This is a genomic window from Streptomyces sp. NPDC054765, assembly GCF_053612065.1.
The window spans coordinates 1-43,410 of sequence record NZ_JBSHBP010000065.1; the positions used below are offsets into that span (position 1 = coordinate 1).

Annotated in this window: 35 protein-coding genes and 2 pseudogenes; 12 read left to right on the plus strand and 25 right to left on the minus strand. The window is 69.6% G+C overall.

Annotated elements, in window-relative coordinates:
* Nucleotides 1-749: 749 nt before the first annotated feature.
* Nucleotides 750-1,700 (plus strand): SDR family NAD(P)-dependent oxidoreductase, encoded by a 951-nt coding sequence (locus ACWGJY_RS30275; protein WP_453264056.1) that lies wholly within the window; start codon nt 750-752, stop codon nt 1,698-1,700.
* A 575-nt stretch (nt 1,701-2,275) separates the two neighbouring features.
* Nucleotides 2,276-3,046 carry a glutamate racemase gene (locus tag ACWGJY_RS30280; protein WP_453264087.1) on the plus strand — a complete coding sequence of 257 codons (771 nt, stop codon included), beginning with the start codon at nt 2,276-2,278 and terminating at the stop codon, nt 3,044-3,046.
* Between the two features lie 203 nt (nt 3,047-3,249).
* Here ACWGJY_RS30280 and ACWGJY_RS30285 read toward each other — a convergent pair whose 3' ends face one another.
* Together ACWGJY_RS30285 and ACWGJY_RS30290 are read right to left on the minus strand one after the other, a co-directional pair.
* The gene (locus ACWGJY_RS30285; RefSeq protein WP_453264088.1) at nt 3,250-4,185 is read right to left on the minus strand and encodes a LysR family transcriptional regulator; all 936 of its coding nucleotides are present in this window, start codon (nt 4,183-4,185) and stop codon (nt 3,250-3,252) included.
* Between the two features lie 175 nt (nt 4,186-4,360).
* Nucleotides 4,361-4,855 (minus strand): lamin tail domain-containing protein, encoded by a 495-nt coding sequence (locus ACWGJY_RS30290; RefSeq protein ID WP_453264057.1) that lies wholly within the window; start codon nt 4,853-4,855, stop codon nt 4,361-4,363.
* Nucleotides 4,856-5,836: 981 nt separating this feature from the next.
* Between ACWGJY_RS30290 and rox the strand changes: the two genes are divergently transcribed.
* From rox to ACWGJY_RS30310, 4 genes are all read left to right on the plus strand, one after another.
* Nucleotides 5,837-7,264, plus strand: a complete 1,428-nt coding sequence (rox, locus tag ACWGJY_RS30295) for a rifampin monooxygenase (protein WP_453264058.1) — start codon at nt 5,837-5,839, stop codon at nt 7,262-7,264.
* Between the two features lie 292 nt (nt 7,265-7,556).
* A complete protein-coding gene (locus ACWGJY_RS30300; protein ID WP_453264059.1) occupies nt 7,557-8,051 on the plus strand; it encodes a hypothetical protein in 495 nt (164 codons plus the stop codon).
* 74 nt (nt 8,052-8,125) lie between these two features.
* The gene (locus ACWGJY_RS30305; protein ID WP_453264089.1) at nt 8,126-8,515 is read left to right on the plus strand and encodes a DUF2690 domain-containing protein; all 390 of its coding nucleotides are present in this window, start codon (nt 8,126-8,128) and stop codon (nt 8,513-8,515) included.
* Between the two features lie 624 nt (nt 8,516-9,139).
* Nucleotides 9,140-9,439 carry a hypothetical protein gene (locus ACWGJY_RS30310; RefSeq protein WP_453264060.1) on the plus strand — a complete coding sequence of 100 codons (300 nt, stop codon included), beginning with the start codon at nt 9,140-9,142 and terminating at the stop codon, nt 9,437-9,439.
* 661 nt (nt 9,440-10,100) lie between these two features.
* Here the strand turns inward: ACWGJY_RS30310 and ACWGJY_RS30315 are convergent.
* From ACWGJY_RS30315 to ACWGJY_RS30330, 4 genes are all read right to left on the minus strand, one after another.
* The gene (locus tag ACWGJY_RS30315) at nt 10,101-10,376 is read right to left on the minus strand and encodes a hypothetical protein (RefSeq protein ID WP_453264061.1); all 276 of its coding nucleotides are present in this window, start codon (nt 10,374-10,376) and stop codon (nt 10,101-10,103) included.
* 412 nt (nt 10,377-10,788) lie between these two features.
* Nucleotides 10,789-12,702 carry an APC family permease gene (locus ACWGJY_RS30320; protein ID WP_453264062.1) on the minus strand — a complete coding sequence of 638 codons (1,914 nt, stop codon included), beginning with the start codon at nt 12,700-12,702 and terminating at the stop codon, nt 10,789-10,791.
* 166 nt (nt 12,703-12,868) lie between these two features.
* On the minus strand, nt 12,869-13,669 hold the full coding sequence (locus ACWGJY_RS30325) for an AAA family ATPase (RefSeq protein WP_453264063.1): 801 nt from the start codon (nt 13,667-13,669) through the stop codon (nt 12,869-12,871).
* A gap of 231 nt (nt 13,670-13,900) precedes the next feature.
* Nucleotides 13,901-14,992, minus strand: coding sequence for an AI-2E family transporter (locus ACWGJY_RS30330; RefSeq protein ID WP_453264064.1), 1,092 nt, complete (start codon nt 14,990-14,992; stop codon nt 13,901-13,903).
* Nucleotides 14,993-15,531: 539 nt separating this feature from the next.
* Between ACWGJY_RS30330 and ACWGJY_RS30335 the strand changes: the two genes are divergently transcribed.
* A complete protein-coding gene (locus tag ACWGJY_RS30335) occupies nt 15,532-15,708 on the plus strand; it encodes a hypothetical protein (protein ID WP_453264065.1) in 177 nt (58 codons plus the stop codon).
* 148 nt (nt 15,709-15,856) lie between these two features.
* Here the strand turns inward: ACWGJY_RS30335 and ACWGJY_RS30340 are convergent, their stop codons facing one another.
* The 3 genes from ACWGJY_RS30340 to ACWGJY_RS30350 all read right to left on the minus strand — a co-directional run bounded on the left by ACWGJY_RS30340 (nt 15,857) and on the right by ACWGJY_RS30350 (nt 19,668).
* On the minus strand, nt 15,857-16,558 hold the full coding sequence (locus ACWGJY_RS30340) for a hypothetical protein (protein ID WP_453264066.1): 702 nt from the start codon (nt 16,556-16,558) through the stop codon (nt 15,857-15,859).
* A gap of 317 nt (nt 16,559-16,875) precedes the next feature.
* Complete coding sequence (locus tag ACWGJY_RS30345) at nt 16,876-18,933, minus strand: SpoIIE family protein phosphatase (protein ID WP_453264067.1); 2,058 nt, start codon at nt 18,931-18,933, stop codon at nt 16,876-16,878.
* Between the two features lie 48 nt (nt 18,934-18,981).
* Nucleotides 18,982-19,668: a class I SAM-dependent DNA methyltransferase gene (locus tag ACWGJY_RS30350; protein WP_453264090.1), complete on the minus strand. Its 687-nt coding sequence runs from the start codon at nt 19,666-19,668 to the stop codon at nt 18,982-18,984.
* 455 nt (nt 19,669-20,123) lie between these two features.
* Between ACWGJY_RS30350 and ACWGJY_RS30355 the strand changes: the two genes are divergently transcribed.
* Nucleotides 20,124-21,326: a cytochrome P450 family protein gene (locus ACWGJY_RS30355; protein ID WP_453264068.1), complete on the plus strand. Its 1,203-nt coding sequence runs from the start codon at nt 20,124-20,126 to the stop codon at nt 21,324-21,326.
* Between the two features lie 137 nt (nt 21,327-21,463).
* Here the strand turns inward: ACWGJY_RS30355 and ACWGJY_RS30360 are convergent, their stop codons facing one another.
* From ACWGJY_RS30360 to ACWGJY_RS30390, 7 genes are all read right to left on the minus strand, one after another.
* On the minus strand, nt 21,464-23,161 hold the full coding sequence (locus tag ACWGJY_RS30360; protein WP_453264069.1) for an ABC transporter family substrate-binding protein: 1,698 nt from the start codon (nt 23,159-23,161) through the stop codon (nt 21,464-21,466).
* 82 nt (nt 23,162-23,243) lie between these two features.
* Nucleotides 23,244-25,382: an ABC transporter ATP-binding protein gene (locus ACWGJY_RS30365; RefSeq protein WP_453264070.1), complete on the minus strand. Its 2,139-nt coding sequence runs from the start codon at nt 25,380-25,382 to the stop codon at nt 23,244-23,246.
* A gap of 82 nt (nt 25,383-25,464) precedes the next feature.
* Entirely contained in the window at nt 25,465-26,550 is a 1,086-nt protein-coding gene (locus ACWGJY_RS30370) for an ABC transporter permease (RefSeq protein WP_453264071.1), read from the minus strand.
* Nucleotides 26,551-26,653: 103 nt separating this feature from the next.
* Complete coding sequence (locus ACWGJY_RS30375) at nt 26,654-27,634, minus strand: ABC transporter permease (protein ID WP_453264072.1); 981 nt, start codon at nt 27,632-27,634, stop codon at nt 26,654-26,656.
* Between the two features lie 438 nt (nt 27,635-28,072).
* Nucleotides 28,073-29,842, minus strand: coding sequence for an MOSC domain-containing protein (locus ACWGJY_RS30380; RefSeq protein ID WP_453264073.1), 1,770 nt, complete (start codon nt 29,840-29,842; stop codon nt 28,073-28,075).
* Nucleotides 29,843-30,040: 198 nt separating this feature from the next.
* Entirely contained in the window at nt 30,041-30,691 is a 651-nt protein-coding gene (locus ACWGJY_RS30385) for a CatB-related O-acetyltransferase (RefSeq protein ID WP_453264074.1), read from the minus strand.
* A gap of 119 nt (nt 30,692-30,810) precedes the next feature.
* Entirely contained in the window at nt 30,811-32,094 is a 1,284-nt protein-coding gene (locus ACWGJY_RS30390) for an endonuclease/exonuclease/phosphatase family protein (protein ID WP_453264075.1), read from the minus strand.
* A gap of 914 nt (nt 32,095-33,008) precedes the next feature.
* On the opposite strand from ACWGJY_RS30390, the gene ACWGJY_RS30395 reads away from it, so the two are divergent.
* Nucleotides 33,009-34,139: a hypothetical protein gene (locus ACWGJY_RS30395; RefSeq protein ID WP_453264076.1), complete on the plus strand. Its 1,131-nt coding sequence runs from the start codon at nt 33,009-33,011 to the stop codon at nt 34,137-34,139.
* A gap of 219 nt (nt 34,140-34,358) precedes the next feature.
* Here ACWGJY_RS30395 and ACWGJY_RS30400 read toward each other — a convergent pair whose 3' ends face one another.
* The 3 genes from ACWGJY_RS30400 to ACWGJY_RS30410 are packed head-to-tail and all read right to left on the minus strand — an operon-like array spanning nt 34,359 to nt 37,196.
* Nucleotides 34,359-35,594 carry a cytochrome P450 gene (locus ACWGJY_RS30400; RefSeq protein WP_453264077.1) on the minus strand — a complete coding sequence of 412 codons (1,236 nt, stop codon included), beginning with the start codon at nt 35,592-35,594 and terminating at the stop codon, nt 34,359-34,361.
* Between the two features lie 38 nt (nt 35,595-35,632).
* Nucleotides 35,633-36,997 (minus strand): NAD(P)/FAD-dependent oxidoreductase, encoded by a 1,365-nt coding sequence (locus ACWGJY_RS30405; protein ID WP_453264078.1) that lies wholly within the window; start codon nt 36,995-36,997, stop codon nt 35,633-35,635.
* Nucleotides 36,987-37,196 (minus strand): ferredoxin, encoded by a 210-nt coding sequence (locus tag ACWGJY_RS30410; protein ID WP_453264079.1) that lies wholly within the window; start codon nt 37,194-37,196, stop codon nt 36,987-36,989. The genes ACWGJY_RS30405 and ACWGJY_RS30410 overlap by 11 nt, the downstream gene beginning before the upstream one ends.
* A gap of 584 nt (nt 37,197-37,780) precedes the next feature.
* Between ACWGJY_RS30410 and ACWGJY_RS30415 the strand changes: the two genes are divergently transcribed.
* Together ACWGJY_RS30415 and gntA are read left to right on the plus strand one after the other, a co-directional pair.
* On the plus strand, nt 37,781-38,389 hold the full coding sequence (locus ACWGJY_RS30415) for a hypothetical protein (RefSeq protein ID WP_453264080.1): 609 nt from the start codon (nt 37,781-37,783) through the stop codon (nt 38,387-38,389).
* Nucleotides 38,390-38,789: 400 nt separating this feature from the next.
* Entirely contained in the window at nt 38,790-39,467 is a 678-nt protein-coding gene (gene gntA, locus ACWGJY_RS30420) for a guanitoxin biosynthesis heme-dependent pre-guanitoxin N-hydroxylase GntA (RefSeq protein ID WP_453264081.1), read from the plus strand.
* Between the two features lie 184 nt (nt 39,468-39,651).
* Here the strand turns inward: gntA and ACWGJY_RS30425 are convergent, their stop codons facing one another.
* Nucleotides 39,652-40,338: a DUF2238 domain-containing protein gene (locus ACWGJY_RS30425; protein ID WP_453264082.1), complete on the minus strand. Its 687-nt coding sequence runs from the start codon at nt 40,336-40,338 to the stop codon at nt 39,652-39,654.
* Between the two features lie 381 nt (nt 40,339-40,719).
* On the opposite strand from ACWGJY_RS30425, the gene ACWGJY_RS30430 reads away from it, so the two are divergent.
* A complete protein-coding gene (locus ACWGJY_RS30430; RefSeq protein ID WP_453264083.1) occupies nt 40,720-40,875 on the plus strand; it encodes a hypothetical protein in 156 nt (51 codons plus the stop codon).
* A gap of 50 nt (nt 40,876-40,925) precedes the next feature.
* Here ACWGJY_RS30430 and ACWGJY_RS30435 read toward each other — a convergent pair.
* The 5 genes and pseudogenes from ACWGJY_RS30435 to ACWGJY_RS30455 form a co-directional block, all read right to left on the minus strand.
* A pseudogene (locus tag ACWGJY_RS30435) lies at nt 40,926-41,024 on the minus strand (hypothetical protein); the annotation flags it as partial.
* An 89-nt stretch (nt 41,025-41,113) separates the two neighbouring features.
* A pseudogene (locus ACWGJY_RS30440) lies at nt 41,114-41,674 on the minus strand (Tn3 family transposase); the annotation flags it as partial.
* Nucleotides 41,675-41,698: 24 nt separating this feature from the next.
* Entirely contained in the window at nt 41,699-42,568 is an 870-nt protein-coding gene (locus ACWGJY_RS30445; RefSeq protein ID WP_453264084.1) for an alpha/beta hydrolase, read from the minus strand.
* Nucleotides 42,565-42,765: an amidohydrolase family protein gene (locus ACWGJY_RS30450; RefSeq protein ID WP_453264085.1), complete on the minus strand. Its 201-nt coding sequence runs from the start codon at nt 42,763-42,765 to the stop codon at nt 42,565-42,567. The genes ACWGJY_RS30445 and ACWGJY_RS30450 overlap by 4 nt, the downstream gene beginning before the upstream one ends.
* Before the next feature lie 192 nt (nt 42,766-42,957).
* Nucleotides 42,958-43,410 (minus strand): transposase (locus ACWGJY_RS30455; RefSeq protein WP_453264086.1); only part of this gene is annotated, 453 nt, incomplete at its 5' end.

Here is a 43,410-nt window from a genome sequence, read left to right on the forward strand (position 1 = left end):
TACTTCCGTGGTGCAGGCATCGGACCTGTGTTCTCCCATCTGCCGAGGCGATCATGCCTGGCTTCAGGGCCGCTACAAAATCCGGTTCAGCTCAGCAAGGTTTGTGCGAGATCTGAGGTTTCCCTCCAGAAACCCTTTCGCAGACCGGAGGTGCCGGAGGCGGCTCTGAGACACAGCGGCGCTGCGGGCACGCGGCAGGGCGGAAGACGGGAAGCGGAAAACGGGAAGCGGAAGGCAGCAGACGGCCGACGGCCAACGGCAGACAGCAGACAGAGTGGCTCGGACCGGTGGCTCCGAAGACACCAGTCCCCGGCTGGACGGGGGAGGCCAGCCGGGGACTGAAGTGCGTGTGCCCCCTGCATCGCAGCCAAAACGCGAGAGGTTTGGTCGATGTTCGCGGGCCACCCGGTTCAGCGGGTACACATCGATCCTGAACTCAAGGTACGAGCCGGTCAGGTGGCGTGCGTGCCACCCGGACCACCGCACCACCGCGACTTCCACCACGGGCCCGTCCGGCGGACGGTCGGCGTACTGCTGCCGGACATCGCATGCTTCGGGTACGGGCGGCACGGCCGCTCAAGCCCGTGTCGGCCGACTGTCGGTGGCGGAAGGCGATCTGTCGGTGGCGGGCAGCGACCTGTCGGTGGGGTATCGGTGGCTGTTGGGACCCTGAGGCGTGGCCGGGCGGCACCAGTACCGAAGAGCCCGAACCGGCCGCCACCAGATCACCCGAGCGCAAGGAGCCTGCTGTGCCCTCCGTACACAAGACCCAGCCGTGGGACGTACACCGTCTGCCTCCCGCCGAGGGCAAGTACTTCCTGGTCACCGGCGGCAACGCGGGCATCGGGTACTTCGTCGCCGAGCAGCTCGCGGGCACCGGGGCGACGGTCGTGCTCGGCAGCCGCGACGCGGCGAAGGCGGCGACCGCGATCGCTTCGATCCGTTCGCGCGTCCCCGATGCCAAGGTGCAGCATCTGCGTCTGGACCTGGCCGATCTCGCCTCGCTCAAGACATCCGTGGCCGCGCTCGGCCTGGAGCGACTCGACGCGGTCGTCCACAACGCCGGCGTGGCGCTCGACCATCCACCGCGCCGCGAAACCAAGGACGGCCATGAGCTGATGTTCGCCACCAACCACCTCGGGCACTTCGCGCTGACCAGATGGCTGGTCCCCCTGCTCCTTGCCACGCCGGAAAGCCGGATCGTCACGACTGGCAGCTTCGCGGCCAAATCCGAACGCCTGGACCTCGACGATCTCCAGAACACACGCGATTACCGTCCCAAACGCGCCTACGGGCGGTCGAAGCTCGCCCAGATGCTCTTCGGTTTCGAGCTTGACCGCCGTCTGCGCGCCGCGGGCAGCACGACGCTGAGCGTGGTCGTCCATCCCGGCGGCGCACTCGACTCACTCACCCCCTCCCGACCGGGAGTTCGTGTCCGGCCCACTGGCGAGCGGTTGCGCGGCCTGCCGCTCGGCCTTCTCGTCCAGGGCAAGGAAGCCGGGGCGTGGCCCGCCGTTCGGGCCGTGCTCGACCCGGAGGTGGGTGGCGGCCAGATGTGTGGCCCCGGCGTCTTCGGGCTACGTGGTAGGCCGAGGATCGAACCCCTATGGGACCACCTGGCCGACACCTCGACCGCCGCACGCCTGTGGGCCGCCAGCTGCGACCTGACCGGCGTCGACCTGGCCTTCGGTCCCATGTAGCCAAGCTCGTGGATGAGATCGCAGATCGCTGAGTCATCGTTGTGACAGCGCGAGGACTTCACTTCGCGCTGCCGGCGTACGGCTGCGACACCGCGGTGCTGGCTCCCCGTGGAGTTCACCGAATTCGAGACCGTGTCGAGTGGTCCTTCTGACTCTCCGGGAGGAGCACTCTCTCACCGTCCGAGAGGAGCACACCTTGGGCGCACACATCATGTTGCCAGGCATGCCAGAGGCCAATCTCCGCGCCTCATGGCCCCCTTGAGCACCGGCAGTGCAGTTGGCCAACCGGTGCGCATCCACGGTCCGCTACGGAATGGAGCAGGCATACCACTCTTCCGAGATTGGCCCTGTAGCCGGAGACCACCGCTGTGCAGACTCGCCGCCAGTGGCATTGAGGCACGAGCACACCGGAGGCGGCAGGCATGGGGCAGGACATCGCGGATCGCTATGAGCGCGCACTGAAGCACGGTCACGAGGAAGGCGTCGCGGTTGCGTCGGCGTCGGCGTCCGTACCAGCACCTGGACCAGGACCAGGACCAGGACCAGCCCATGGTGACCGGGTGAAGATCGCGCTCATGGACGCCGGAATCGGACTGCTGGCAGCGGCCGCCGCGGTGCGCCGTCTGCGCCCCGACGCCGATCTCGTCCTCTCCTCGGACCCCGACGGCATGCCCTGGGGACCGCGCACCCCGGAGGACGTCATGGCCCGCGCCCTCGCCATCGCCGAAGCGGCCGCCGCGCACCGCCCGGACGCGCTGATCGTCGCCTGCAACACCGCCTCCGTCCACGCCCTGCCCGTGCTGCGCGCCCGACTGGAACCGGACCTGCCGGTCATCGGCACGGTCCCGGCGATCAAGCCGGCCGCAGCACGCGGCGGGCCCGTCGCCATCTGGGCCACCCCCGCCACCACCGGCAGCCCCTACCAACGCGGGCTCATCGAGGAGTTCGCCCAGGGCATGGACGTCACCGAGGTGCCGTGCCCCGGGCTCTCCGACGCCGTCGAGCACGCGGACGAAGGGGCTGTTGCCCTCGCGGTCGCCGCCGCAGCAGAGCGCACTCCGGATGATGTCAGGGCCCTTGTCCTGGGCTGCACGCACTACGAACTCGTCGCGGAGCGCATCCGTGCCGCCGTGCAGCGGCCCGGTCTGCCGCCGGTCGTCCTGCACGGCTCGGCGGGTCCGGTCGCCGCCCAGGCACTGCGCCGCATCGGCCGGCCGCCGGCACCCGAGGAACCCGTTGAGGGCACCCTGACCGTGATCCTCAGCGGGCGCGCGGCATCGCTTCCGGCACCGGCGCTGTCGTACGCCGAGGGCAGGCTGCTGCAGACCGTCAGCCCCCTACGCTGAACGTCCGTCCGGAGCACCAGGGCGGGTCCGGCGGCTCGTGTGCCGCCTCACCCTCGTCCGTGTCTTGCGCCGGGCGTGCCGTCGGGTCGGGCTCGGAAAATCTGGGATGTGTATTCATGTACGTACGACTCACGTAGCCGGAGGCCGGACGTCCCCTCGGCTCACGATGTTGTCGGCGCTGGGTAACGCGGTGGCCCTGACCACTATGCCCATGCCGGTGTCCAGGCCTCGGCGTCGGAGTGGTGGAACCGCCCGGAGCCGAGGTGGTCGCGGAGTGCGGCGAGTGTCGGGTGCGGGTTGTCGCGGTGCCATACCAATGAGTGCCGGTAGAGCGGTGTCGGACCTCGCACGGCAATACGCCGCAGGCCGTGGTCGGGGGGCCAGACGAGGCGTGTCTGCTCGCCGACGAAGGTCGCCAGTGATCCGGAGTCGGCGAGGGTGTCCAGCAGGGGCTCGGTGCCGAAGTCGGGGCCGGTGATCTCGATGGTGAGCGCGAACGCGGCGGCGAGGTCGGCGTAATAGGCAGTCGACTCCGTTCCGGGAACGAGACCGGGCATCCAGATCCGGTGCCCGACGAGTTCGGCAGGCGTGACCGCGCGTGCGGTGGCGAGCTCGTGGGCCGGTCCGGTGAGAAGCTGGACGGGCTCGTCGAAGGCCCGGACGACATTGATGTCGTCGGGCAGCTGCCGGCCGGGCATGGTGACGGCGCGGAATGCCGCGTCGATCGTGCCGGACCGGATGGCGTCGATGGCCGCGTCGGCGTCGGAGAGAGTCACGGCATCGAGCTCGGCCTCGGGGTGCGCGCGATGGAAGTCGCCCAGCACGGCGGCCGGGCCGAGCCGTCGGCCGATCACGTCGACGCGCAGCGCGCGGCGGCCGGGACGAACGGAGGCGACCGCCCGCGCTGCGGCCCGTAGAAGATCGCGGGCGTGAGGCAGGAACGCCTGCCCGTCGACGGTGAGCTTCGCTCCTCGCGTGGTGCGGGTGAACAGCCGCACGCCGAGGTTCTTCTCCAACGTGGCGATGCGCTTGGAGACGGCCTGCTGGGTGACCGACAATTCGGCGGCGGCGTCCTGGAACCGCCCCGCGTCCGCGGCGGCCACGAAGGTGCGCACAGCATCGATATCCACGCCGCGCATGGTATGTGCAGAACGCATGGTGGTGTCGGCCGGCTGATCGGCTGACTCGGGCCGGAACATGGCGGGTGCGCCGCAGGTGCAGGAACCTGCGGCGCACCGTGTGGCCGACGGGGCGACATCAGATCGGAGACCTCAGAAAGCAGACCTCAGATCTCGCCGGCCGGTTGGGGTGTGGTCAGTGCTGGTGGCCCGGGTGGCCGGCGTGGCCGTGGTGACCCCAGCTTTCCGAGTCAACGATCCGGCGGTGGTCGTTGCTCAGGACCGCGGTGCCGCTGTGGTTGTCCCAGACGTAGTCACGACGGTCCTGGAACAGGTCCCGGCGGTTGTCACGGCCGGTACCCGTGTGGACCCGGACCTGGGAGTGGCCGCCCAGCCGGACGTTACCGAAGCGGTAGGTGTGGCCGGCGCGGTCCGACAGGGTCCAGCCGCGCAGGCTGACCGGCATGCGGCCGGTGTTCTTCACCGTCACGTACTCGGCGTTCAGGCTCCGGTTGGAGTGGTCGTCCCGCCCGGGGCTGTCGTACTGGATCGCGCCGAGCACCACTGCCGAGCGGTGGTGCGGGGCCGGAGTGCGGCCGTGGCCGGCCGCGGCGGCCGGGAGGGCAGCAGCGGCCGCCAGAGCCACGGAACCGAGGACAGCGGCGGCGATACGCGATGTGTCACGGAGCATGAAAACCCCCTGGATACGGCACCCACAACCAGGTGCCGGAAACCGGATACCCGGCCGGTTTGACCGGGCCCCCACACAGTGATGCCCCGTCACACCTTGACGGAAGAAATCCGGTTTGATGTGACAAAACGCAGACATATACACAACCGCACCACGCCAGGCGCACACTCCCCCGCGCCTACCAGCACAAACGCAACGCCCCCTACACGCACCCGGACGCCCCAAGGGGTTACCGACGGTGTGCAGCGAGTGGCTGCCGGTCCTTGGTGACGGTGACGATCGCGATGCATCGGCGACACGGATCCAATGAGCCCCCGGAAATCTCGTCACATGGCGATCCCACCGCGCATCCGGCGCCGGCCATGACCGGCATACCGGCCCTCGGAATCGCCCGCCCGGTGGAGGCCCGACCGCCTCCGGATGATGCCGGGCGACGGCCCCGGCGCCCGGCTCGGCCCTGTGGTCTGTGCGTGATGTCCGCGCAGCATTCGCATGACAACGGCGGGTGAGGGGCGCTGCCCCTTCTTCCGGCCCGCGGTGAGGACAGGCCATGGCCGCGCCATACGCGGCGCGTCACCGTTTCGGGAGGAGCTTGTCCCGGGCAGCTAGCCCCTGGCAGCCGGTCCGCAGGAGCTTGCCCGTAGGAGCTCGTCCGTCCACAGCGGACCACAAAAGGCGAAGGCAAAAGGCAAAGGCAAGGAGGTTATCCACTCCTTGCCACTCTCAACGTATAGCGCACCGGGGGCCTTGCGGCAAGGCCCGGGGCGTGGTGCAGAATCGTCGGCCGAGGCCAGAACCTGCGGAAATCAGGGATTCGCGAAGTACGCGTTCCTTTGCCGATGTATGGGTCACGCGGGATGTCGAACCGCCGGTGGGAATTCCGGTGCGGTTGCGGGCACTCGGCGCGGAGGGGTGGGTGTGCGCGCCGCGAACCGCGCGGAGCAGCCGGCCGAAAATCAAGTTCGTTAAGTGGGGGGTTTCATGATTGACGTGATCATTGCCGGCGGTGGTCCGACCGGCTTGATGCTGGCCGGCGAGTTGCGGCTGCGCGGCGTGCACGTGGTCGTGCTGGAGAAGGAGGCGGAGCCGGCCGGGCAGGCTCGCGCGCTCGGCCTGCACGCCCGCAGCGTCGAGGTGATGGACCAGCGCGGTCTGCTGGACCGGTTCCTCGCGCACGGCGAGCAGTTCGCGGTCGGCGGTTTCTTCGCCGGCATCGACAAGCCGTGGCCTGACCGGCTGGACACCGCGCATTCGTACGTCCTGGCCATCCCGCAGAGCAGCACCGAGCGCCTGCTGGCCGAGCACGCCACCGAACTCGGCGTCGAGATCCGGCGCGGCTGCGAAGCGGTCGGGCTGAGCCAGGACGAGGACGGGGTGACCGTCGAGCTTGCGGACGGTACGCAGCTGCGCTCGCGCTATCTCGTCGGGTGCGACGGCGGTCGCAGCACGGTGCGCAAGCTGCTCGGCGTCGGCTTCCCCGGCGAGCCCACCAGGGTCGAGACGCTGCTGGGCGAGGTGGAGGTGGCCGTGCCGCCGGAGACACTGGCCGCCGTGGTGGCCGAAGTCCGCAAGACCCATGTGCGGTTCGGCGCCATGCCCCTCGGGGGCGGGGTGTACCGCCTCATCGTGCCCGCCGAGGGGGTGGCCGAGGACCGCACGGTCCCGCCGACCCTCGAGGAGCTCAGGCAGCGGGTGCGGGCGATCGCCGGCACCGATTTCGGCGCGCACTCGCCGCGCTGGCTCTCCCGCTTCGGCGACGCCACCCGGCTGGCCGAGCGCTACCGGACCGGCCGGGTGCTGCTGGCCGGCGACGCGGCGCACATCCACCCGCCGACCGGTGGGATGGGGCTCAACCTCGGCATCCAGGACGCGTTCAACCTCGGCTGGAAACTGGCCGCCGAAGTCGGCGGCCGGGCACCGGAGGGGCTGCTGGACAGCTACCACACCGAACGACACCCGGTGGCCGCCGACGTGCTGGACAACACCCGCGCGCAGACCGAGCTGCTGTCTCCCGAGCCGGGGCCCCGGTCAGTGCGCCGGCTGGTCTCGGAACTGATGGACTTCGAGGACGTGAACCGGTACCTGATCGAGAAGATCACTGCGATCGCGGTCCGCTACGACTTCGGCGAGGGGCACGAACTGCTCGGCCGGCGGCTGCGGGATGTGAAGCTGAAGCGGGGCCGTCTCTACGAGCTGATGCACGACGGCCGCGGGCTGCTGCTCGACCAGACGGGCCGGCTTTCGGTGGCGGGCTGGGCAGACCGGGTCGACCACGTCGTCGATGTCAGCGAAGAACTGGACGTACCCGCGGCGCTTCTGCGGCCGGACGGCCACGTCGCGTGGGTCGGTGAAGATCAGCAGGATCTGCTCAGCCGGCTGCCCAAGTGGTTCGGCGCTGCCGTCAACTGAGCGCGCCCGGCATTCCGGCATCCCGGCATCCCGGCATCCCACGATCGCCTCATGGGCCCTGGCATCCCAGCAGCTCTGGGCCTACAGCGTCCCGCGAGGTCCCCACCCGACCCGTGTCGGTGTTCCCTCGGTGGCCCCGACGACATGATCGGTGCGTCGAGGAGGGTGGCGCGGTGCCGGCCGTACCGGCCGTAACGGGCTGCCCTGCCGGTCGATGGACCGCCCCACCCGGTAAGCGGAATTGACCGCCCCCGGCTCGCCTCGAACCGTCGTCACGAAGGGAAACCCGCTTATGTCCACCCCTCTGTCCGCTCGGAGCGGTTTCGTTGCCGTTCTGGCCGCCGCCGCGATCGCTGTGCCGGTCGTCACCGCCGACACCGCGGCCGCCAGTGGTTCGAAGCTGACGCAGGCGCAAGCCGCGAGCAAGTTGCGGGCGGCCGGTATCACCTGGACCTCCAGCGGTCACTGCTCGAACCGAAACAACCGGCGGTGCACCTCCTTCACCCGCATCAACTCCGGCACGATCAAGGGGATCATCACCTTCAAACGGGCCAGCCGGTGCGCGGTCACCATCACCGGCGGCACCGAGACCGGCCACGCATCGGGCCAGTACAGCCACTGGAACGGCTACAAGGTCGACATCGCCCCGACCGGTTGTGTCACGAACTACATCAAGCACACGTTCCGGTACGCCGGCAAGCGCGGGGACGGAGCGCCCATGTACAAGTCCTCCGCGGGCAATATCTACGCCCGGGAAAGCAGCCACTGGGACATCACCTACAAGTGACGAGGAGAGAGGAGACCACCATGCGCTCACTCGTTCGTCTCACGGCCATCGCGGCGGCCTCCCTCCTGTTGACCATGTCCGGGGCGGTGCCGGGAAATGCGGCTCCCGCGACGGTCACTGCGCGTTGCACGGGCAGCGGTTGCGCCGGGAAAAGCCCCGTGAGCAGCGGCTGTGACCGCCATGCGCGCACTGTCCGCCACAGCGCCGAGATCGGTCCCCTGGTCGAACTGCGCTACAGCTCGGCCTGCCGGGCGGCATGGGTCCGCGTCACCCATGCCCGGGGCGGCGACCGTATCGAGGCACGGAACAAGGGCGGGGCCTGCCGGCACACGTCCTGTTACGCGGCAACGGTGGCGTCCGGACGGTCCTCCGCCTACACCGCCATGGTCAACGACAAGGGGCTCAAGGCCTGGGCCTGCCTTGAGCGACGCAACGGCAACGTCGTGTGCACGGAGGCGTATTGACCGACCGGCCGACGGGCGGGGATGTGGACTCCATATCCCCGCCCGTTCGGGCGGGCGCCGGGCTCTGGTCGTCATCAGTCAGCGCACAGAACGATGGCGTGTACGTGTACGTGCATGTGTACGTGTATGTGTATGTGTATGTGTACGGCTCGCATACCGGCGAAAAGTACGAGGCGGGTGCCCATGTGCGTCGAGGCGTGCTGCTGTCCCGCCGCCTGCTTGAGCGGGTGGTTGAAATGATTCAGTTTGAGGCTGAGGTTGAGGTTCGAAGGTCTCCGAACGTCCCTTGTTCTCACCGCACTTGGCGGACGGCGAGGTCCAGGCCGCGGCCGGCCCCGCACCGCCCCATCGGTCAAGTTCACAGATGCCGTGATGGGGAGCGCCTACGCATCCGTCCCCACGGCATTCGCGAGCGTGCGCAACATTAGAATCCCCTTGCCGGTTCGTCCCCCGTCTCCCCCCCCCCCCGCAAAAAGGTGCCGCCGTGCCCGAGCAGTCCATGACCGTCCCCGCCCACGGCGGCTCCCGCTCCGTCGCTCGCGCCGACGTCGTCCGCGCCGCCCCTCACGTCTAGAACCTCACCCCGCCGGTCCTCCGACCCACCGCATAAGGACAACTCCACCCGTGAAGAAGAGCGCGATAGCCGGCGGCTGTATCCTCGGCCTCCTTGTGATCGCCGGCGCCTACCAGGGCAGCGCCGTCGCCAATGACCCGCTGACCCTCGCCGAATACGAGAGGATAGGGGCCGGCAGCAGCGAGAAAGTCTTGTTCACCTTCGCCAACACCTGCCAACAGGAAAGCGAAAAACTCGCCGACAGCTATCCCGTCACCTGGACATGCTACGGCGCCGACGGAAGCAGCAGCGCGGTGTTCTTCTATTCCGAGGGCGTGCTGTTCAGCAAGGCAGAGACCGGGCTCACTTAAGCCTCGTGCGGGGATTTCCCCCTGTCACGTCCCGGATTCGCTCACGCAGGAGTACGCGGGAAAACCCGGTTCCCAGGGATTGTCCAATCGCCCAAGGCAGTCGTGCGACGAGCAGGCTCGCGGCCGCCGAGAGGGCGAGGGTGGCCGGCACTCATACCCGGCCCGCACTGTCCGGCCGCACTGGTGGTGTACGGCAAGAGCGGCTGCGTACCCGGAAGAGCGGAAGTCCGCAAGCAACTGCGCCGTCGGACGGCAGGATGTCCAGCGCTGGAAGTGTTGGCCCGATGCCCCAGCCATGGCGGTCTGCCCCGAGCCATAAATCAGGAGCGGTCGCATTTCACTGCGGCATAAAATGGAATTCCTGCGCCTCCGAGTTGAAGACCCCTTCAACTCGCTGAGGAGCAGCACCATCAGCTTGTGGCGCCCGCCGCCGCAACCGCATGGCCGACGACCCGCACCAAGGGGATGACCTCGACCAGGTCCTCCGTCTCCTGCATGCAGGCATCAGCCATGACGAAGCCGGGCAATCGTTCCCGCGTCGGCCCGCAGGCTGACATGCTGCGGCCCCCGCTCGGCGGGGGCCGCTTTGCCCTGGGCAGCTACTGCTGCGAGTGCGGCACCACACTCGCGGCCGGTCACCGGGCCGGTCACCGGGCAACGGTCAGTTGCCCGGTGTCTCCGCCAGCCGGAAGGGCCCCGCAGCGCCGGGGCCGAACATCACCGGCAGGTTGCGTCCCCGCGGCACCACGACCAGCGGCTCGTCGCGGTACTCCCGGAGGAAGTTCTCCAGGGGCTCCCAGATGAGGCTCCGGTAGCCCGACTCGCTCCGTTGGGGTTCGAAGGAGAGGGTCAGCGCAGAGTCCATCACGGTGACGCTCACGGCGTCCACATCCAGCCACTCTCCACCGATCCAGGCTTCAAGCCTCACATATGCCATGACGCAAGGGTGCCCTGCACCTCGTGCCCCCTGCAAACCGCCTCCGGCAGAACGCCCCCACCGCGGCTTTCCGGCCACCCTCGACCGCCGACCGCCGGCCGTCGGCCGCCGGGCCTCGTGCCATGGGCGGCAAGCAGGTTCACATGGGCGCGCTGTCCCCTCCCGGTGTCACCGCCGCCCGCGTCCCCGCAGGTCGGGGGACGGGGTCTCCCAGCTTGTCCCACCTCTCCTGCGCTGTCTGGACGTCCGGCCGTCCGGATCCGGACCCTGATGTCACAACGGGTGCGGACACCGTGCGGCAGCCCGGTCAGCCATCGAGGAGAACTTGGTCATGCGTGAACATCTCGCCGTCGCGGCAGCGCGGCCTTCCGGCGTGCACTTCGGCGGGCCGGCCCCGCGGGCGCACCGTCCTTCACACACTCAGCCGGTACGGGAGCATGCAGACCACGACATCGGTACGTGCCGTCAGCACCGCGGCCAGCAGGATGCCGCGCTGGTTCTGCAGCATCGCGTAGCGGCGGTGGCGCGGTTCGACCTCTGGGATGAGGACGGCGATCTGCCGGCCCTCATCCCCCTTCGCCCGCCGGACATAGTCGACGACGGGCTCCACCAGCGAGTGCTGCGGGCTGTCGATGATGTCCAGGCGAACTCCGGGATCCCAGCGCTCCCAGTCGTCGGCCAGCGCCTGGGCCTGGGCGGGGTCGGAGTGGACGGAGACCGCAACGACCTCCCGTCCGAGGGACCGGGCCGCCGTCAGGGCGCGCTGGGCGAGCTTGTTGACCTCACGGACCGGGACAATGACCAGACAATCGGTGGTCTGCACCGGCGGCGGGATCTCGCCGAGTCCGAGTTCCTTGTGGACCACCGTGTAGTAGCGCTCGATACGGGCGAACAACAGCATCAGCAGGGGCACGGTGATGACCACCACCCAGGCGCCCGCAAGGAACTTGGTGGCCAGCAGGACCAGCCCCGCCAGGGCGGTCAGCACCGCCCCGAGGCCGTTGAGCGCCGCGCGCGGCAGCCAGCCCGGCGGGCGCTGCCGCGCCCAGTGCAGCACCAGCCCCGCCTGGCTGATGGTGAAGCCGATGAACACACCGATCGCGAACAGCGGAATCATCCGGTGGGTGTCGGCCTGCACGGCGACCAGCAGCAGCGCCGCCAGCAGCGCCAGCGCCACGACTCCCCAGCGGTACACCGGACGTTCCTTGCGCAGCCCGAAGAGATGGGGAAGCCGGTTGTCCTTGGCCAGCAGGCTCATCAGCACGGGCAGCCCGCCGAAACTGGTGTTGGCGGCGAGGGCGAGGGCCAGGGTGACGAGGAGATTGGTGACGAAGTAGGGCCAGCCCGTTCCGTACGCACCGGCGGCCAGTTGCGCGAGGACGGTCACACCGCCGCGCGGCGCCACATGGTCGCGGCGGATCAGTGCCGCGAGCCCGATCAGCATCAGCCCGAGCAGCGCGCCCAGCATCAGCTCCGTGCGCTGGGCCCGCTTGACGCGCGGCGTGCGGAACGCGGGTACGCCGTTGGCGATGGCCTCCACCCCGGTCAGCGCGGAGCAGCCGGAGGAGAACGCCTTCAGGAGCAGCAGCAGTCCCAACGTCTCGGTGGCATGGACGGGTTGGGCGGTGCCGACGAGGGCTACGGGGTGCGGGCGCAGCAGTCCCAGCACAATGATGCCGAAAATGGTCGCCACGAACAGCGCGGTGGGCAGCATCAGCACCCGGGCGCTCTCGGCCACTCCCCACAGGTTCACGACGGTGAGCAGTGCGAGGCCGAGGAGACAGACGGCGAGCAGGTGCGAGCCGATCCAGGGGAAGGCTGATGCGAGGCTCGCGACGCCGGCCGCCAGACTGACCGTCACGGTCAGCACATAGTCGACGACGAGGCTGCCCGCCGCGAGGAGACTCACTCCGCTACCGAGATCCTTCTTCGCCACCGCATAGGCACCACCGCCGTCCGGGTGCACGGCGATCACCTGACCGTACGAGATCACCAGCACGGCGAGCAGCCCGGCGATGACCAGCGTCACCGGGAGCGTGGCGGTCAGTGCCCCGGTCCCGGCCGCGATCAGCACGAGCACGATCGCCTCGGGTCCGTACGCGACCGAACTCAGCGCGTCCAAGGACAGTGCGGCCAGCCCCTCGAGGCTGGTCAGGTGGTGCTTGTCGCCCTCCCCGTGCCGTAGCGGAACTCTCGGCCGCATTTCGCGGCGGGCCAGGCCGTACGCCATGGGGACCTCACGGAGCGGGATGCATGGGCCGTCCAGGACAGTGTGGGGGGCGAAGACGGCGTGGACCATCAAGGACGCGCCCGGCGCTTCGGGCACGGTGCGGTGCGCTGCCGCCCCAGGTCACCGCGGACACGGCCGGTGGGCGTTGTGGCGATGAACCCCGTGGCGGGGGGGGTGGGCAGTCCGTGCGTACGCACGACGGAGCGCGACATGGCCGGCCGAGATGCCTGGCCTTTGGTGTGAACGGCGGCCGCCGGCAGGTTCAGTCAGGCTTGGGCGATGCGCTCTCGCCCTTCGGGTGCGGGCGGGGCCGGTCCGGTGCGGGGACGAACTCCACTGCCGCCACGTGCTCTCTCGATCCGCGATCCAGCAAGACCACGGATCGCGCCTCCGGTACGGGGCCGGCGGCCGGTGCCGGCGGCTTCGCGAGGCGCGCGGCAGGTACTGACGCAGTGCCGGCTGCGTCGGCGGCGGCCTGTGGGGCACGCGGCCGTGCCGTACCGGGTCCCGACAGCGCCCGTAACAACCGGTCGAGGCCCCGGCGATGCCGGACGAAGGCACGTCGAGAGGCCCACCGGCCTCGGGCTTCCTGGCCCGACAGCGCCTCGGTCACTCCTACGTCCAGCACCACCAGATGCAGTTCCCGTCCCTGACGTCCCGCACTTCTGGCCAGCCATCGGCGCATCCACGGCCGGCCACCGCAATCGTGGACCAGCAACGGCGCGCCGTCGCGTACCGCCGTGCGCAGCCAGCGGAGGTACCTCCACCGCGCCCAGGGCCGGTACACCGCGTACGGCAACCGGTCCGGCATCGCCGTCTCACAGGCGACATGAACCACGCGCGGATCAACAACGGTCGCAGCCCGGGACCAGCGTCGCAGCAGGGTGCTCTTGCCGCTCCCCGGCAGTCCGGAGACCACCACCACCGCCCCCGCCGGATACGACAACAGGGCCGGAACCTCTCCGGGACCCCGCAGGTCCACCAGTCCGTGCGGCCGCAACACCAACTCCCCGTCCGGAACAACGGACTTCTCCGTCGCGCCCGACCAGCCCGAATTGCCCACTACCCGTCCCTTGACCTCAATGATTCCTCCACAGCCGCGACGAGTGATCTTCACACAGGGCGCAAGTACCGCAAAGCCGAGGTGGCTCTTACCCGTTCCTGCCTGACCGCCGCCCGCGCCGTGCCCCTGCGGGCCTCCGTTCCGGGGCCGGTCCCGGCAGTCTCTGCCCCGTAAGGCTGTGCCGTTGCCGTGGCGGCAGGGCCCCTGCCGCTCGTCCCGCACCGGACTCCCTCAGCGTCCCGGGGAGGCTGAGGCCGGTGGCGGGTGCGCGCGCAGAACGCCGTACACGGACCAGGCCACCGAGACCAGCGGTACGGCAACGACCGCCCCGGGCACACCCGCCGTGACGCTGCCGCAGATGACCGAGAGCGCCACCACCACCGGATGCAGACGCACCGCGCGGCTCATCACGAGGGGATGCAGCACATGGCCCTCGATCTGCCCGATCGCGACGATCAGCAGCACGACGATCGCGGCCACCAGCGGCCCCTTGGCGGCCAGCGCCACCACGGCGGCCACGGCCAGCGCCACGGGCGAACCCACCAGCGGGATGAACGCGGCGAAGAACTCCAGCACGGCCAGCGGAAGGGCGAGGGGGACCCCCAGGACGAAGAGCGTCGCTCCCACCAGGACCGCGTTGATCGCGGCCACCACCACGATCCCGCGGGTGTAGCCGGTGAAGGTCACCCACGCGGCCTGCCCCGCGGTACGCACGGGACGGCGCCCGCGCCGCGGCAGCTGGCCGCCGAACCAGTTCCACATCCGGTCGCCCGAATGCAGAAAGAAGACCGAGCAGAACAACGCCAGCACACCCACCGTCAGGACCTCCACCAGCTGGCCCACGCCACTGAGTGCGGTGCTGATCAGACTGGCACGGTGGCTCGTCACGAACCGTGACACCCGCGCCTGCGCATCCGAGAGAGTCCCCGCACGCAGGTGGAACGGCGGGCCTTCCAGCCACCGTTCGATCCTGGCCAGGCCGCCGGCGAACTCCCGGCGCAGCCCCTGCCACTCACCGGCGACATTCGCCCCGATGAGGCTCAGGACACCGAAGAGAAGGACGATGCCGAGCAGCAGACCGACGGTGACGGCCAACGAGCGCGGCATCCAACGGTTCAGCAGCGTGACCAGCGGCTCCAGCAGAGCCGTCAGCACCAGGGCCAGGAACACCGCCAGCGTCACCAGCTGGAATCGTCCCAGCGCCGCGAAGATCGCGTAGACGGCCGCACCCACGATGATCAGGCGCCAGCCGTACGCCGCCGCCACCCGCAGCGTCAAAGAGACTTCGGCGGCCTCCCCCGGGCAGCCCGGTGCACCCCCCACCGGCCGGCGCACGCCTACGGATCGCACCCCGCGGGCCATACGCTGCGCGATGTCCCGGCGCCGCCGCGCCCTGCCCCCGTCGGCGCCGGGGGAATGCCCGCGCTCCCCGCCGGATCGGTTCCGCACCTCGCCGCCACCGCCTCCCACCCCTCCCGGGCCCAGGGCCGGAAGAGGGACGCCTGCCGCGCGAGGGACGGGCGCCCGCCCTCCGCGCATACCCCAACGAGGTATCACCTCGGAGGGTCCTTCGAACGTGTGCGGGCCCGCATTCCCCCAAAGGCACGCGGCGGGCGAAGGGTGTCGGGCCGAGCTGGGTCCGGGTGAGGCTCACGCGGGGAGAGGAGGGCACCTCCCGCCCCTGCCGTGGAAAAGGACGCAAAAAAATCCGGTGGCCGGTCGCGTCCGGGTGTCGATCCGGGACCAGCCCCTTCATGCCGAGGGTGAGAGGCCGCCACGGCGCCGGCGGAACCGGCCGGCCGAGGAGGCACACATGACGCACTGCCTGCTCTGCAGGACGGGTCCTGCGGGTGACATCCGGCGTGCCGAAGGCGACCGCATCGCACATCGCGGGCGTGTTCCGCGAGGAGTACGGCCGTGCGGTCGCCGTTCTGGTCCGCGTCTTCGGCGACATCGCCCGCACCGAGAACACGGCTGAGCGGCACTTCCTGCAGCGCCGTCGTCACACCCTTCCCCGGGGTGGCGGAGGCCGGCGGTGAACGCAGCAGCCCGGTTGCACGACAAGACCCGAGGCACCCCGAGGGCGCACCGAGCCTTGCGGTGACAGACCCACGTCGACGGTGGCGGCCGCACAGAGCAGCAGGCGGAAGAGCTGATGCGGCGGCAGGGCGCGGTAGTGCGTGGCCGCTACGCCGATGCGGCGGTGAGCGACGGAAGGGTGGTAGGCGGCGCGGGGCTGGTGACGTCCAGTTGGATCTGGCGTTCGTCCGCATCGTGGTGGGCGAGAACGGCGCTGAGGGCCTCGTCCGTCTGACCGTGCGGTTGGGCGTCGGGCAGCACGGTGATGGACAGATGGCGCAGCAGCTCGGTATGTGCCGCCAGGACCTGACGGGTGCGGGTATCGGTGTGGTCGGTGAGCAGCAGGCGGGCTGCGGTGTTGGCGGCCCGCAGCCGGGGCTGGTGGATGCGGCGGTGTGAGCGGGGAAGGGCGCGCCAGGCGGTGTTGGCGACGGTCACCAGGCGCCAGATCTCGTTGTCGGCGGGCTCGGTGTCGTAGAACCGCAGGCCGTAGCGGCTCACCAGCCAGTAGGAGGCGGACAGGACGAAGACCGTGGCGGTGTCGAAGGCCAGCCAGAATCCGAGCAGGTGGGGTTGGCCGCAGGCCGCCTGTACCGCCAGGGCTGCGCCGGCGCCGCCCGCGCCGAACAGCAGTGCCGCGGCGAGGAGAAGGAGGAGGGCGGCCGGGAGCGCGCCGATGCCGTTGTCGCTGTCCAGGCGCGCCATGCCCTTCCAGTGGGGCGCGAGGTAGCGGGCGTAGTGGGCCGGCTTGGGGGCGGGTTCGATCAGGGCGATGCGTCCGGCCCAGCTGACGCTCTTCGGTCTGTTCATGATCTTGGTGCCCGAGGCCGGGTTGCTGCAGGGAATCATGTGAGCGACAACGAGCAGTGAGGGAAAACGCGACAGGCGGGGCGGAGGTTTGGGCGCCAGATTCCTCCCACCGGCCGGGCGCGCGACGGAGGGGCCCGAATGCGCCGGTGGAACAGCTGCCCGATCATCCGATACATGGTCACCGCGGCCTGGCCGGGGATGAGCCCCCGGCCGGACGGGGGGCCGGCCGGGGACTACGGACCGTGTGCCCCGCGCGTCACCGCCGAAACACGGAGGGTTGGCCGATGTCCCGGCCCACCGAGGGTGGTTGGTGCGGGCTACGGTCCGTCCGGTCCCTTCTGGCGGTACTCCTCGGGGATGTGCTGCTCGAACCAGACGACCTTGCCCGTGCTCAGCCGGGTCGCTCCCCAGCGCTGGGCGAGGCGGTCGACCAGGAACAGGCCGCGTCCTCCCTCGTCACCGGCCTGAGCGCGGCGCATCCGGGGCACCTGCGGCGAATCGTCGCCCACCTCGCACCGGAGCACATCGGTGCGGAGCAGCCGCAGGGCGATCGGCCGGGAGGCGTAGCGCACCGCGTTCGTCACCACTTCGCTGACCATGAGCTCGGTCGTATCGAGCAGCGGTTCCAGGCCCCAGCGGTGCAGCGCCCTGCGGGTCAGCTGCCGGGCCCGGCCCGCCGTTTGCGGCTGCGGGTTGAGGAACCAGTACGCGACATTGAGCGGCGGAAAACCGTCGAACCGGGCGGCGAGCAGCGCGACATCGTCGTCCCTGGCGCCCTCGTCCAGAATGGTCAGCACCGCGTCGCAGAGCATTTCCAGTGGTGGGGAGGCGACCACGGCGGCAGCGGTCCGCAGCCGGGCGCACAGCAACTCCACGCCGGCCCAGACGTCCCGGGTCCGCGACTCGACGAGGCCGTCGGTGTACAGGAGCAGGGTCGCTCCGGTGGGCGCGGGCATTTCCACGGATTCGAAGGGGACGCCGCCCACGCCGATCGGTGCGCCGGGCGGGATCTGAAGCACTTCTCCGGAGCCGTCCGGGTGCAGCAGCACCGGCGGCAGATGGCCCGCGTCCGCTACGAGCAGCCGCTGCGATATGGGGTCGTAGATGGCATAGAGGCAGGTGGCCATGTGCTCGCTGCCGAGGCGCTGGGCCTGCTCGTCGAGGTGGTGCAGAACCTCTTGCGGCGGCAGGTCGAGCCCGGCGAGGGTCTGCACGGTGGTGCGCAGCTGGCCCATGATCGCGGCGGAGGTCATGGAGTGGCCCATGACGTCGCCGATGACCAGCGCGACGCGGTTGCCGGGCAGCGGGATCGCGTCGTACCAGTCGCCCCCCACCTGGGAGGTTTCGGCGGCCGGGAGGTACCGGCTCGCCAGCCGGACACCGGTGGTCTCCGGGAGCGACGACGGCAGCATGGTGAGCTGGAGCGCGTCCGCGACCGAGGCCTCGTGTCCGTGGAGCATGGCTTTGTCGACGCCGAAGGCGGTGTGCGTGGCGAGCTGGGAGGCGACGAGGAGGTCGTCCGCCGTGAAGGCGGGCCGGTCTGCCCCGCGCAGGAGCGTGACGGCTCCCATGAGGTGGTGGTGGCCGTGCAGCGGGGAGATGATCAGCCGTCGGCCCGGTGACGGTGTGGCCGGCATGCTCGCCACCGGCTCCAGCAGCTCGGTCACCGCGGTCGCGATCTCCGGGGTGCCGCCGAATACGGGGCGTCCGGCCCGCAGAACCTCGGCGAGCCGGCCGGTGACCGTCAGCTGCACGAAATCCGCGGCACCCGCAGGCGCGGCGGTGACCGAATCCTCCGGCCCCTGGGCGATGCTGTGCAGTCGCAGGACGAGGGGTCCGGCCGGTTCCCCGTCGCCGGTGGGCAGCGGGTCCCGCAGATGGACCAGGATCGCGTCGGCGAACGCGGGGATCACCGCCCGGCACAGCTCCCGCAGCGTCTCGTCCCGGTCGGTTCCCCGGGCGATCCGCCGCGTCGCGGCTTCGAGGTAGCGGAGCCGGTCGCTCTGCGCCTCGGGGGCACGCTCCGTCCCGTCCCGGGCACGCTCCGCAGGTTGCCCGGCGGCCGGCGTGGAGGGGGTGGTGCCGCGACCCCGGTGGACCGGGCGCTTGGGGGGTTTGCCGGGCGCCTCGTCGGAAGGGCTGCGTCCGGCGGGCGGCGGCCGGGACGGCGGGGTCCGTGGCGGCGCGTCGTCCGGCTGCTGCGACGGCGGGCGTCCCGCTCCGGGCAGTGGGGGCTGCTGTCTCGTCGGCCGGTGCGGCGGGGTGGCGTTCGGGTCGACGGGGGCGGCGCTCACCGAGAGATGCCGGGGAGCAGGGCGCCCCTCGGACCCGGCGGGGAACCTGCCGGGGCCCTGGTCGGGGGTGCGGGGCTCCATCACTCGTCTCGTCCGTCCGGTGGGTGCCAGGGACCGTGCAGGGCGGCCTCAGCCGCGTCGCGAGCAGTTGAGGAAGAGCTGTTCCTCGGGCGGCACATCCGAGATCGCCGGGGCGTAGGTGTACGAGGACTCCTCGACGATCCGGAAGTCCGCATCCTCGATGACCTTGCGCAGGTCGTCCCGCAGATAGCCGGACACCCGGATGGTGTTGCCGAGGAACGGGATCGTGAAGTAGTCCACGTCGGCCTCCACCATCGAGAGGGTGAACAGGCCACCGGGGACCAGCAGGTCGTGGACCGTCCGCAGCACGACGGGGATTTCGGCACGCGGCAGCATCAGCAGGGAGAAGAAGGCCGCCACCGCATCGAAACGCCCCAGGTCGTGGGGGCCGTCGGGTCCCAGGTCGGCGATGTCCAGCCGGTGGAAGGTTGCATCGGGCACATACTTCCGGGCGAGTTCCACCATCCCGCGGGACAGGTCGACGCCGACCACCTCGAACCCCGCGTCCGCCAGCTGCCGGGCGGTCGGGAGGCCGGTTCCGCAGCCGAGGTCCAGCACACGGGACCCGGCGGGCAGCGACATGATCAGCCACCCGGCGGCGGCGAGCTGCCCCTTCTTGTACGGGAACGCCTCGTCATAGCGGTCGCCGATCGCGTCGAACGCCTCGGCCTGCCCCTCGCGGTCGAGCCGTACGCCCTCGGGACCGGGCCCGTCGCTCTCGGTCTCGGTCTCCATAAATCCTTCGCTCACGAATTACGCCTCTTCACGTGCGTCTCTTCGATTACTTCCATCATGCACCCCTTCCGTCCGCCACGGCCCCGTGCGGCAGCTCCGCCTTCGCCGGGCGGCCCGCCCGTGCCGGTGCCCAGGCGGAGGAGCCGGGCAGCCCCCCGGCCGAGGGACGCCCGACCGTGACCGGCCCCGGCGGGTACCTGAGAAACCCGGAGGACACGGGACACGATCCGAACGGGAACCGGTCCCCTGCCGCGTCGACGAAGCCCCGCCTTACGCCGGCTTCCCGGCGCCGGCTTCCGACGGCCGCCACCCACCGGCGGCCGGGCGCACTGCCTCCGAACGACACCCGGATCCTGCCCAGTTGGGCGAAGGCCGACGGTTTGCGGAGCCTCCGCCACGGATAGTTCCCCCGTACCCAGCCGTACCGACGCAGCGGTCATGCGACAGGAGCCCAGATGACAAGGCAACCGGTGGGGACCACTGATCTGGCGGCGCTGGGCGAGGACTTCGTCCGCGATCCGTACGCGGTGTACGCGCGGCTGCGCCAGCGGGGCCCGGTGCACCGCGTACGTCTCCCGGAGGGCACGGTCGTCTGGCTGGTCGTCGGCTACGAGGAGGTGCGTGCGGCCCTCAGCGATCCCCGTCTGTCGAAGGAGTGGCGGCACGCCTCGTCCACGCAGCCGATGCAGCCGGTGTCCATCGGCGTGTCGATGCTCCGCTCCGATGCGCCGCAGCACACCCGCATCCGCGGACTGGTGGCGCGCGCGTTCACCGCGCGCCGGGTGGCGTCCCTCGCACCGCGCATCCAGGCGATCACCGACGAGCTTCTGGAGGCGATGCTCGCCGTTCCCGAAGGCCGCGCCGACCTCGTCGAGGCGCTGTCCTTCCCGCTCCCGGTCACCGTCATCTGCGAGCTCTTGGGCGTGCCCTTCCTGGAGCGGGACGTCTTCCGTACCTGGACCGACATCTTGATGGCCGGTGCCGCGACACCGCAGACCAGGGAAGCCCTGACGGCCATGGCCGGCTACCTCGAAGGCCTGCTCAAGACGAAGCGCGCCCGCCCCGGCGACGATCTGCTGACCGATCTGATCACGGTCAGCGACGAGGACGGCGACCGGCTCAGCCAGGGCGAACTGCTGGGAATGGCACAGCTGTTGCTGATCGCCGGATATGAGACCACCGCCAATCTGATCTCCAACGGTGTCCTGGCGCTACTCTCCCACCCGGCTCAACTCACGGCACTGCGTGCCGATCTGTCCCTCATCGACGGCGCGGTCGAGGAGATGCTGCGCTACGACGGACCGCTGGAGACCTCCACCTTCCGCTTCACCGTCGAGCCGACCGAGATCGCGGGCACCGTCATCCCCGGCGGCGAGGTCGTGCTCCCCGTGATCTGCGACTCGGGACGCGACCCCGTCCGGTTCGACGATCCCGACCGCTTCGACATCACCCGCGACGCCAGGGGCCATGTGGCCTTCGGCCATGGCATCCACTTCTGCCTCGGCGCCCCGCTCGCCCGGCTGGAGGCGCGGATCGCGGTACGCACGCTCCTGGAGCGCTGCCCGGAACTGGAGCTGGACGCCCACCCGGCCGACCTGTCCTGGCGGTTGGGCGCATTGCTCCGTGGCCCGCGGAGTCTTCCCGTCCGCTGGTCGTAGCTGCTCCTACCGGCCTGCCTCGCCGACCACACGGCGCCGGGCGTGGCCGACCGGCTCCGTCACGTACGAACGCCGGTGGCCGGACCCGAACGGTTCGGGTCCGGCCACCGGCGTCAGTGCGCCTGCTGCTCAGCGGACTACTTGGTGAAGCCGATGTGCTCGTAGACCGGGTCGGTCATGCCGAGGGCACCCATGTTGGCGAGCTTCTTGTTGATCGCCGCGATGTCGGGGCGCTGGTAGAGCGGCAGGACTCCGGCGAGCTGCCAGGCCTCGGCGTCGGCCTGGTTGGTCTGCTTGAGGGCGCCGGCCGGGTCGGCGGAGTTGCTGCTGGCCGCCTTGAGGAGGTCGTCCAGCTTCTTGTCGCCGACCTTGGCGTCGTTGTTACCGCCCTGGGAGGCGTAGATGTTGGTGGAACCGCTCGCCGGGAACGGCGTGCTGAGCAGGGTGTAGGGCGTGACGTCGAAGTCGCCCGGAGTGATGTACTTGTCGAAGAAGTCGTTGGTCGGCACCGCCTGGACCTGCAGCTTGACGCCGATCTGCTGATACATCTGGGTCAGCATCGACCCTTCGTTGGTGGCCGCGGGGGTGCTCGCCGGGATGATGAATCGCAGCGACAACTCCTTGCCGTCCTTCTTACGGGTCTTGCCGCTGAGCTTCCAGCCGGCCTCGTCGAGCAGCTTCCCGGCCGCCTGCGGGTCGTACTTGCCGAGCTTGCCCGAGTTGTCCTGGTACCCCTTCTGGTTGCTGACCAGGAGGTGGTTGTCCATGGTGGAGGGCTTCCAGCCCAGGCCCTTGAGGTCCGACTTGGCGATCGTTGCGCGGTCGGTGGCCATGAAGAGTGCCTGGCGGACCTTGGGGTCCTTCAGCTTGTCGCTCTTGCCGTTGAAGGTGAGCTGACGGTAGTTGGGGCCGCCCGCTTCGCGGATCTCCCCGGCCGACACCTTGGACACCTGCTTGTAGGCGGAGGCGTCCCCGCCGACGTCGAAGTAGTCGACCTCGCCGTTGGCGAAAGCGCCGGGCATCGACGCCTGGTCCATCGCATGGAAGACGATCTTGTCCAGCTTGGGCTTGTCACCCCACCACTTCGGATCGGCCACCACCGTGACCGTCTTGGCGGACTTGTCGATGCTGCCCAGCTTGAAGGCGTTGCCGGTGACCGGGATCTTGTTGACGTAGGCGGTGTTGAAGGACTTTGCGTCGGAGACGTACTTCGCCGGGTACAGCGGCTGGTTGGCCGCCGCGTTGAACATGCCCTTCCAGTCCGCGAACGGCTTGGCGAAGGTCATGACGGCCTCGTAGTCGTCCTTGCCCTTCTTGACGTCCGCCACCTGCTCGAAGCCGGCGGGGGAGGCCACCTTGTAGGCCTTGTCCCGGCCGTTCAGCGCTGTGGTGTTGGCCGCGATGTCCTTCCAGGTGATCGGGGTGCCGTCGGACCACTTGGCCTTGGGGTTCAGATGCCAGGTGACGACCTGCTTGCCGTTGACGGTCGCGGACGAGGCGTCGAGCAGGAACGCCTTGTTGGGGGTCTGCACACCGTGCGCGTCCGAGTGCCACAGACTCGGCATGAGGGCCTTCATGACATCCGTGGGGCCGGCTTGCGCCCCGTCGACCTCCGCGACGTTCCACTGGGTGGCGAACGTCTGAATGGCCCAGTTCATCGTCCCGCCCTGCTTGAGCTTCGCGGGATCCGTCGCCTTGATGTTGACGGCGGTCGTGCCCTCCGGAGCCTTCTGCTGCGCGTCGTCGTCGCTGCCCGAGCCGCCGCAGGCGGTCAGCGCAAGCGAGGACACGGCGAGGGTGGCGACGAGGGTGAGCGGATATCTGGAGACCTTCACGGATGCCTCTTCCTGAGCTGTCGAATGCGTGCCGGCTACGAGGTGCGGATGCGGAGCGGACGAGTGGGTGAGTGGGGGTGGATCAGTGCGCTGCGGGCGTCTGGACGACGTCGACCGGTGCCGCGTAATGGCAGGCCGCCGTGTGGTCCGTGCCGAGGACGGCGGTGGCGGGGTCCTCGTCCCGGCAGCGCGCCTGTTCGCTGTCACCGAGTCCGGCGTACTTCGGGCAGCGGCCCGCGAACCGGCAGCCGGACGGCACGTCCGCGGGGCTGGGCAGATCGCCGCTGAGCAGGATCCTGGTGCGTTCCCGCTCCTTGCGCGGGTCGGGCAGCGGGACCGCGGACAACAGCGCCTGGGTGTACGGATGGGAGGGCGCGGCGAAGACGTCGTCGGCCGCGCCGAGCTCCACGATCCGGCCGAGGTACATGACCGCGATGCGGTCGGCGATGTGCCGTACGACGGACAGGTCGTGGGCGACGAAGAGATAGCTGAGCCCGAGGCGGGTCTTCAGCTCGTCGAGGAGGTTGAGGACGCCCGCCTGAATGGACACATCGAGGGCGGAGACCGGCTCGTCGAGGATGACCAGCTTGGGTTCCAGCGCGAGGGCGCGGGCGATGGAGATGCGCTGGCGCTGGCCGCCGGAGAACTCCTGCGGGTAGCGGTCGGCGTGCTCGGCCTCCAGGCCGACCATGTCGAGGAGTTCGGGGATCCGGGCGGCGATGCGTTCCTTGTCCCAGCCGTGTGTCTTCAGCGGCTCGGCGAGGATGTCACCGACCGGCATCCGGGCGTCGAGCGCTGCCATCGGGTCCTGGAAGACGATCTGCATGTCGCGGCGGAGGCCCTTGCGGTCCGCCCGGCTCAGACCGCGGATGTCCTTGCCGAAAACGGTGACGGTGCCGGCCTGGCCGCTGGGCAGGTCGAGGATCTCCAGCAGGGTGGTGGTCTTCCCGCAGCCGGACTCGCCGACCAGGCCCAGCGTCTCGCCCTCGCGGACGTCCAGGCTGATGCCGTCGACGGCCCGTACGGTGCCGACCGTACGCTTGACGATCGCGCCCTTGGTGAGGGGGAAGTGCTTGACGAGGCCGTCGAGTTCGAGAACGGTGGGGCGCTCGGCGCGCGGCAGCCGCTCGATCGCGCCGGCTTCCGGCAGGACCGGCACCGGATAGACGGCGTCGCGGTCCAGCCCGGCGTCGATCTCGTGCGCACGATGACAGGCGGTGGGGTGCCGGGAGCCCTCGGCGATCGTCAGCTCCGGTTCCCGCGTGCGGCATTGATCGATCGCAATGGGACAGCGCGGGGCGAAGGGGCAGCCGGGCGCCAGGTCGACCATCTTGGGCGGGTTGCCGTCGATGGGGGTGAGGGCACGGCGCGCGGAACCCTCCGCCCGGACCTCGTCCAGCCGCGGGATCGAGCCGAGCAGGCCGATGGTGTACGGCATCCGCGGTGCGTAGTAGACCTCGTCCACCGGGCCTGCCTCGACCGGCTTGCCCGCGTACATGACCTGCACGCGGTCGGCGAATCCGGCGATCACTCCCAGGTCATGGGTGATCATGACGATCGCGGCGCCGGTGACCTCCTGGGCGGTCTTGAGCACCTCCAGGACCTGGGCCTGGATGGTCACGTCGAGGGCGGTGGTGGGCTCGTCGGCGATGATGACCTGGGGGTCGTTGGCGATGGCCATGGCGATCATCGCCCGCTGGCGCATACCGCCGGAGAACTCGTGCGGGAACGCGTCCACCCGACGCCTGGAGTCGGGGATGCCGACCACATCGAGGAGTTCGACGGCCCGTTTGCGGGCGACCTTCTTGTCCAGCGACTGGTGGACCCGGATGGCCTCGATGATCTGGTCGCCGACGGAGTAGACAGGGGTCAGCGCGGACAGCGGGTCCTGGAAGACCATGCCGATGTCCTTGCCGCGGATCTTCGACATGGCGGCGTCGCCGAGGCCGAGCAGTTCGCGCCCGGCGAGCTTGACGGAGCCGGCGACGTCGGCGCTCTCGGGAAGCAGGCCGAGTACGGCCATGGAGGAGACCGACTTGCCGGAGCCGGACTCGCCGACGATGCCGAGCACCTCGCCGGGTCGCACGGCGTAGGAGACGCCGCGGACGGCCTGCACATCGCCTGCTTCGCTCGGGAAGGAGACCGTCAGATCGCTGACGTCGAGGACGGGCTGCGCCGCGTCGAGAGCCTCGGTGGGCTGGGACGGCCTGGTCTCGGTCACCGTCGGGGTCCTTCCTGGGGCGCGCGGTGCGCGGGGTGCTGATGCCGGTGCTGGGGGTGGGGGTGGGGGTGGGCGGCGCGGTTCACGAGGCGGCGCCCTGGCCGCCGGCGGACGTTCCGGGCCCGGTGGGCCGGGCACCGGCAGCCGTCGCCTGAGCGGGAACCGCGGTGGTGGACGGGCTCCGCTGCGTCAGCTGCTTCTTCTTGCGGGAAGCATTCTTGCGGGACGAACGCGCCTTCGCGCCCGACGCATTGGGGTCGAGAGCGTCGCGCAGCCCGTCGCCGACGAAGGAGATGGAGACGCCGATCAGCACCAGGCAGCCGGCCGGGAAGAAGAACAGCCACGGGTAGGTGGAGGCATTGGTGGTGTTGTCGGCGATGACCGTGCCGAGGGAGACATCGGGTGCCTGCACACCGAACCCGAAGTACGACAGGCTGCTTTCGCCGATGACCGCGGCGCCGACCTGGATGACGGTGTCGATGATCAGCATCGAGGCCATGCTGGGCAGGATGTGCCGGAAGATGATGACCGGCGCGGGGACACCCATGTACTTGGCGGCCTTGACGAACTCACGGTCCTTGAGCGTGAAGGTCATGGAACGGACGACGCGGCCGGTGACCATCCAGCTGAACGCACCCAGCAGGACCACGAAGATCAGCCAGGTGGCGCCGCGGAAGGCGGGCGACAGGACCGCGATGATCAGGAACGAGGGCATTACCAGCAGCAGGTCGACGATCCACATCAGCACCCGGTCGGTCCAGCCGCCGAAGTACGCGGCGAAAGCACCGACGGTGGCGGCCAGGAAGGTGGAGATGACTCCGACCAGGAGGCCGATGATCAGCGACTTCTGCAGCCCGCGCATGGTGAGCGAGAAGAGGTCGACGCCGCCTTGCGTAGTGCCCCACCAGTGGTCCCCGGAGGGGCTGGAGAGGAAGTTCATGAAGTCGTGCTGCTGGTAGTCCCACTTGGTGAGGAACGGGCCGCCGTAGGCGCCGAGAAACAGCAGCACCAGCAGAAACAGTCCGAACAGTGCGAGTCGGTTCCGGGCGAAGCGACGGACCGTCAGCCGCAGTCGTGAGGTGCGGGCCTTGGCGGCGCGGTCTTCGGATGCACCGGGCGGGACGGGGCCGGGGACCGGTTCGGTCGCGGGGGGCAGCTGGACGCTCATCGCGCGCTCTCCTGAGGGGCGGTGGGGGTGGGGGCCGGTCGGCGATGGGGTGCCTCCCAGCGGTAGCCGGGGTGGGGGCACCTCCCAGCGGTAGCTGAGGGAGTCAGCGGACCCGTACGCGCGGATCGAGCGCCGCGTACAGCAGGTCGGACAGCACCCCCGCGATCAGGACCAGTACGGCGGTGAACAGCCCCACCGTGGCAACGGAGTTGACGTCCTGCTTGTTGATCGAATCGACGAGCAGCTCGCCCATGCCGTGCCAGCCGAAGGTCTTCTCGGTGAAGGTCGCACCGGTGAAGAGCAGCACGATGTTGTAGACCAGCAGGGGCACGACGGGCAGGATCGCGGTCCGCAGCCCGTGCTTGACCAGCGCCGTTCGCCGGCGCAGCCCCTTGGCGCGGGCGGTGCGCAGGAAGTCACTGCCGAGGACGTCGAGCATGGTGGAGCGCTGGTAGCGGCTGTAGAGCGCGACCTGAAGGATGATCAGGGTGAGTGCCGGGAGCAGCATGTGCTGGCCGCGGTTGACGAGGGCGTCGAAGTTCCACTGCCCCGCGTACTGCGGGTCGTACTCACCGAGCACCTTGATGGTCTGCGAGCCGTCGTTCAGTGCGGTGGCGCCGATCTTCAGCGCGACGCCGATCACGAATACCGGCATCGCCAGCACGAAGAACGAGGCGAGGGTGGTGAACCGGTCGAAGAAGCGGTACTGGCGAATGGCGCCGAATGCGCCGAGCGCGACACCGCCGAGGGAGCCGACGAGGGTGGCGATCAGGAGCAGCCGGGTGGAGACGCCTACCCGGCGGCCGAAGTCGTCGTTGACGTCGTCACCTTCGATGGTCTTGCCGAGGTCACCGTGGACGACGCCCTCCGCCCAGTGTCCGAACCGGGACAGGATCGGGGTGTCCGGGTTCATGTTGTAGTCGTCGAGCGTCTTGGTGATCGACGACGCGGGCAGCGGTGGGTTACGGCCCTCGAACTTGGCGCGGGGGTTGAGGCTGAGCCCCGCCAGGAAGTAGGTGAGGGAAGCAGCGACGATCACCAGCACCAGGTAGTTCGCCAGCCTGCGCAGCAAATAGCGGCCCATGGTGATGTCTCTCCCTCGCGCGCACCGATTCAGCCAGGTGCAGCTGAGGTGGGGTCGGTACGGATCGAGCACATCTTTCATGTATTCAACACGTTTGTCGATAACGAGATGTTCACGGTGAGATAACGCTAACTAACCTGTCGACCAAGGACATTGTGCACGCTGCCTGCAAAATCGATGGCCGTTGCGGTCACACGCTTGGCATTCCCAGGCGCCGACCGCTCCCCGAGGTAGCGATACCCGATATCCGGACACCCCGCGAACGTGACGCGGAGGAAAGTCAGTTGACGAAGACTTTACGACAGCTGAGGCATCCAGAGCGTGCGAGGGGCCTTCGAAGGTCTGCGTACGCCGGTCCGTGCGGCCACGCGCCGAGCCCTCACATCGCGTCCGCCGTGACGCGGGCTCATGGGGTCCGTATCCGTGGGGCAGAGTGCGTCACAGGTCGAGGACGATGTCCTGGCGGGGCTGTGAGCAGCAGGTCAGGGCGTTGCTCTCGGCGGGTGGCGCGACGGGGGCGGGGTCGTAGCTGACGCTTCCTCCCAGGAGGCCGGTTTCGCAGGTGTGGCATACGCCGGTGCGACACGACCAGCGCACGGGCACGTCGCAGGCCTCGGCCATCTCCAGGAGCGTGCGGTACTCCGGTTTCCAGGGGACGGTGAGGCCGCTGCGCGCGAAGGACACCGCGGGGCCCGTTCCGGGGGCGCCGGCGGGCGGGTGCGGTGGGTGGGCCGGTGTGGGGGCGATGCCGGGGGTGACCGCGGGGCCGGCGCCGAAGACTTCCGTGTGGACCTGTTCGGGACGCAGTCCGATGCCGGTCAGGGCGTCGGTGAGGTCGTTCATGAAGGCGGTGGGGCCGCAGAGGTAGGCGTCGGCGTCGGCGGGCAGGCCGAGGCGGTCGAGGAGTGCGGCGGACAGGTGCCCGGCGTCGGTGTAGTCGGTGCCTTGCCGGTCCTCGGGCCGGGGGCGGCTGTAGCAGATGCGGGAATGACTGTGGGGCAGCCGTTTCAGCAGCTGCCTGCTCTCCTCGGCGAAGGCATGATCGTCACCGTTGCGTGTCCCGTGCAGCCACCACACATGCCGAGTCACCCGGGAATCCGCCAGCGCGCGCAGCATGGCCATGACCGGTGTGGCGCCCACCCCCGCCGAGGCGAGGATCACGGGCGCGGTTCCGGGGGCGAGGGTGAAGGTGCCGCGGGGTGCGGCGGCCTGCAGGGTGTCGCCGCTCCGGACCCCGGTGTGGATCCGGGTGCTGGCGGCGCCATGGGGCTCTTGTTTGACGCTGATGCGGTACTGGTCGCCGCCCGGCCGGCCGGACAGGGAGTAGCTGCGTACCAGCTCCGGTCCGTCCGCCTCGGGCTCCAGGCGCACGGTGAGGTACTGGCCGGGTGCGGCGGCGGGCAGCGGCGTACCGTCGGGGGCGGCCAGCCACAGGGAACGAATGCTCCGGCTCTCCCTCTCGATCCGTGCCACGGTGAGGGGGCGGAATCCGGCCCAGGCCGGCCCGGGGCCGGCATCCCCGGCATGCAGGCCAGCGTTGCCGGCGGCGCCCCCGGGTCCTCGGTCGGCCTGCTCCAGCAGCGCTCGGAAGGAGCCCTGCCATCCCGGGCTGAGCGCGTCGATGCGCAGCGCCTGCTCGATCCGGTCCCCGGTGCGCTCGGTCAGATACAGCAGACCGTCGACCTCGGTGACGGTCATCCGGCCGGGCCCCGTGGCGATTTTGACGATGTCCTGCCCGGCCTCCACTTCGCCTTCGGTGATGACCCGGAAGTAGAAGCCCGGCCGCTTGTGGGACACCAGGAGGGCCGGCATCCGGGCGTCATCCATCCGCAACCCCACCCGGTAGCAGGTCACCCGGGGCTGGCTCACCTCGAAGACGGCGTCCCCGATCCGGTAGTGGTCCCCGATGCACACCTCGTCGTCCGCCAGTCCCTCCACGGTGAAGTTCTCGCCGAACTGGCCGAGCACGAAATCGTCGCGCCCCAGTTCCCGCTGCCAGTAGCGGTAGGAGTCGAGCTGGTAGACCATCACCGCCCGCATCTCGCCGCCGTGCCCGGCGAGATCGCCTTGACCGTCACCGTCGATGTTCAGTCTCCGTACCATCCGGGGGCCGGTGACCGGGCTCTTCCAGATGCCCGTGTGCACCGTCCGCCCCTGCCAGGAGACGTCCTTGGGGAGACCCACGTTGACGGAGACGAGCCTGGCCACGACGTCCACCTCACGCGCTGACGGCCCCCACCTGTCCTTTCGATCGTAACCACGCCGGACCCGCAGGCGCTCGGTCACTCCCCCGCCCTCCTCACCCACGATGATGACGACGCCCACGGTGATGAGGCCCGGACCTGCCCTCGTCGCCACTGCCCGGGAGCCGGGACGACTCGTGCCCGTGCAGCGGCGCCGCCCGCCCTACCGCCTCCCCGGAAGCGCATCCTCCAGCTCGTCGATGCTGCCGGACATGAGGGCGGGGAGGTGCTCGGTGAGATGCTCGACCGGCCAGTCCCACCAGGCCACCGCCAGCAGACGGGCGATGTCCGCGTCGTCGAAGCGACGTCGGATGAGGCGGGCCGGATTGCCGCCGACGATCCCGTAGTCAGGGACGTCATCGACGACAACTGCCCCGGACGCGATGACCGCGCCGTGGCCGATGCGGACACCGGGCATCACCGTGGCCCGGTATCCGAACCAGACATCATTGCCGACCACGGTGTCGCCCCGGCCGGGCAGACCGGTGATCAGATCGAAGTGTGCGGCCCAGGAGCCGCCCATGATCGGGAAGGGGAACGTCGAAGGACCGTCCATACGGTGGTTGGCGCCGTTCATGAGGAACCGCACCCCCTCCCCCAATGCGCAGAACTTCCCGATGACCAGCTTCTCCGGCCCGTAGTGGTAGAGCACATTGCGGGTCTCGAAGGCAGTCGGATCGTCGGGATCGTCGTAGTAGGAGAACTCCCCGACCTCGATCAGCGGCGAGGTCACCAGCGGCTTCAGCAGCACCACTCGCGGCTGTTCGGGCATCGGATGCACCACGGTCGGATCGGCGGGCAGGGCAGGCACCATGGCGCTTCCTCACATCACAACGAGCGGCAGACGGACTCCCCATGATCGCAACCCGCTCCCGCAACGGGCCACGCATTTCCCCGCCGGTGCGGTCCCCCGCCGAAGCGGCCGTTTCCCGGTCAGTCCCCGCCCCCGGACGGCTGGAACGGGTGGAGGTAGAAGTGCTCGCTGCCGGCGCCGGAACCGGACTGCCGGTACGACTGGCTGAGATGGCCGTTGGCGAGGACCTTGGCGAAGAGCCCGGTGGCGCTGACGACGAACATGACGATATTCGGCCAGTGATAGACGGGATGGATGAGGTGGAGGTTCTGGGTGTCCCGTTGCCATCCGCCGGGGGCGGGCTCACCGTTGGCGCCGTGGCACGCCCAGACGTTCAGGTAGCTGCCGGGGTGCTGGGACGTCTGGCCGCCCTCCACGTCCACGCAGTACCGCCGCCCGTCCCGCCCGCGTTGGAAGCTTTCCATCCGGTACAGCGGCACACCGTTCACGGTCCGGAGATTCCGCAGGTGCCAGAGCTGGTTCGGGCCACCGTTGGGGCGGTAGATGTCAACGGGAACACCGTTGGCCACCTGGCCGCCCGCAACGTCGATGAGTTGCCGGTTGCCCTCGTTGCTGATGGTCAGGTCGACCGGCTGGGCGCCACCGCGCATGGCTGCGAAGCCGACGGGCCAGTGGTCGCTGTCGGTGTTCGACAGGACGGTGGCCTGCCAGTTCTCCGTGTGGACGCTGGAGACCAGGTAATCGAGCTCGCGGCCGCTGTCCTGGGTGCCCTGGCCGGGGTTGTAGAGGAAGGTATCCGCGGGCAGTCCCGCACCGTCGAGTTCCTGGGGCGTGCGGTTGAAGTCGCCCAGCACGGCCCAGTTCCAGGGACGCCGCCGGTCGGTGGCGACCCGCTGCGCCGCGTGGACCAGGGGCGCGGCATCCCCGCCGCCGCGCGCCGAGGCATGGATGGAGGCGAACAGTGTGTTGGAGCGGGTGGTGTAGACCCCGAGCAGTGGCCGGTAACCGCCGTTCTGCGTGGTGATCTGCAGGGCCTGATCGGCTCGGAACGAGGTGACCATGCCCAGATCCTGGCTGGTGGTCCGCAGGACGTACAGCCAGCGCTGATACCCGCCGAAGTCCCACCGGTACTCCGTCACACCACCGAGGTCGCGCTCACGGGTCATGCCGAACGGCAGTTGCAGCGGCACCTCCTGCAACGCCACCACATCGTGGGTGCTCGACAGCGTCTGGACGCGTGTCCAGCGAGAAGTGCCGCGCAGCATGTTCCACGTGGCGGGTCGGTGGTTGGCGGGGTTGTCGACCGCGTGCGCCGTCACGGGCGTCAACAGCAGTCCGGTGAAAGCAAGGATGAGCGTGGTCAATACGGCCACACTGCGCTTCCCTGAAGTGGTCCGTCTCATGCGGTGACGCTATCGGCGAATTACTGACCGCAACAGTCGGTTTCGACTCGCTCAGGCCTTTTCTTTCGGTCCGGAGCACGATGCCGCAGCCCCGCTTCCGACCCGCTGTCCCACGGAGTTCCCCGCGCGACAGCATTCCGGTTCCCGAGCCTTTTACCGCAGCGCGCACCTCGTGGTCCAGGGCATCTCCGAGACCCGCCGTAAACGGACCCGGACACTCCCGGGCGATTTCCCGCCATTGGCGTCCGGAACCATCCCGAAGGGCCATGGGTGCGGTAGGAAAGGGGCCGGTCCGCGGAACTTCCCAACCGGTACCGGAGGAAGAGGAAGTGGATGAAGGACATGGACGGTACGCGCCCGGGGTTCGGCCGGCCGCACCGGCAGCGCGGCCGGGTGGCGCCCGGCAGCGGTACCGGGAACCGGAGCCGCGGTCCGCTCTGGACGGCACGGCTCACTCTCGGCCGGGTGACGCACCGGGCCCGACGTCCGGCCCACCCTGCGGACACACCTGGAGCCTCCGGCCGCGGACCGATGGGAATCGCCCGGATACCCCGGGCACCGATTTTCCTGACCTCCCGCGCTGATTCCTGAAAACTCCCGCAAGCTACGGGAGACTCCGCCAGGTCACGGGGCATCCTGGGAAGTCACCATCGGAATTCCGGCATGTCATGGACCGTACGGGAAACATCCAAGGCGGTGCGGGGAGAGCTATTCGTGCCGCGCAGCCGTGATGGCTGGCGATCGAATTCCGCATTTCCCGGGTACACCGCCGGGACTGCTCTACTCCGGCGCTTCCGGATCCTTTCAGGTGTTCACCAACTCTTGCCCATGGCAAGGGGGGTCATTCCAGCGTTGACGGAGGTGACTCCAGTTTTGACGGGGTCATTCCAGTGTTCTCGGAAACGGAGAAGATGATGCGAAGACACATCCGTGCCGCGGTGGCGGTGGTCGCGACCGCGCTCCTCACCCCCCTGCTGACGGCGAGCCCGGCGCCGGCCTCGCCGGCCCGGTCCACCGACGGCGCCCGCAAACCCGCTGACTGCCGCCCCGCCCTCCAGGTCCTGGGCTCCCTGCCCGGTCCAGGAGGCAGCCAGGTCAAGGGACTCGGACCGAAGGCCCTGGCAGTGGGAGCATCGCGCGGCCTGCCCGTGTACTGGACCGGCACTCGGGTACACCGCGTACCGCTGCCCGCCGGATTCACCGGCGGTGAGGTCGCGGCCGTCAACGCGAAGGGGCTGATGGTCGGCTCTCTGCACCACGCGGACCGGACCGCCGCCTTCAGCTTCCGCGCCGGGGCCCGCAGGGTGACCCTGCTGCCGGAAGGGGCCCATGCGGCGGACGTCAACGACCGGGGTCTGATTGTCGGTGACGGGCTCAAGGGCGGCGCCCTCATCGGTCTCGAATGGGACGGCGCCCGGATCCACCGCCGGCTCGCGCCGCCGGCCGGGTACTCGCTCACCTCGGTGACCGCCCTCAACAACGCCGGGCAGATCGCCGGTTCCGGCGAGGCCGTCAAGGGCGACGAGTCGTGGTCGGCGGGCTTCTTCTGGTCCGCCCGGAGCGGCGCCGCGGCCGTACCGCTCCAGCCGTTCTGGCCCTCGGAACTCCCCTACGACTACTGGTACCCGCGGGACATCGACCGCGCCGGACGGATCGTGGGCACTCACGACTACATACACCTGGACACCCGGACCCCCGCCCAGTGGCTTCCGCCGTACGCGACCAGGAACGAACCGGGGCTGCTCGGGGAGCGCACCAGCGGCACCTTCGAGGCCATCAGCCCCACCACCAACGTAAGTGTGGGCACCGCTATGGACAGCCACATGGACGGGCCGTTCCCTCCGGAGACGGCGCCGCCGGAGCAGGCCCAGATATGGCCGGGCACCGGACCCCTGCTGGCGCTGCCCCGGCTCTCCACGAAGGGCGCCTCCCAGGCGTACGCCGTCAGCGACGACCAGCGCGTCGGCGGCTCCGCGGCCGACGCCGCGTCGACCCCCCGTGCGGTCGTCTGGACCTGCGCCCTGCGGCAGGCATACCGGCCCTGACCTCGTTCCACGGCCGGCAGGGCACGGAGGCGTACTCGCCCCGGCGCCATGTGCGCAACGGCACCGGTCACTGGACCGGCCCCACCCGTCCGGGACAGGGCGGGGACAGGGCAGGGACAGGGACGAGGCCCGGGTCGCCGGCCCCGCGGTCGTCCTCGTCCGCGGCAACGCGAAGCACCCGGTGCGGGACATGAGTGCGGCCGGGCAGAAGGACCCGCGCTACCGTCCTCCGCGGGCCTTCGCCCGACCGCTCTCGATCAGCAGGTGCCGGGGGCCGCGCAGTACGGGGCTGCGCCGGTAGGGCGGCGGATCCTCGACCAGCCGGGGGTGGTCGAGGTGCTGGATGAGCTCGTCCAGCGCGATCTGCGCCTCCAGACGGGCCAACGGCGCGCCGAAGCAGCTGTGGATGCCGCTGCCGAAGCCGAGGTGCTGGTGGTCCTCGCGAGTCGGATCGAAGCGGTCGGGGTCAGGGAACCGCCGGGGGTCGCGGTTGCCGGAGGCGAGCATCAGGATGAGGGGCGCGCCCTTGGGGATGGTGACGCCCGCGACCTCGATGTCGGCCAACGGCGTGCGCTGGGGGAGCATCTGGACAGGTGGCTCGTAGCGCAGCAGTTCCTCGACCGCTCGGGGCACCCATGCGGGTTCGCTGCGCAGGCGGGCCAGCTCGTCCGGGTGGCGCAGCAGCGTGAGGACACCGTTGGTGATCAGGTTGACGGTTGTTTCGTGACCGGCGATGAGCAGCAGTACGGACGTGGTCATGATTTCGAGCGGGGTGAGCTGCCCCTCGGAGCTGTCGCCGCTGACGAATGCGGAGAGCATGTCGTCGGACGGGTGGGCACGGCGCTTCTCGGCGAGTTCGCCGAGATACAGACCCATCGCCTTCCGGGCCGCCACGGCCGCGCGCGGACGCTCGGCCGGGTCTTCCCCCGGCGTGGGGTCGATGCCGGCGACGATCGCGTCCGACCACTCACGGAACTGCGGCTCGTCCTCGATCGGCACGCCCAGGAGCCGGCAGATCACGGTAACGGGCAGCGGATAGGCGAAGTCGTCGACGACGTCGATCCGGTCCTTTCCCGTGAAGGCGCCGATGAGGTCCTTGACGATCCTGGTGATGGCGCCGTGCATGCCCTCGATCCGGTCCGGCGTGTGGGGCGGGCCGAAGGAGCGCATCGCCAGGCCGCGCAGCCGGTGGTGTTCGGGGTCGTCGAGTCCGATGAAGGCCGGCGGGAGCCCTTCCTGAGCGACGTCGGTCTCGTCCGGGACGGTGCGGTTGCGCCGGTCCGAGCTGATCCGCGGGTCGTGCAGCAGAGCTTCGATCTCGTCGTAGGTCCCGACCAGGTAGCTGCCGTCCTCCTGCCGTACCACCCCCTCTTCGCGCAGCTCGGCGTAGAGCGGATAGGGGTTGGCACGGTTGGCGTAGTCGGTGATCCGGTGGAACAGGTTGTCCGCAGCCATGCGCGGGGGCTCCTCATCGCTAGGGAGTGGCGGTGGTCTCAGCGGGCCGGTTGCACCACGGTCAGGCGGCGGTCCGGCAGATGGCCGGTGAGGGCGACGGTCGGTCCGTGCGACAACATCTTCGGGTCCGGTACGTCGGAGGGGACGGGCTCCGGGGACTCGCGCCGGTCGGCGGCGCCCGGCGCGGGCGGAAACGGCGCCGCCGTCTCGATCAGCCGCCGGTAATACTCCAGCGACTTGGCCTGGTTCACGCTCACCGCCGCCGTGACGCGCCCCCGGTAGCCGTAGACGGCGACCAGCCGGGCGTCCTTCAGGGATCCCTGGGCAATGACCACCTGGTCGGAGAAGGTGGGCACGCCGACCGACTTGATGTTGAGGCCGAACTGACCGGACCAGAAAGCCGGTACCGACAGATGCGGACGTCTGCGCGGCCCCGGACTGACCATGTTGTGGGCCGCCACCTCCGCCTGGGCGACCGCATTGCCCCAGTGCTCCAGGGAGAGCAGCTGATACTCGAACAGCGGGTGCGGGAACCGGGCCACATCGCCGGCCGCGAAGATGTCGTCGGTGACGATCCCGTACATGTCGAAGGCCCGGCACCCCGCGTCGCAGGTCACTCCCCGCGGGCCCGCGGCGAGCCCCGACTCGGCCAGCCACTCGGTGTTGCGGACCGCGCCGAGGGCCACCACGGCGACATCGGCATCGATCCTCGTGCCGTCGGAGAACTGTGCCCCGGTGAGCCGGCCGTCGCCCTCCAACGCGGTGACCGTCACCCCGCAGCGCAGATCGACGCCATGGGCTCGCTGCAGCTTCGCGGCCAGCGCGCCCAGCGTTCCGCCGAGCGCACCGACCAGAGGCGCCGGGCCCCGCTCCGCGACCGTCACCGCAAGACCGCGCTCCCGGCAGGCTGAGGCGATCTCCGAACCGGTGAAGCCAGCACCGACGACCAGAACCCGTCGCGGTCCGGCGTCAAGACGTTCCGCGAGACGGCCCGCGTCCTCGCTGGTGCGCAGGGTGAACACCCCGTCCAGGGCGGCCTCGGCGGGTTTCGGCCAGGGCCGGGCACGGGTTCCGGTCGCGATCAGCAGCCGGTCGAAGGGCACCTGCTCGCCGTCGGCGAGGAGGACCTGTTTGCCCACCGGATCGAGTCCGGTGGCGCGCACACCCAGTTTCCAGCGCGCGTCCACCTCGCAGCGCTGCGGCAGCCCGGTCCGGTCCGCCGGAGCCATTCCGAGCAGCACCTGCTTGGACAACGGAGGCCTGTCATAGGGGGGATGCGGTTCCTCCCCGATCAGGGTCAGCGTCCCGGTGAACCCCTCCTCGCGCAGCGTCTCGGCGGCCCGCAGCCCCGCGAGCGACGCACCGACGACAACGATGCGGCCGTCGCGTCGTTCACCGTCCACCGGCGCCCGCCTCCTCGCCCACGACGATCGCCTGCACCGGACATGCCGCGGCGGCGCGAAGGACGCGTTCCTGCTGGTCATCCGGGACGGCCGGGGTGTACAACAGGGCCTCCTCGCCATGCATCGTGAACACGCGGGGGGCGAGGAAGGCGCACTGCGCATAGCCCTGGCACCGATTGAGATCCACGACGACGTTCATCCCGCGCCACTCCTCCCACCGCCACACCCGTCGTCTCCGTCCTACAACCGGTCATGGTGCGGCGCACGCGGTACTGGGCCGTCCGGGGTTACGGGGTCAGTGGCCACCGTGACCCGTGCATCCGCACGCCGGCCGTACCGCACCCGACGCCGGGACAACGTCACTCCCCTCACTCCCCTCACTCGGGCACCGCACACCGATGCTGCCGCGTCACGGTGTCGCTCCCCACCCGCAGACGGATGCCGAGACCATGACAGAATCAGCGGAGGAAAGACTCAAAGGAGTGACAACCGGACGGAGTTCAGCCCCGCTGTCAACAGAGCGAGGAGCCGCAATCACGGCCCGTATGGCTCATTCAAGTCCCATTTCTTGACTGGCACGGACGGGTTGGACACCATCCGAACACCCGTTGATGGTGGGCTCGTTGGGCCGCGAAGCCGACAGCGGATGCCATGCGTACGGGGATAAAACGGAGCACGGCCGGGTTAATTGCGGAGCGAGATGAGTAACATCCAGCCAACCGCAGATCGATCAGGCAAGAGAGAGCAGGCTGATTCATGTCAGACTCGGAATTCGCTGTGCAGGTGACTGCCAAGCTGAAGAGCATCGCGAAGGAGATCGACGAGCTGCAGAAGCTCCGGACGAAACTGGAGGACCTGCAGCAGCACCTCGGAACGGCTCCCGGGAAAGCAGAAACTGTCACACCGCAGCCCGTGGAGGCCGACGCCGCGATGACGAAGCCGGTCACCACACCGGTGGACAAGCCGGTGACCGTGCCCGCGGCACGGCGCGCGAAACCTGCCGCGCCGAAGGTCAAGCCGGCGAAGAAGCCCCCGGCCAAGGCGGCGGGCAGCGTGAAGAAGGCACGCAAGGCCACCCCGGCCCGGGGCAAGGCCCGGCAGCGGAACGCCACCCGCGTCGACCGCGTTCTCGGACTGCTCGACGAGCAGCCGCGGACGGTGACGGAGCTGACGAAGCTGCTCGCGCAGGAACACCCGGACCACACGGCACCGGAGACCGCCGTGCGCAACACCCTGGAGACCTCGCTCGTCGCCAAGGGGCTGGCGCACCGCAGCAAGCAGGGAAGGAGCGTCTTCTACTCCCTGCCCGCCGCGACTCCCGAGGCCGGCACCGAGACCCGGGAAGCCGATGCCGCGGACGCCACCGAGGAGGCCGCGACCGCCCGCGCCTGACCGGATTCCCGCTCCCGTCTGCGGACGCTGCCCTTCGCCGTCAGCAGACGGGGGGGGCGGGCGGCACGGTGGGGCCGGGTGGACCGAGGGGCGGGCGGCACCGGCCCGGCGCCGCCGTGGGAGCCACCCTGGCAATCAGGTGGCCGGGCTTCTGAGACGATGAAGATCGACAAGAAGCCCTGCAGTGCGAGCGAGCTGTCCGGCGGCCGAGACAGCGTCGCGGCCCGTTAGGGGGTCATATCACCGCAAACACGGTGCTGACGCCGTCGGTGAGGGCAGTCACGAAGGGGCGGCACGGCCGAGTCTTGACGAACTGGCCCTGCCCGATCTTGACTGCCAGGGTCCCACCGCCGCAGGGCCCCCACCAGGGGTGTTGCCCCCCTTACCGAAGGTCACGAACATGACGGTTGACGCCACCGCCGCCACCGAAGTTGATGCCGCCGCCGAAGTCGGACGGTTCCTGCTCGGCGACGCCTTCCCCTGCCTGGCCGGCCGCTCGGCCTGGCGACAAGGTGGCATCATCCACCGCCATTACACATGGTTCGGGGATGACGAGGCGGCCCGGCAGATGGCGGCTGATCTCCAGACGTATGTGGAGGCGGTGGACTGGGCCGCCAAGCCCTTCACGAGCTTCGTGGCCACCTTCTCGGGCCCCCTGAACGTGTCGGAGATCGAGTTCGAGGCGCTGATGTGGCAGCAGCTGCAGGCTGTCCACGATCATGACAGCCTCTCGCACCCCTGGGCCGACGGCTACGACCGCGACCCGTCCTCCGGCGCCTTCGCGTACAGCGTCGCCGGGCATCCGTTCTTCGTGATCGGACTGCACGAAACGCACAGCCGCATCGGCCGCCGCCCGCCCTTCCCGATGCTCGCCTTCAACTCCCACGCACAGTTCGACCGAATAAAGGCCGCCGGGCTGTGGGACCGCCTGCAGGAGAAGATCCGCAAGCAGGACATCGAGCTGCAGGGCAACATCAACCCCAACCTGGTGGAGTACGAGCAGCTCTCCGAGGCCCGGCGCTACTCGGGCCGGCGCAAACCGGCCGACTGGGCCTGCCCCTTCTCCGCTCGGGTGTGAGGGAACTTCATCGGGCCGGGAGCGGTTCGCGCCTCTGACCGGCCCGCCGCCGGGAACCTGCTCCGCCCCCGCAATCGCCGAGATACGTGTACGGACGGCACCCGGCCCTTTTGCAGGTGCGGACGAGGGGACCGGCGCCCTCCCCGTACGGCTCACCCGGCCACGGGAAGGCGTCACGGCGCGCTCAGACGGCCGGCCGTCCCGCGATCCGCTCCTGCCCCGTGCCGGTCCCGCTGCCGGTGCCGGTGCCGGTGCCTCCGATGCCGTAACGGGCCAGCTGACGGTCGTGGAGACGGCTGAGGAGCAGCAGCGAGACGATCGCTCCGAGCAGGGCGCAGGCCATGTCCCACTGGGTGTCCCACTGGTCCCCCTGCGTGGCGAGGAACGCGTCGGCCGCGGCGCCGCCGGCCAGCGCGGTCCACCACTCGATCAACTCGAAGAACGCGCTGAAGGCGAGGCATGCGCAGACGGTCAGCGGGGCGAGCCACTTGCTGCCGCGCAGCGGGGAGGTGCGGACCAGGAGTTCACGGACCAGGATGGCGGGCACGAAGCCCTGCGCCAGATGTCCGATGCGGTCGTAGGGATTGCGGGAGAGGCCCAGGACGTTCTCCAGCCAGTGTCCCAAGGGGACCTCGGCGTAGGTGTAGTGGCCGCCGACGATCAGTATCAGTGCATGCACGGCGAGCAGGCAGCACAGGAGCGGACTGAGCGGAAAGCGCCGCCACACCGCGACCAGCAGCGGCAGGCCGACGAACACCCAGCAGGTCTCCATCATCCATGTGGCACGGTCATGGGGCTGCAGGCCCGACAGCGCCAGGGCGTCGAGCACCGCCACGGCCAGGGCCGGGGGGAGCGTGCGGGATATGGTCATGGCCTTCACGGATCAGCCTCAAAGACGTCGGGTACGGGTCGGGTACGGCTCTGACGGCGCCGCCACCGGGCGGACGGACCGGCCCCGGTCACCCGGCGTATGCCCGGGTGGAGCCGCGGCAACGCCGCACAGCGGAACGAACACTCCGCCGCGCGTGGTCCTCCACCTCAGCGTCACGGCCGCCTCGGGACGATGTCATGAGTACCGCTACTCAGATGCCTCTCCCCTGGCCGGGCTCCTCATGGCCCGGGATGGCCCGGGATGGCCCCGGATGGCCCGGAGACGAGGCATAAAGGGCGGTCGAGCAGGAAGCACGCAGAGAGTGCAGTTTGCTGTCACATGATGTGACACCCGGGTTGAGCTGGCTGTTCGCTGTGCCGCGTGGATGAGGTGAGTGACCCTCGGGTGGGGTTCCTGCGCTCGGATGTGGAGCGGTTCTGCCGGGAGTTGGACGGGCTGGCGCCGGCGTTGCGGATGCGGCTGCTGGAGGAGCTGCGGAGCGCGCTGGTGGGCGCGTTGGACGAGGCCCGGTGGTAGTAGCGGGCGAGGAAGGCGGAGCGGTCCAGGCGGCCGATCTGCACGACCGCGCGGCCCAGCGGGCTGGGGCGGCCCTGGCCTGCAAGGACGGGCAGGATCTGGGAGGCGCGGACGGTCCCCTCGCGTAAGGAGCCCGCCAGACACAGCAGGTCGTCCCAGTTTCGATGATGGTCCGCTTGCGGATGCGGCCGGTGGTCAGCGGGTTGAGCGGGCCGTAGTCGGCCGTCGGGTCGGCGCGTTAGAGCAAGGTGTGCCCGGCGTCCGCAAGGCGCGGGGAGAACTGGTAGCCCAGGAGCCGGAACAGCCCGAAGATCATTTCTGAGGCGCCTGCGGTGTCCGTGGCGATCTCGGTGGGGTTCAGCGAGGTGGGCTGGTCGAGGATGCCGTCGAGCAGGTACAGGCCGTCGCGGCGGGTGCCGGGGATGACGATGTGGTTGAAGCCGCTGTACTGGTCCGACAGGTAGTTGTGGAGCGTGATGCCGCGTGCGGCGAAGTACTTCGGGTCCGGGCCGGAGTTGAGGACTCGCAACGGGGTGGCGAAGCGCAGGCCGTCGGCGGAGGCGAGTTCGCCGCCGCCCCAGTATCCGATGATGGGCAAGGTGGCCTGGTGGTCGACGAGGACGGCGTTGGCGAGGCGGAGGGTTTTGGCGCGCAGGTAGTTCTGCTCGACCCAGAACAGCTGGTCGCGGGAGCGGCCGGGCTCGTCCTCGGAGACCATCGCCTGAACCCCGATGTTGCACGCCTCGGCTACAAGCACCGCTGCGAGCGATACGACGAGGTGTTCGGCGCGGCTGCCGGCCTCGGAGACGTGGGGGGGCTGGAGTTAGCGCGAATGGCATGCCTTGAGGTAGCTGAGGAAGGACGCCTGTACGCCCGTGACATGTGTTTCGTGGAGCAGCGCGCTGGAGACGTCTTGCGACCGCCCTTGGGCATGCAGCTCTTCTACTACTGCCAGCACGTGGCGTGCGACTCCGCGGTACAGAGCGATCTCACCTAGCAGTTCGGCTTGGTTGAGTGTGACGTGCAGCCGTGGAGCGTCGGCGTCCGTGCGGCGCTCCGGAAGCTTGCGAACCAGCTCGAAGACTTGGCTGTCCGGCCCCGTGACGCCAGGACTCCCCGCGCCGACGGTCGCGAACGGAGTCGCTTCGCTGAGCCATGCGTAGAGAGCAAACAGACCCCCGTAGGAGTAGCCGAACAGGCCATGACCCGTGTCGCTGACGTGGAACTGTGCCTGCAGCCGTGGGTGCAGCTCCTTGGTGAGGAAGTCGAGAAACACGTCGGCGTGAGTGTCCGCGAGCTCCTGGAGGTAGGCGTCCATCTGCTCTTGAGTCATCGCGCCCGCATCACGAGCCGTCTCCAGGGCCCCCACAAATTCGCTGCTGACCGGATCGCATGGTGGCACGAGATCGCGGTTGCGCAGCCGAGCCCAGTCCGACGCCTCCTCACCGGCATAACCGACGCTCACCTGGATGTATGGCGCGACCGACAGGTACGGATCCGCTTGAGTCACGATGAGCGGCGCTGTGAGCCCCACGGCGAAATTGCCGTCCATCACGTAGATGAGCGGCAGCGAATCGCTTGAGTCGGCATAGCCGGGGGGCGTGGTGACCCACACGCCATAGCGATGCCCTGACTCTGCTGTGACTTCGAGGTACTCCGTATCGGGCAGACAGCCGTGCAACATGCCGCTCATCGAATGTCCTTCGCAACGAGGCCGCCCTTGACAACGAGGCCAGCCATGTCTGGGTCGGCGAACGCCTTGGCTTCCTGGAGAGGGTCGCGCCGCCAAGCGGCCAAGTCGGCCTGCATGCCGACGCGGATCAGGCCCAGGGTCTCGCCGAGGCCGAGGATGTTTGCGTTGACGCTGGTCGCGGACACCAGGGCCTGCATGGGTGCGCGGTGCTTGGCGGCCAGGTTTGCTGGCAGAACCGCTCCACATCCGAGCGCAGGAACCCCACCCGCGGGTCACTCACCTCATCCACGCGGCACAGTGAACAGCCAGTTCAACCCGGGTGTCAAATCATATGACACCAAACTGCACTCTGTTCCTACTCGACCCCCTAAGGCCGACCGGCAAATGGATCACTTGAGGCGTCGGGTGGTGGGTCGGCCGTCCCAGCGGTAGCGGCTCGTTGCTCGGCGGATCAGTATGCGGAGGGTGACGAGGGCGGCGGCGAGGTAGAGGTAGAAGTCCACGACGCTGCCACTTCTGTCCGTGCAGCGCCGCAGCTTGCCGTAGTCGTTCATCCACGAGTGGGTGCGCTCGACCACCCAGCGCTTACCGGCCTGGATCGGCGCGGGCACTCCTTTGCACGCGATCTCAGCGGTGAATCCCAACTCGGCTATCAGCGCACGAGACTTGGCGCTGTCGTAGCCACGATCGAGGTTGATGTTGACCGTCTCTGGCATTTCGCCGACCTGTGCTTTCGCCGCATCCAGCGTGGGGCCGAGCAGGGGCGAGTCGTGTCGGTTGGCCCCGTCGGAGACGATCCCGAGCGGGACACCGCAGGCGTCGGAGGCGACCGAGCGTTTCAG

What these genes read in the sequence shown, in the direction of transcription:
- ACWGJY_RS30280 (WP_453264087.1), top strand. Translation starts at nt 2,276, where the DNA reads ATGGACGCCGGAATCGGACTGCTGGCAGCGGCCGCCGCGGTGCGCCGT.
- ACWGJY_RS30285 (WP_453264088.1), bottom strand. Translation starts at nt 4,185, where the DNA reads ATGCGCGGCGTGGATATCGATGCTGTGCGCACCTTCGTGGCCGCCGCG.
- ACWGJY_RS30290 (WP_453264057.1), bottom strand. Translation starts at nt 4,855, where the DNA reads ATGCTCCGTGACACATCGCGTATCGCCGCCGCTGTCCTCGGTTCCGTG.
- rox (WP_453264058.1), top strand. Translation starts at nt 5,837, where the DNA reads ATGATTGACGTGATCATTGCCGGCGGTGGTCCGACCGGCTTGATGCTG.
- ACWGJY_RS30300 (WP_453264059.1), top strand. Translation starts at nt 7,557, where the DNA reads ATGTCCACCCCTCTGTCCGCTCGGAGCGGTTTCGTTGCCGTTCTGGCC.
- ACWGJY_RS30305 (WP_453264089.1), top strand. Translation starts at nt 8,126, where the DNA reads ATGTCCGGGGCGGTGCCGGGAAATGCGGCTCCCGCGACGGTCACTGCG.
- ACWGJY_RS30315 (WP_453264061.1), bottom strand. Translation starts at nt 10,376, where the DNA reads ATGGCATATGTGAGGCTTGAAGCCTGGATCGGTGGAGAGTGGCTGGAT.
- ACWGJY_RS30340 (WP_453264066.1), bottom strand. Translation starts at nt 16,558, where the DNA reads ATGAACAGACCGAAGAGCGTCAGCTGGGCCGGACGCATCGCCCTGATC.
- ACWGJY_RS30345 (WP_453264067.1), bottom strand. Translation starts at nt 18,933, where the DNA reads ATGGAGCCCCGCACCCCCGACCAGGGCCCCGGCAGGTTCCCCGCCGGG.
- ACWGJY_RS30350 (WP_453264090.1), bottom strand. Translation starts at nt 19,668, where the DNA reads ATGGAGACCGAGACCGAGAGCGACGGGCCCGGTCCCGAGGGCGTACGG.
- ACWGJY_RS30355 (WP_453264068.1), top strand. Translation starts at nt 20,124, where the DNA reads ATGACAAGGCAACCGGTGGGGACCACTGATCTGGCGGCGCTGGGCGAG.
- ACWGJY_RS30370 (WP_453264071.1), bottom strand. Translation starts at nt 26,550, where the DNA reads ATGAGCGTCCAGCTGCCCCCCGCGACCGAACCGGTCCCCGGCCCCGTC.
- ACWGJY_RS30375 (WP_453264072.1), bottom strand. Translation starts at nt 27,634, where the DNA reads ATGGGCCGCTATTTGCTGCGCAGGCTGGCGAACTACCTGGTGCTGGTG.
- ACWGJY_RS30385 (WP_453264074.1), bottom strand. Translation starts at nt 30,691, where the DNA reads ATGGTGCCTGCCCTGCCCGCCGATCCGACCGTGGTGCATCCGATGCCC.
- ACWGJY_RS30390 (WP_453264075.1), bottom strand. Translation starts at nt 32,094, where the DNA reads ATGAGACGGACCACTTCAGGGAAGCGCAGTGTGGCCGTATTGACCACG.
- ACWGJY_RS30395 (WP_453264076.1), top strand. Translation starts at nt 33,009, where the DNA reads ATGCGAAGACACATCCGTGCCGCGGTGGCGGTGGTCGCGACCGCGCTC.
- ACWGJY_RS30400 (WP_453264077.1), bottom strand. Translation starts at nt 35,594, where the DNA reads ATGGCTGCGGACAACCTGTTCCACCGGATCACCGACTACGCCAACCGT.
- ACWGJY_RS30410 (WP_453264079.1), bottom strand. Translation starts at nt 37,196, where the DNA reads ATGAACGTCGTCGTGGATCTCAATCGGTGCCAGGGCTATGCGCAGTGC.
- gntA (WP_453264081.1), top strand. Translation starts at nt 38,790, where the DNA reads ATGACGGTTGACGCCACCGCCGCCACCGAAGTTGATGCCGCCGCCGAA.
- ACWGJY_RS30425 (WP_453264082.1), bottom strand. Translation starts at nt 40,338, where the DNA reads ATGACCATATCCCGCACGCTCCCCCCGGCCCTGGCCGTGGCGGTGCTC.
- ACWGJY_RS30445 (WP_453264084.1), bottom strand. Translation starts at nt 42,568, where the DNA reads ATGAGCGGCATGTTGCACGGCTGTCTGCCCGATACGGAGTACCTCGAA.
- ACWGJY_RS30450 (WP_453264085.1), bottom strand. Translation starts at nt 42,765, where the DNA reads ATGCAGGCCCTGGTGTCCGCGACCAGCGTCAACGCAAACATCCTCGGC.